Consider the following 57,671-nt stretch of genomic DNA (forward strand, 5'->3'; position numbering starts at 1 on the left):
TCTTTTCGAATGTAAATTTGGTCATAAAAACACCCCGTAAATGTTAGTTTGGTGTCTAACATTTACGGGGCAGATCAAATTGGGTGCTTTATAAATAGGATTGATCCTATTCTAGGTGTTGGAAATTAGTATGGGTACGGATATGGGTAAGGATATGCAGGGTAGGTAGGATACGCTGGATATGCTGGTACTGGGTATCCAACAGGTGTGCCGGCTGCGGCACCAAGAGCTAAGCCTGTAAGAGCACCTGTTGCAAATCCTGGATAGAATCCACCGCCACCATAGCCCCAACCACCATGTCCATAGCCCCAACCACCATGTCCATGATAATGTCCATGATCGTGTCCCCAACCACCATGTCCATGGCCGTGACCGCCATGAACGGGTCTATAATCATTAATCAAATTCATATTAGTATTCATATTTACCACCTTTTTATTCAAATTTGTTGATGGAATATCATATGGGTGAATGTATAAAAAGGTTTTATTTTTTTGCCTGTGTTAAAAACAGTGATGATTTTTACACCCTGTTGATTGGAGCGGAAATCAACAGGCAAGTTTAACAGAGCCATTTTTTTAAAAGGATGTATGAGCATGAATGAGCAAATCAAAAAGATAGTTAGTAAGATTCCCAAACTTGAGGAAGGGAAGCGGTTTATTATAGGAATAGATGGATTAAGTCGCTCTGGAAAGACAACATTGGTAAAACATCTAAGCCAAATGTTAACAGAAGAAAAGCTACCTTTTTATGTGTTTCATATAGATGATCACATTGTCGAAAGGGACAGGAGATACAATACAGGTCATGAAGAGTGGTTCGAATATTATCAATTACAATGGGATATTCAGGGGTTGAGGGATCAACTTTTTGAAAAAATAAAAGGTTCTCATTCATTTGAACTTTCATTCTACCAAGATGAATCAGATACACAAATGACCAAACAGATTACCCTTCCCGATCCGTGTGTCGTCATTATTGAGGGCGTTTTTCTACAGCGGAAAGAATGGAGTAATTATTATGATTTTCTTCTCTATCTAGATTGCCCTAGAGAAAAAAGATTTCTTAGGGAAAGTCAGGAGACCCAAAAGAAATTATTAAAGTTTGAAAATAGGTACTGGTTAGCTGAAAATTTTTATCTAGAATCAGAACGACCTATAGATGGAGCTCATATGGTTCTACATGGTTAATTGATTCTTGTTCCATGGATTTGAGGTTTGGAGGTTGAGAAATGCATGTTTTTTATATCTACCATTAATGTAAGTTAGTTGACGTTAGTGGTAGGTATAAATTATACTTTTAATAAAAGGAGGGTTTAATTAAAAGTGCCTGTTAAAAAATCTGAAAATATAGAATATTTAATATCCGACCTTGTAGAAGAGTTTGGCATTAGTCAACGTACAATCCGTTATTATGAAGAATTAGGGTTAATTCATCCAAGGAGGACTGCTGGGAATCACCGCGTTTACACGAAAAGGGATAAGGCCCGTATTAAGATGATCTTGAGGGGAAAGAATTTAGGTTTCTCCTTACAGGACGCAGCAACTCTTATTAATTTATATGACATAGACCCTACTCAAATTAAACAGTATAGCGAGGGGATTAATTTAGCGTATCTACATTTAAAGGAGGTGCAGGAACGAAAGAAAGAGTTGGATCTGCTGGAGAAGGATTTATATGATGCCATTGCTGAAGCTAAAGGGTTCTATCAATCTTTAAAACAAAAGGAGGGAAATGATGTCTAAAAAGGTTGTAGTGGAACACCAAGACGGAGTAGCTGTAATAACCGTTAATCGACCAGAAAAACATAACTGTATTGATGGAGAAACAGCACAATTGCTTTATGAGGCTTGGGTAAATTTCCGAGACGATGACAAGGCTAAGGTAGCTATTTTAACAGGCAGTGGTTCATCGTTTAGCTCAGGTGCTGATTTAAAAGCAATTGACACCTTAGGTCCCCAAAATCAATATGATGCGGATTTTGTTTATGCTGGGAAAGGGTATTTAGGTTTTACAAGAATGACAGATTTATTTAAACCAACAATTGCTGCTGTAAATGGCTACTGTTTTGCTGGTGGTCTGGAAATGGCAGCGTGGTGTGATATTCGAATTGCAGCAACGAATGCAGAGTTTGGTTGTCTAGAGAGACGATGGAATGTTCCATTAGTAGACGGAGGCACACAGCGAATCCCAAGGATTGTTGGTTGGGGAAGAGGGATGGACTTAATATTAACAGGAAGAAAAATCGATGCAGTTACTGCATTGGATTGGGGATTGGTGACAGAAGTTGTGGAGCCTATTAATCTATTAAATCGTGCTTTAGAACTAGCACATAAAATGGCCTCTTATCCACAAGGATCACTAAGGTCCGATAAGCAAGCAGCTGTAAGAGGTTGGGGACTTCCTCTTGAAGAAGCGCTACGAATAGAATGTCAGTTAGGAATGCCACATACTAGAAGTGAGGAAACGAGGCAAGGATTAACTAATTTTATCAATCGAAAGGGGTAAAAGGATGATTGCTGCTGAGCTGATTAAAAGAGGGGCTAAATACTATGCAAAAGAAACAGCAGTTATATACAGGGACCAGAAACTAACGTTTGAAGAGGTCCATAAAAATTCAAACCGCTTGGCTAATGCTCTTTTTAAATTAGGTTTAGAAAAAGGCAATCGTATTTCATTTTTGCTGGCTAATTCTATTCATAGTGTGGAAATTGACTTTGCTATGTTAAAGTCTGGGTTGGTACGAGTTCCTCTAAATACAAGGCTTTCCGAAGAAGAACAATTTCATATGATTATGGAAACAGATTCAAAGGCAATTCTTTTTACAGAAGAATTTGCCGACCGTGTGAGGAGCTTAAGAGAAAGACTTTCAAATGTATCATTATTTTGCCAAGTGGACGGTATCCCAAAGTATGAATGGATCATACCTATATACTTAGAAATGAAAACGGTTACAGATGAAGATCCAATTGTTCCGTTATCAGAAGAAGATTTTGCAACCCTCCAATATACATCAGGTACCACCGGTAAGCTAAAGGCAGCTATTCATACACAAGGATCCTGGGCAGCTATTGCAACTAATGTCCTGTCAACACTCACCATTGAAAAAGGGGACATTATGATGCATGCTGCACCACTTACACATGCGTCAGGAACACTTGTCCTACCACATTGGATTCGAGGCGCAGCAAATGCCATTCTTCCAACTTTTCATCCTCTAGAATATCTTCAAGCAGTTGAAACGATTAAACCAACAACTCTCAACTTAGTTCCAACCATGATAGTTATGTTGTTGTCACATCCGGAAGTAGAAAAATATTCATTTAATTCTGTTCGAAGTTTAATTTATGGTGCATCCCCAATGCCTCGGGAAGCGTTGAAAAGAGGGCTTGAATTATGGGGGCCAAAATTTATTCAATATTTCGGTCAAACGGAAGCGCCTCTCATTCTATCTATCTTACCGGTAGAAGACCATGTTTTAGCGCTTAAAAATCCCAAGTATTACGAAAGGCTATTATCATGTGGAAGACCGACAGCTACAACCGAAGTGAAAATTGTCGATGAGAATGGGAAACAAGTAGCTGAAGGGGAAATCGGTGAGATTATTGTGTCCTCGAGTCAAGCTATGACTGGTTATTGGAAGGAAGATGAATTGACCGCAGAAACAATAAAAGGAAAGTGGATCTATACCCGTGATATGGGCTACATAGACCAAGAAGGCTATCTATATTTAGTAGACCGTAAGTCTGATATGATTATTAGCGGTGGGTTTAATATTTATCCAAGAGAAGTGGAGGAAGTCTTATATCAACACCCAGCAGTAATGGAAGCGGCAATTGTCGGAGTGCCTGATAAAACATGGGTGGAAAGTGTAAAGGCCTTCGTTGTGTTAAAAGAGGGACAACAGGTTTCAGAAAATGAGCTGATTGATTATTGCAAGGCACATCTCGCCTCTTATAAAAAACCTAAACATGTCGAGTTTATAGATAGTTTGCCTAAAAGTGCAGTAGGGAAAGTAGTTAGAAGAATGCTCAGGAAAGAAGATTTGAGGAAGTAAATGCAGCTTGCCTTAGATTCGTATAAAAAAGCAATATTCGACTGAATTGGTTACGGGTATTGCTTTTTTATACTTCATCATTAATTAAGGATTTGTTGACCAAAATCCTGCCTTCTTCCGTTTATATTTTTATGCAGTAACCTAGAATCCTAGGAAAGGGAATATCAATAATAAATGGAATATATAATGAATCAACACTCATTTTACTAAATTCAACTTATATTGATAATTGTACTATAGAAATGGGAGGGACCTTTGATGGCTGTTATTCCTAGACCTGCATCAACTGTTGTATTAATGAACGATTTGTCTCAGGTCTACTTGACCAAAAGACCAACAACCATGAAATTTTTTGGTGGTTATTGTGTTTTTCCTGGGGGTGCGGTAGATAAGAATGACTATAAAATTGATAGTCATTACATTAAGTATGGAAACCATGATGAGACCTTTCATCTTGCTTATTATGTAGCTGCAGCAAGAGAATTGTTTGAAGAAGTAGGGATACTACTTGTAAGTACTGGAGACGGAGCTCTTACTAATATAGAATCAAATAAGGTAAATAAATACCGTAGTCTTCTTCTGAATCGAGAAATGTCATTCTTAAATATGTTGGAACAGGAAGGATTTCAGCTACAACTTGAAAATTTAACATACTTTGGGCATCTCATTACACCAGAGGTTAACCCGATTCGATTTGATACAAGATTTTTTCTCGCTCAATTGCCAAATGGACAATTTCCCAATCCTGATAGTAATGAGATAGATGACGCCTTTTGGTTTTCTCCAAAGGAGGCATTAATCGCGCATCAATATGGAGACATTTCGTTAGCTCCACCAACCATTTTAGCACTTAAAACCATTATGAACTTCAATAAAGGCGGCCCCTTAATGATGCCAGATCTAGAAACTGCAAAAAAATGGTTTGATAGAAAATAAAACTAAATTGAACGGTTGTTCGTATGTGTTTATAATTACTTTGTCTCAAATGAGTGGTTATTTTGGTTGCTAACCATTCTTTGTGGCCGAGTAGCTTTGTACCATTGGAAGCAAAGTATGATGATAAGAATTAGGTCAATTGCATCTCCCCCATAGTACATAAGTATTGCACCGGATTCTGCCTGATTCACGGAAATCCCTTGCGGGGGATAAGCATAAATGTACTTAGAAAGGACATTGTGACCGGTTAAGGCCAATACCAGTACCATGGCTCGATAGGCAAAGCTTGTCCGGTGTGGTGTTGGATCTATATTGATAAATGCCGAGGTAAAGGCAAAACCAGTGAGAAATACATGAAAATGTACTACCACGTGGAGCAAAATACTTTGTTGCGTGGTATTGTATAGACTGCTTGTGTACAATACCCAAAGTCCTCCCACATTGAGAAGGGAAGCAACAATTGGGTTAGTAATAAATCGAATCGGTGTAGTTCTTAAAATCTTAGAAAGGGTGCGAGCTGTTCTTACATTTAGCGTTCGGAAAATAAGTGTCAATGGGGCAGCTAGAACCATTAGAAGTGGAGCCAGCATCCCAAGAAGGAGATGACCAATCATGTGTACCTTGAAATACATATGACCATAAACAGCGATTTGTCCGGCAACTGCCCCCATTGCGCAGGAAACACCTACAAACCAAAAAAAAACACGGTAAAATGGCCATGGCTTTTGCAGGTGAATGGTTATGACCACTAATACAAGGTAGAAAACTAATAACAGAACAAACGGCATGACTAATAACAATTGGGGAGTTAAGTTCCCCAAAAGCTCGTCATTGTGATGATAGGTATGCATATTAATTAGCAGCCTCCATTTGTCGGATTCTTTTGGCGCTGCGGATGACTAGAACGATTCCTATAATAATCATAATGATAGAAGTAATATGCCAAACCATGTCGTAGGGCAAAATCTGTACATTATAACGAATTTGGTGAAGTCGCATCAGTTTATGCTGAATCGTACCATCATAAAATTGAAACCCTCCAGCACCGAGCAGTACTCCTCCCAACCACCTCATTGGTAACCATGCATTTCTTCGCCGAAAGTCAGCCAACATAAACAATCCACCCACTGTGGCAAACCAACTTAACGCGTGGAAAAAACCATCTGAAACTAGACCGATTGCTTTTGTTGATTTATCGTAAAAATGGTGCCAATGCAGCAATTGATGAAATACCGTTTCATCAATAAAAGCAACTATTCCAATTCCAAATAGAATGCCAGACCATAGATTACGATTTATGTATATAGAACGGGGGGGCCCGTTTGAAATGTCTTTTGGATATACATTTTCCTCCATAAGAACCTCCATTATTTACTAAATTACTATTATTTTCTCCTAAAGATAATGAAGTAATCACTATTGGGGGAATTTCCAATCATAAAAAGCCATCGAATACTAAAAATGAAAATTAGTATGCGACGGCATTATATTGACTTATTATTCTCCTTTAAATGCTTCAGGATTTACTAAATTTTTAGGTCGTTTTCCTGTTAGGCCAGCTAGTAAATTTTCTACAGCTAAATTAGCCATTTTCAATTCGGTTTCAAGGGTAGATGATCCGATATGCGGAGTTGTGACAACATTAGGGAATTGAAGAAGTGGATGGTTTTCATTTATGGGTTCTATTCGGTAAACATCCAATGCTGCACCATAAATCTCTTTATTTCTCAGTGCCTCAATAAGAGCAGATTCATCGACAGTTTTCCCACGGGAACCATTTACAAAAACACAAGAATTCTTCATTAACTTAAATTCACGTTCACCTATTAAATTCTCAGTCTCAGGTGTAAGTGGGGTCATCAAACAAACAAAATCTGACTTCTTTAATAGTGTATCAAGGTCACAGTATGTAGCATCATATTTTTCCTCAGCTTCAATATTGCGGCTACGATTATGATACAAAATTTTCATATCAAATCCCAAATGTCCTCGTTTAGCTATTGTTGAGCCGATTCTCCCCATTCCAATAATCCCCAATGTTTTATGGTGGACATCAATGGCATATTGTTCAGTTGTTAAATGCCCCGTCCAATGCCCTGCTTTTACGAAGTAATCTAATTCAGCAATTCGTCTAGCAGCTGCTAGGAGAATTCCGAATATTGCATCAGCTGTTGTATCTTCTAATACACCAGGTGTATTTGTTCCCATTACGCCACGCTTTGTCATCTCATCGAGAGAAAGATTATTAAAACCAGTAGAGTTATTTGAAACAATTTTTAACAGCGGGGCATGTTCAAGTAGTTCCTTGTCAACAGGAAGGGCTAGACCAACAATACCTTCAGCCTGCTTTAGTGCATCTAAAAAGGCAGAGTCTGTTTTGGGGTTAATTCCGTCAAAACATTCCACTTCGAAACGATCATCAAGTTGTTCAAGAGCTTCTGTTAATACAAAGTTATAGGCAATTATTTTTCTTTTCATCAGAAAGAGATCCCCTGTTCTTAGACATATTTTATATTTATAACTTGACATAGAAAGTGGTATGAGTCAACCGGTCTCATAGAAAGGGATATGAATATTCTGAAAAAAAGAAGGTAGTATTTTTTTGATAGGGCTAAAGTACCAACTTTGTGATAAATGGCAAGTTTGTACATTTTTTTTAATAAGTATAGATACGGGAAAGTAATTTAATAAAGGGGGAACTTTTAGTTGAAAAAGAATAGGTTTATTCTTACGATGGTCTTTCTTTTAACCATGTCTTTGATTCTTGCAGCTTGCGGCAATAAGGATGAGGGGAAAGGAAAAAAGACAGAGGAAAAGCCAAAATTTATTAGTATTCTTACAGGCGGTACAGGGGGTACGTATTATCCGCTAGGTGGATCGTTTGCAAAAATTATTAAGGATGCAACAGGAATTGAAGCAAATGCGGAAACCTCTGGAGCATCTGCGGAAAATATGACAACTCTTAAAAAGGGCGATGGCGAAATTGCATTTACCCAAACAGATATTGCTTCATATGCAAATCAAGGGAAGTTGATGTTTAAAGATAATAAGGTAGACAATGTCAAAGCAATTGCTACTCTATACCCTGAAACGATACAACTAGTAACAACGAAGAAATCCGGGATTAAATCCGTCGAAGATTTAAAAGGGAAAAAGGTATCCATTGGTGCTCCTGGATCTGGAACTGCTGCGAATGCTGAACAAATTCTTGAAGTGCACGGGATGACCTTAAATGATGTAAAGAAACAAGACCTATCCTTTGATGAATCCACACAAGGAATTCAAGATGGTACCATTGATGCAGCATTTGTTACAGCAGGTATACCAACAGGTGCTGTTGAAGGACTTTCGGCAACTGAGGATGTAGTCATTATCCCGATTGAACAAGACAAAATTGATGCCCTTATCAAAAAGTATCCTTATTATGTAAAGGATGAAGTGCCTGCGGGTACGTATGGCTTAAAGGATAAGGTAACCACTGTCGCTGTTCAAGCAATGTTAGTGGTAAGAAGTGATCTTTCTGAAAAAGTAGTCTACGATATTACGAAGGCCATCTTTGAAAATCTAGACCAAGTAACACATGCAAAAGGAAAGTTAATAAAAGTTGAAAATGCGCTAAACGGCGTAGGAATTGACGTTCATCCGGGTGCACAAAAATATTTTGATGAAAAGGGTGTTAAGGCACCTTAATAATATTGTTCGTATTGGCGTGTGACCGGCAGCAGTGTAGCTTGCCGGTCTCACTTTCTCCATAATTTAAAAAAAGGAGTGTATATGAGACGGAAAAAGTTATTACTAAGTATCATCTTGCTAGCATTCTGCTTTTTTATTGCTATTACTCTCCTAGTGTTTATACCACTAAAGCTAGCGATTGTTTTTCAACCATTTCATTCCTATGCCAAGCTAGCTTATATTCCATTAAAAGGTGAATCTGAGTTCCAAATCAAATACACACACTCGATCCATTTAACAGATGTAGTCGAAAGCTACAAAATTACAACAAGTCAGCAAATACAACAGTATGAGCTGATGTATGAGGATTTTTCGATTGGTATGCCCTCTAATGCGGAGGTAGGTGAAACATTTGAACAACAAAATGGAAAATATTACATCAAAAATATGAAACGAGTCTTTCCTTATTTTTATTTACGAATTGGCCAGGTTCGGGCTAATCATCGGGTGATTTTTCAAAGCAACGAATATCCTCTATCCCGAACCATAAAACCTGGTACTTCTGTCAAAGTAGAGGTACGAAAGATAACCTTTTTTCAGCAATGGAAAGGAGTGAATATCCTTGAGTCACTTTGAAGAAGCACTTTCTGAAGAAAAACAGCAGGAATTGATGGAGAAGTATGATCCAGAAGCTGGAACTAGGAAGTTGACGGGTGTATTTGGCTGGATTGCCTTTTTGGGTTTATTAGCATTTTCCCTATTTCATCTCTATACTGGCATATTCGGAGTGTTAACCGCTCAACTTCAACGATCTATCCATTTAGGATTCGCCCTTGCACTTATTTTTTTACTTTTTCCAGCTCGTAGAAAAAATAGAGGCAAGGAACACCGTGTAGTTTGGTATGATTTAATATTGGCCATATTTTCTGTTATCGTCGGTATTTATTGGCCATTGATGATGGATGATTTGGTTCTACGCGCAGGAAATGTAACCAATCTTGATTTTTATGTTGGACTTGTTGCAATTTTATTAGTATTAGAAGCAACGCGTCGTGCGGTTGGCTTGCCAATTACAATTATTGCTGTAATTTTTATGGGGTATGCTATTTTCGGCCCTTACATGCCAGGATTCATTGCCCACCGAGGCCTGGATCTCGAACGATTAGTCCAAACAATGTTTTTTACCACTGAAGGAATATTAGGCACTCCAATTGCCGTTTCTTCCACTTTTATTTTTCTTTTCCTCCTTTTCGGTTCTTTTTTAATAAAAACAGGGGTTGGTGAATATTTTAATGACCTTTCCATTGCGATTGCTGGCAGGAGCGTTGGTGGCCCAGCGAAAGTAGCTGTTTTCTCTAGCGCTTTACAGGGGACGATTAGTGGAAGTTCTGTTGCAAATGTGGTTACCTCAGGCGCCTTCACTATACCTATGATGAAAAATCTTGGCTACAAGAAGGAATTTGCCGGTGCAGTGGAAGCCTCATCTTCAACAGGTGGCCAATTAATGCCACCAGTAATGGGTGCTGCTGCCTTCCTAATGGTTGAATTCATCGGTGGTGGAATAAGCTATTGGGATATTGCAAAGGCTGCAGCAATTCCAGCGATACTATATTTTACCGGTATATGGATTATGACACATTTAGAAGCGAAGCGAATTGGGCTAAGAGGGTTAACAAAGGAAGAAATGCCAAATCGGAAAGAAGTGCTTAAAAAGCTGTATTTGCTGCTACCAATTATCGCAATTATCATACTCTTAATGTCTGGTATGAGTGTGATCCGCTCAGCCTTATGGTCAATTGTAATAACTGTTTTGGTAAGTGCGTTCAGAAAAGATACTAGGATTGGTTTTAAAGGAACAGTTGATGCATTGGTAGATGGAGCGCGGTCCGCACTGGGAGTTGCTGCAGCCACTGCCGCCGCAGGGATTATTGTTGGAGTGGTGACAAAAACGGGGTTAGGCTTAAAAATGGCAAACGGTTTGCTAGATTTAGCGGGAGGCGCATTATTGCCAACATTATTTTTAACAATGATTGCAGCGCTTATCTTGGGAATGGGATCTCCAACGACAGCAAATTATGTGATTACATCAACGATTGCAGCACCAGCTATTATCTTATTAGGAGTACCTGATTTATCTGCTCATTTATTTGTGTTTTACTTTGGTATCGTGGCAGATATAACCCCTCCTGTTGCCTTAGCTGCATTTGCTGCAGCAGCCATTTCAGGAGGTGAGCCGTTTAAAACTGGTGTTGAATCGTCAAAACTGGCTATTTCAGCTTTTATCATTCCTTATATGTTTGTTTTATCACCGGAATTGTTAATGATTGATACAACATGGACGTATCTTATTTGGGTGGTATTTACAGCATTTATTGGGATGTTTGCCATAAGTGCTGGAGTAATTGGGTACTGGATGAGAAAAATGTTTTGGATTGAAAGGATAGTAGCTTTAATTGCTGGATTGTGTCTTATTTATCCAGAAAAGATTAGTGACATCATTGGACTAGTTTCATTTGGAATATTGTTGGGTCTTCAATTCTTCCAAAAAAGCGAAAAAATGCGACAAACAGGAAAATAAAGAAGGATGTTAATACTTTTAAGATTGGTATAAAAATAGGTAAAGCCCTCAATTAATTTGAGGGCTTATTTGCTATTAAATATATTTAAAATTCTTATTACTTACCGTTCAATATGACTAATTGTCCAAATTTCGACATTTCCTGTTGGAACCTTTACCAAAGTTTAGTAGAATAGTAGGAAAGATAAAGTGTAAAACTATTTCTGATAGGGCAACTTTCTCACTATATAAAATACCAGTATAGTTTGCTAAAATAACAATAAGTAGAATAGAATTCTACAAAATACATAGTAACAAAGTCTATGATGAATTTTTTGAATAATGTGGCAATGTAGTAGCCGAGTAGGAGGAATTATTAATGTGGGATTTTAATATGGATATAGATCAGGTAGCTAGAATTAAAGTAATAGGTGTTGGTGGAGGAGGAAACAATGCCGTTAATCGAATGATTGAGGCAGGAATTCAAGGTGTGGAATTTATAGCAGTTAATACTGACGCACAAGCTCTCAATCTATCAAAAGCAGAGATTAGGATGCAAATTGGTGCTACATTGACAAGAGGATTAGGAGCAGGTGCAAATCCAGAAGTAGGTAGGAAAGCAGTGGAGGAAAGCAGGAGTCAACTGCAAGAGGTGTTAAAGGGTGCAGATATGGTCTTTGTAACAGCCGGTATGGGCGGAGGAACTGGAACAGGTGCGGCTCCTGCAATTGCCCAAATTTCCCGTGAACTTGGGGCACTAACTATTGGAGTAGTTACACGTCCGTTTGGATTTGAAGGAAAAAAACGTGCATCAAACGCTCAAAGTGGAATCGATTTAATGAGGAAAGCGGTTGACACTCTTATCATTATTCCAAATGATCGTCTATTACAAATTGTAGATAAAAAAACACCGATGATCCAAGCCTTCCGAGAAGCAGATAATGTTCTACGCCAAGGTGTACAAGGGATTTCCGATTTGATTGCAGTTCCTGGATTAATCAATCTTGATTTTGCTGACGTAAAAACGATCATGTCTAATCAAGGTACAGCTCTAATGGGGATTGGAGTAGCAAAGGGCGATGGACGTGCGGTGGAAGCGGCCAAAAAGGCAATTTCTAGCCCATTACTCGAGACTTCAATCAATGGTGCTCAAGGGATATTAATGAATATTACCGGAGGAACCGATTTAAGTTTGTATGAAGTTCAAGAGGCTGCAGACCTTGTTGCTTCTGCAGCAGACCATGAATTAAACATGATTTTTGGTTCAATTATTAATGAAAATTTTAAAAATGAAATCATGATAACGGTGATAGCGACAGGCTTTTCAAATGAACAACCTTTACACAAAAATGTGTCATCTGCTTCTTCAAGGGAAGAGAAGTCTAGACCACAGTTTGGAACCCTTCAACCTAAACAGGAACCATATGTACGTGAGGAATCGATTCTTGATAACAGTCGACAGTTGAAGGAACAGGAAGAATCGAAAAATGATTATAGTCATCATCAAGTTCATGAGTCTGACGATTCACTCGATATTCCAACATTTTTACGAAATCGGAATAGAAGGAATAGATAGCTTTATTTTGGGTACAAACAGAAGAGTAATAGAAGTTGAAAATAATAATAGTGAGCTCATTTCTTTTATAGAGATGAGCTTTCCTTGTCGGATATCATAAATTAGTCATAGGGCATGAAAATTGAACAAAAACCCAACCGATTTTTTCGACATTAAGTTGGAATATTCGCAAAATAAATTTTATTGAAAGCGTATGCTATAATGATGATATAAAAATCACTGCAAGGAGTAATCGCTATGTTGAAAGATATTTTTATGAGTTTGTCTCAAAACCAATTTCTAAATAGTGCTGCTAAAAAATATGGTTTAAAAATGGGGGCACAAAGTGTCGTTGCAGGAACGAATATTGAAGAAGTTATTAAAAGTATAAAAGAGCTGAATTCACACGGAATTTCTTGTACAGTGGATAATTTAGGAGAGTTCGTTTTTAAAGAAGAAGAGGCCAATGCTGCAAAAGAACAAATCCTTAATGTAATTGAAGCGATTCATGAGCATAAAGTAGATGCGCATATTTCTTTAAAACCTACTCAATTGGGCTTAGATATTGAATATTCTTTCTGTTTAAATAACTTAAGAGAAATTGTTGATCTAGCAAACCGTTATGGTATCTTTGTAAATATAGATATGGAGGATTATAGTCATTTAAGTCCTACATTTGATTTACTTGACGATCTTTCTTTAGAGTACGAGAACGTTGGAACAGTTATTCAGTCCTATTTCCATCAGGCGCAAGAGTATATTGAAAAATATAAAAATTATCGCATCCGAATTGTAAAAGGTGCGTATAAAGAATCACCAGAAATCGCTTACCAAGATAAAAATGATATTGATGCTAATTTTATTAAAATATCTGAATGGCATTTATTAAATGGTAAATTTACATCAATTGCTACTCATGACCATAGAATAATAAACTACTTAAAGGATTTTGTTAAAAAGAACAATATCCCAAATGACAAGTACGAGTTCCAAATGTTATATGGATTTAGAAAAGAGCTTCAATTAAAGTTGGCAAGTGAAGGATTCAATTTCTGCACATATGTTCCTTTTGGTAATGACTGGTATGGATATTTCATGAGACGCCTAGCTGAACGGCCACAAAACTTAAATCTTGTTGCTAAACAAGTGTTTAACAAAAAAACAAATACAATTATTGGTGTAGCAGCAGGTGCATTCTTATTAGGTAAAATGACCAACAAGCAAACCAAGAAAAAAAGAAAATAATACAGACAAAATCCTTCCATCAAATTGATGCGAGGATTTTTTTATTACAGGGAAAATTTTCCACACTTATGGATTCAAAAAAGGCACCTAGCCTTTGTGGTTATTACAATCACAAAGGTTAGGCACCAGGTTTTACGGCATTATAAGAAAAATTAGTATCATCCCATTGGAATATGCCTTCTTGAAGCTTTATTCTATGATCGAAGGGACACGTAGAAGGGTTTATGTTTGACTCTTCTTCTCCAGTGGTCATTTGCTCCAATATTAGTTGCTTGAAACGAAGTAAATCTGTTTTAGATGCAATCCGAATGATTCGATCTAAAGTAATACTTTTCTCACTGATTCCATGACAATTACAAATACTTGTTTGAAAACCTTTATTAAACTGAATCATCATGTGTAAATCATTGATACTCGCAACCCCAAAAACCTCTTTTATTACATCCTCATAACGTAGCTGTTTCCCAGTTGCAAATTTAATCATATTCCTCTCAGGATTTTCTAAGAAATAAACCGTTTCAATCGAACCGTCCATGTATAGCACCTTTTTTCCAATTATTTTTCTATCTCAATGAATTAAGAATGGTGGTGGAGTTATAAACCTTCTTGTATAACAACACTCATTCTAATCCCTTCTATTCTTATTATACCATACTTTATCATGGGTGACGGAAAAGCAATCGGTTTGTGTCGATATAGCCACAGTAATAATGACATGCCTTGACGAATAAAATGGGTGAATGGGATTGAATTCCATAGTGATCAATAAATTGGGATTAGAACACCACTGAATAACTAATAAGAGGAGTAGTTGGGGCAATGAGCAAACGAAATTGGGCTATTTCAATTTTTGTCATTAGTAGTCTAATAGGATTGACGGGGTGTACAGAGGGAACAACAAAAGAAATTTCACGGGAGAAAAAGGTAATACAACCTCAAAAGCAATCTGAAAAACAGCCGAAAGAAGAACCACCGAAGGTAGAGGAACCTAAGCAAATTGTTGTTAATGTCATTGACCCGAATACCAAAACAATTATTAAGAGCTTTATACCGAAAGATATGGGGTTTGAAACCAACAAAGAGACCTACAAGAAGGAAATTGAAAAATGGGCAAAAGATTTGGCGAGAGGAACTGAAACAACAACGGGGTATGACCAGCGAATGGTACTCGATAAAATTGATGCAAATGGGCAAATCATTAAGGGAAAACCGAAAGTGATATTAGAGGAATCGGAATTAGTAGAAAAGGTTATGGCCGCATCTCTTATTGGTGGAGACATTGAACTGCCCTTGTACGTTACTGAAAGTGGCTATAAGCCTGAGGAAATCGCTCATTTAGGAGAAGTAATAATAGGAAAATTTACTACAAGATTTAATAGCGGAGTGGTGGGGCGTTCAAAGAATATCGAGTTATCAGCACAAGCTATCAACAATATCATTGTTGGATCCGATGATATTTTTTCCTTTAATACTACGGTTGGACCTAGTGACACTGCACACGGGTATCAAAAGGCAAAAGAAATTGTAAATAAAAAAATGGTAGATGGGATTGGTGGAGGAATTTGCCAGACTTCTTCCACGTTATTTAATGCGGTGGATTTATTAGCAGTAACCTATGTAGAAAAGCATCACCACTCATTATCAGTTGGTTATGTTCCTGCCGGTCGTGATGCGACAGTGTCATATGGTGGCCCAGATTTTCAATTTAAGAATACAACGGGATATCCATTTTTAATAAAAGCAATTTATGGAAATGGAACCTTAACTGTGGAAGTAAGAACATCAGCTGCTTATCAAAACCTCATAGCAAAAAGATAAAAAAGAACACAAAAGGTGACAAGCACAGCGTTTGCTTGTCACCTTTTATTGTATAATAGCATTAAAGAGAGGTGGTAAATAATGGTGTTACTTTTTAAAAAAAGAGAGTTCAGGATCGCAACTTCGGGGATGGATTCTGTTGAGAAAATAAGATTGGGAGGAGTGGAACAGACCGTACTAATTCAGGCAGAAAATCCTTCAAAACCAGTTCTGCTTTTTATTCATGGAGGACCGTGTATGCCTGTTCCAGGTGTAGTCTCTCGAGGTCAAGATTATGCCGTGTCTACTACAACTAAAGAACTCGTTAAACACTTTGTTGTTGTGTTTTATGATCAACGAGGTGCAGGAAAATCTTATGATAAGAATACACCGGCTGAATCTATGAGAGTCGAGCAATACATTACTGATTGCAATGAATTAGTAGATGTACTCAGAAGCCGCTTTAACCAAGAAAAGATATATTTGGCCGCACATTCATGGGGGTCCATTATTGGATTAAATATGGCCTTAAGATATCCGGAAAAACTTCATGCCTATTTTGGTATTTCACAAATTTTAAATTGGACAAATAATGATAAACTCTGTTATGACTGGGTTGTAAATAAAGCAAAACAAGCCAATGATCAAAAGACTTTGAAGAAATTGTATGAATTAGGACAACCTCCCTATCTTAAAGTAAAACAATGGACCGAATTTCGCCGACCGCTAATTAAATATAATTCTATGGTATATAAAAGTGAAACGGTAAAACATCCTGGTATGATTGGAGGGTTAAAACAATTTTTTACTAGTTCTGAGTATTCCTTAATGGATATTTTCCATTCCTTTTATAGTGCCTATAATCTTACATACACCCAAGAATTAATCGAGGATTTTGCAAAAATAAATTTAAATCAACTAAAAAAAGTAGAAACTCGAATTGCATTTTTACATGGTACAAAAGATGCTCATGTAGAAGGAAAACCGGTGGAAACCTTTTTTAATAATCTAGAGGCACCACTTGGAAAAGATATGGTTTGGTATGAAAATTCATCGCATATGTTTCATCCCGAGGATGCTAGAAAGATAGAAAAATATATTATTGATTTTGCCCAAGCTTAATGTTTGAATGGGATAGCAATGACCCACTAGGAGACCACGTATATACTTATACGTGGTTTTTATGACGACCGAATTTATTGAGTAAATGCATATTCAACCTTTTTCAAGCAAAAAATACATTTGGCTCATTTAGTAAAAAATAGGAGGTAATATATGAAATCGTATTATAGGATATTCATGTACTCAGTAATGCTTGCCCTATTTGGATGGACAGGACAGAATCAAGCTTTTTCACGAGTAGTAGACGATCAGAATCATTATAGTGCAAACAAAACAAAAAATGATGTACTTCAAGTGGCAAGGCAAAATCCTCAAGGGGATCAAGGCCTATCCGAAGAATATCATGGACATCAATCTGATCGTCCTGAAGCCAAAAATCCTATAAAGGCAAAGCCACCTGCAGCGGACACCCGGCTTGTTCAAGTTCAACTTTTAGGAATCAATGATTTACATGGTCAGTTAAATGTTACTCGTAAAGTAAATGGAAAGCCTGCAGGGCGTATTGACTATTTAGCTGCTTATCTAAAACAAAGAGAAGCGGAGAATAAAAACACACTTCTTGTTCAGGATGGAGATATGGTTGGCGCAAGTCCACCAGTATCGGCACTATTACAGGATGAACCGACTATTAAGGTATTGAATAAACTTGGATTTGATATAGGTACTGTTGGAAATCACGAATTTGATGAAGGTTTAAATGAACTCCTTCGTTTAATAAATGGCGGCTCCCATCCAAAAACAGGGGATTTTGCTGGTTCTACATTTCCATGGATAGTAGCTAATGTAATCAATGAGAAAACAGGAAAACCTATTTTACCTCCCTATCACGTGATCAAGGTAAATGGAATGCCAATTGGTTTCATTGGGGTGGTAACAACTGAGACACCAACTGTCGTTGTACCAAGTGGTGTAGCGGGCTTAAAATTCACCGATGAGATAGAAGCGATTAACCGCAATGTAGCTGAATTAAAAAAACAAGGAGTAAAATCGATTGTTGTTCTGGCCCATAATCCAGGTACATCTGGCCCAAATGGAGAAAATCCTACAGGTCAGCTTGTTGATATCGCCAATCGAGTGGACGACGAAGTAGATATTATTTTTGGTGGTCATAATCATGCCTATATGAATGCTACAATTGATAATAAACTGGTAGTTCAGTCGTATTCTTATGGGACGGCTTTTTCAGACGTTGATATTGAAATTGATCCGAAAACGAAGGATATTGTTTCCAAGCGGGCAGAGATTGTAACAACCTTTCAAGAAGGGATAGAGCCAGATCCTGAAATTAAGAAAATACTTGAAGGCTATGAAGCGAAGGTAGAGCCAATTGTTAAACGGATAGTTGGATCTACATCTGATAACTTAACAGCAAAGCAAAATGAAAATGGTGAATCTGTTCTTGGGGATTTCATTGCCGATGCACAAAGAAAAGCGATGAATACAGATATCGCCTTTATGAACCCTGGAGGTATACGAGCTGATATTGATCCGGGTGATATTACCTGGGGTGAGGTATATACGGTACAGCCTTTTAATAATGAATTGGTAAAAATGACAATGACCGGGCAGCAAATTCGTGACTTGCTTAACCAGCAGTGGGGTACAAGAACTGCGATCCTACAAATTTCTGGTTTAACATATACTTGGGACCCTAATAAACCTGTTGGAAACAGGATAGTGAGTGTCAAGCTTTCGGACGGTACAGAACTTGATTCCGCTAAGTCGTATACGGTAACAGCAAATATCTTCTTATCGGGTGGGGGAGATGGTTTTACTGAATTCACTAAAGCCCAAAATAAAGAAATTGGTCCGGTTGATTTAGATGCGCTTGTTAATTACATTACCGCACAGCCAAAATCGTTTTCCTATCCACTTCAAAATAGGATACAGAGGGTACAATAATACAAAAAAGGATGGCTCTTCTGTTTAGAGCCGTCCTTTTTCATTAGTTGACCTTTGATTTAAATAGATAGAAGATTTAGAATAATCTATATAAACAATTTCATTAATTAATAGGGGAAGTGAGAAACATGGAGCAATTTATTTCACCAAAGAAAATTTACCATGGGGCAGGATCGTTAACAAACTTAAAAGATATATTAAAGGATTTACAAGCTAAAAGAGTGTATTTATTATCTGACCCAATTGTAAAGGAATTAGGTGTGATTCAACCCATTCTCAGCATCATTGAAGAGCTAAATATTGGAATTCAATTAGATATTAATGTTGTGCCGGAGCCTTCTATAGAGGTAGGGAATCAAGTGGTGACTAAAATTAGAAAATACAATCCTTGTTTAGTTATTGGTGTAGGTGGAGGGAGTGCGCTTGATTTAGCAAAGGCTGCTGCCGTCCTTGTAGAAAATGAAGGATGGATAGAGGACTATTTAAATTTAAGCGGAACGAAAAAGTTTTCAAAAAAGGGGCTGCAAAAGATTTTAATTCCGACGACATCTGGAACGGGTGCAGAGGTTACAGATATCGCTGTTTTTTCTTTAGAGGAAACAAAAGATGTTATTACTCACGAATATTTGTTGGCTGATTATGCAATTGTCGATTCATCGTTAACTTACACATTACCACCAAGAGTAACAGCTGCAAGTGGCATTGATGCCTTCACACACGCCTTAGAGGCTTATACTTCAAAAAACGCCACTCCACTAACTGATATTTTAGCACTAGAAGCAATGAGAAAGATAATTGGTAGTATTCGTACGGCAGTAGAGAACGGTCAAGATCGGCCAGCAAGAGAACAAATGTCATTAGCCAGTTTATTGGCGGGATTAAGTTTTTTTAATGCAGGTGTGGCAGGGGTTCATGGTCTAGCTTACCCCCTTGGTGGCTTATATAAAATACCTCATGGGGAATCAAATGCTGTTTTATTGCCTTACGTCTATGATTATATATGGCCGGCTTGTTTGGAAAAAATCATGGCAGTCGCCGACCTATTTTCGATAACGAGCAAGGGGAAAAGTGGAAAGGAAATCGCGCAGGAAGTGGTTCATTGCTTACTAGACTTGGTGCAAGATGTCGGTCTGCCTACAACACTAAGTGCGTATAACATCCAACGGAAGGATATCAAACGGTTGGCTGAGAATGGGATTAAACAGAAAAGGCTATTAAATAGGAGCCCAAAAGAGTTTACTATTGAAGCAATTCAACAAATTTACGTCAAGGCTTATGAAGGAGATATAACAAGATAATTAACTAATGGAGAAGGGGGAAGCCTTTATGTATAAAAAAGTCATTGAACCTCGTGTTTCTGAAACGGATGGGGTGGGTCATATTAATAATACAACCATACCAATTTGGTTTGAGGCCGCTAGAAACGAAATTTTCAAATTATTTACCCCTGACTCTTCCTTTGAAAATTGGAAAATGATTATTCTCAATATGAACGTGGATTATTTAAAACAAATATATTTTGGAAAGGATGTAGAAGTTTTTACATGGATTAATAGGATAGGAAATTCCAGTTTACAGCTTTATGAGGAAATCCATCAGGAAGGAAGAATTTGTGTAAAAGGAACAGCCACTTATGTAAATTTTAATCTCAAAACACAACAATCTGAAACAATACCTCAAGAGATTAGAAGAGAACTGGAAAAGAATCTTTATCAACTAGATGAATGATAAAGAAAAAGATGCTTGATATTTTATGGAATATACATTAGTATTTATTTTAACCGCTTTATACAAGATGTTGTTATGTCTTTGTGATAAAAAACTATATATTGTGTTTGCCTTGAGGAAAGATGCCGTTAGGCTTAATAGGGAATCTGGTGAAATACCAGAACTGCCCCCGCAACTGTAAATGCTGACGAAATGGGAAAACCACTGTATAAGAGAGTTTAATTGATTAGGCGCTTATACGGGAAGGGCTCATAGTAGGGAGAAGCATAAGTCAGGAGACCTGTCTTTCTTAAGATGTTTCAACTTCTTCGGGGATTGAGAAGATGAAACGGTGGCGACAGGAGACACCAGAAATTTTTTCGTCTTCTCTACTGTTATCGTTTCATCCGCTCAGTTCACCTTGAGCGGATTTTTTTAATTTGGGGGAAAAATTATGGCCATTAAGGTACAAGAAGAGCTTGATTCTGTTTTGGAATCTATTAATCAAGCTGAACAGAAATTTAACATTGATGCTTCTGATTTTAAAAAGCATATAAATCAGTTGGGAGGAACAGACACAGACGTTAATAAGCAAGCACTATTCTATGCAGTTAACCAAATAGCACTAGATCAACCCGATTGGACATTCATGGCTGCTAGCTTGTATTTGCATGAATTATATTGTGAGGCAGCAAAAAATCGGGGATATGAATTCACAAAAAAATATGGAAAATTTTATGAGCTCATTAAAATACTAACGGATTTAGGAATCTATTCTAGTGACTTACTAACCCTATATAGTAAAGATGAAATACATAGTATAGCAAAAGAAATTAGTCAAGATCAGGACCACTTGTTTAATTACATAGGATTATTCCTATTTGCAGATCGTTACCTTGCACGTGATCATGAACGGAACGTCTATGAACTTCCTCAAGAGCGTTTCATGATTATTGCTATGACGCTTATGAAGTATGAAAAGAAGTCCATTCGCTTAAGTCTAGTAAAAGAGACATATTGGGCTTTAAGCAACTTATATATGACGGTCGCAACCCCTACATTAGCAAATGCAGGAAAAAGCTTTGGTCAGCTTTCCTCATGTTTTATTGACACAGTCGATGATTCCCTCGATAGCATTTATTTAAATAATTGGGATATTGCCAGGTTGAGTAAAGATGGTGGGGGAATTGGACTCTATTATGGTAAGGTTCGTGCTTTAGGTTCCGATATTAAGAAATTTAGAGGAAACTCTTCCGGTGTTGTCCCATGGATCAAGTTAGTAAATGATACTGCTGTAAGTGTTGACCAATTAGGTCAGCGGCAGGGAGCCATCGCTGTATATTTGGATATATTTCATAAAGATATTATGAATGGATTCCTTGACTTAAAAACAAATAATGGAGATGAGCGTCGGAAAGCCCATGATATTTTTACCGGGGTTTCTATTCCGGACTTATTTATGAAAAAACTTGAAGAAAAAGATGATAACGGTAGAAGTATTGGAGAATGGCATACGTTTTGTCCCCATCAGGTAAAACAGATCATGGGCTGGAAAGATGAAAATGGTAATCTTCTTGGATTGGAAGATTTTTATGATGAAAGTGACCATAAATATTTTACCGAGAAATATGAGGAGGCGGTAAGTAACCCACTTCTTCCACGTAAAACATATCGAGCTATGGATATTATGGCACGAATTATGGTTTCACAACTAGAAACTGGAACTCCATACATGTTTTACCGAGATGAAGTGAACAGGAAAAATCCGAATAAACATCTTTTAGGCAAGGGTCGTACTTCAATCTATTGCAGTAACTTATGTACCGAAATTACGCAAAATATGTCACCTACAACGATCGTTAACGAATTTCATGACGAAGAGGGAAACATCGTAATGGTACGTAAACCAGGTGATTTTGTTGTTTGTAATTTATCCTCTGTTAATCTTGCAAAAGCTGTACCAGCGAATGTCTTAGAACGACTAATACGGATCCAGGTAAGAATGTTAGACAATGTCATTGACTTAAATACAATCTCAGTGCGGCAGGCGCAATTGACGAATAAAAAGTTTAGAGCTGTTGGACTTGGTACTTATGGGTGGCACCATCTTCTCGCACTTAAGGGAATTCACTGGGAATCTGATGCTGCCGTTCATTTTGCAGATGTATTATATGAAGATATTGCTTTTTACACCATTCGGTCTTCAATGGAACTAGCAATGGAGAAAGGATCGTATAGTCAGTTTAGTGGTTCTGAGTGGCAGACTGGTGACTATTTTACACGTAGAAATTACCAGACTGATAGGTGGAATGATTTAAAGAGGAAGGTAGCTATTCATGGACTACGAAATGGGTGGCTTATGGCTATTGCACCAAACTCTTCAACAGCAAAAATTGGTGGTTCAACAGATGGAATTGATCCCATCTATTCAGTTGAATACGCTGAAGAGAAGAAAAATTTTAAATTTAAAGTGACAGCACCTGACCTAAACCATCACACTTACAATTATTATCGTCGTGTAAGGCATGAAATTGATCAAGTTTGGAGTATTAAACAGAATGCTGCTCGTGGACGTCATATTGATCAGGCAATTAGTTTCAACCTGTATGTTCGACATGACATAAAAGCGAAAGATTTATTAAATCTTCATTTGGCATCTTGGAAGCAGGGGCTGAAGACAACTTATTATGTAAGAAGCACCACACAATCTGAAATAGAAGATTGCGAGGCGTGCCATAGTTAATGGGAGGAGAACTCAATGGACATTCATTCACCTTTAATAAAAATTAAACTACTAAATCCGAAGTTTCCGAATAAAACGACAGGAATAATTAATGGGCAGTCTTCAGGATTGCTTAACTGGAATGATATCGCTTACCCACAAATGTACGATTTGTATCAAACATTATTATCAAATTTTTGGAAAGCACAAGAAATTAATATGCAAGATGATATTAAGCAGTGGGACCAACTTAGCTTACCAGAGAAAGATGTATTTTTGCGCATTAATACCCAACTGGCCTCATTGGACAGCCTGCAAACACCAACGATGTGCCAGGTGATGGATTATGTGTCAGATTCAAGTATGAAAGCCATATTTGCGGTGATTGCTCAGCAGGAGGCGGTACATAACGAATCATATTCCTATATTCTAAGTTCTCTTGTACCTTTAAGTGAGCAAAATGACCGATTCAATCAAGCGAAAAGTGATCCAATCGTACAAAAAAGAAACCAACTCATATTAAATTCGTATGAAAGTTTTCGAGAAAATCCTACTCCACAAAATCTATTTCAATTAGGTGTAAATTCTATCAATCTGGAAGGTATATATTTTTATGCAGGCTTCGCTTTTTTCTATTATCTTGCCGGACAGCAAAAAATGTTAAAAACAAGCACAATGATTAGCTATATTCAACGTGATGAAATGCAACATGCTTATTTTATGGCTCAGTTTTTACGGATTCTTTTAACAGAAAATCCTAAATTAAATAATGAGGCAAACATTGATTATATTTATCATACAGTTGGACAAGCTGTTGAGCTAGAAAAAGAATGGGCACGAGTGATTTTCCGAGAGATAGATGGCATTGATTTGAATGAGTATGAGGAGTACACCGAATATCTTGCTAATAAACGGTTACGTCAGCTTGGTTTGCAAAATCTCTACGAGGACAGAAGTAATCCAATGCCGTGGATTCATGTGTTCAGCGATGAAATGATGAATGAAACGAAGTCTGATTTTTTTGAACAAAAATCAAGGACTTATTCAAAGGTTACACAATCCAATGGATTTGATGAATTATGAAAATAGCTATCGTGTATTCTTCTAAAACTGGGAATACAGAAGAATTAGTTCATTTGATTCAAGAGCTATTCATTAAGAAGAATGTTGTTGTTAATCTTTTTAGAATTGAGCAATTTCAATTCAATGTTTTAAAAAACTATGAAGCTATTGTGATTGGAACCTATACATGGGGAAACGGAAATATACCACATGAAATGATGGACCTTTTTCGTGCTTTTGAAACGCAAGACGTGAAGAATATAGTTACTGCAGTTGTCGGGACAGGGGACAGTGGCTATCCAAATTTTTGTGGGGCTGTTGATGAATTTAAAAGCATGCTTTATTATCACACTCATTTAGCTGTTACACTTAAAATTGAGGTTTCACTTCAACAGAAAGACATGAGCCGCTGCATACGGTTTGTTGAAATTGTTTTGGAAAAAATTCTACTTTATCGAAGCAATCTAAAGATAAAGAGTTAAAAGGAAACAAGAAGAGGTTGCAATGGAGGCAACCTCTTCTTTACTAATTACTTAAATGAATCTTCTAATTCATCTATCAATGAACCTACAAAAGCCACAGCTCTACTGATAGGTTCTGTCGTAGACATATCAATTCCGGCATGTCTCAACAACTCAAGTGGCTCCATTGTTCCACCTGCACGAAGTACATCTAACCATCTATCTACGGCAGGCTGGCCTTCTTCTTGAATCATTTGTGCGACAGCTGTTGATGCAGTTAACCCTGCAGAATAGGTGTATGGATATAATCCCATGTAATAGTGTGGTTGGCGCATCCAAGTTAAGCTTGCTCCTTCATCTATTACAACCGTATCTCCCCAAAACTCGGTAAGAACGGATTTGGTTACTTCTGTTAATATTTTAGCTGTTAGTGCTTTTCCATCTTCAGCAAGAGTGTATATTCTACGTTGATATTCCGCTTCAAGTAAATGGGTGACAAAATTATGATAATAGGTTCCTAGCAGTTGAAGAACAACCCAACGGCGCATTTGTTTATCTTTATATTTATGGAGTAAATGCTGGCCTAATAGCATTTCGTTCATAGTTGATGGTGCTTCTACAAAATACATGGAAGGGCGCACATTCATGATTCGTTGATTTTTATTGGCTAAAAAGAAATGTCCTGCATGCCCAAATTCATGTATTAAGGTAAAGCATCCACGCATATTATCCTGCCAAGTAATAAGGATATATGGATGAGACCCATACGGGCTGGAGCAAAAAGCTCCTGTGGATTTGCCAACATTATCTGCTAAGTCAACCCATCTTTCCTTAAATCCTCTTTCCATGATTTCGGAATATTCAGGACCCATTATTTTTAAAGAATCCAATATGAGTTGGGTCGCCTCTTCATAAGTAGTTTTTGGGTCGAAGTCTGGGTCAAGTGGTGCTTTCAAATCACAAAAAAGCATTTGCGGAAGACCAAGAACTTTTTGTTTTAATTGGGCAAATCTCCTCATATGTGGGGCAAGTTCTTTATATATAATGTCTATTTGATTATTATACATCTCCAATGTTACCTGCTGGGGCTCTAGTAACATATGGGTAACGGACTCGTAATTCCGTAAGTGTGCAAGAGTGACTTGCTTCTTTACCTCTGTAGCATAGGTTGCAGCCATCGTATTTGTGTACTTTTTTAAAGTTTCAACAAAAGAGTAATAGGCCTTTCTTCGAACCTCTGTATTTGCTGAGAATTCGTAGCGGCTCTCAAATAAAGAAAAAGAAACAGGCAACTCTTGACCACTTTCATCTTTTATCGGAGAAAAATCCATATCCGCCAATTTTGTCATTTGGTAGATTTGATAGGGGGCTCCTTGTAGTTCACCTAAAGCAGCGAGGGCTTCTTCTGTTTCAGGAGAAAGTCTATGTTTTTTCGTTTCTAGAATCTCCATTAAATTTTTTTGGAAGGCCTCGAAATCAGGCTCCGCTTGGATGTATTTTTCGACAATTCCTTCATCAAGGGCAAGAATTTCAGAATGAATGAACGATAATGCAGCGATACATTTCGTTCGTAATGCTGAAAATTTTGCTGAGTTTTCCTGATTATCTGGGTCAGTTCCATCTGCGGATTGTCTAAGGTTCGCATATGTCCCAGCCTTTGTAATTTTCATGGAAAGCTGTTCCTGTGCACATAGGCAATCTAATAATGCCTTTGCACCTGTATGTAAAGTTCCCTTATATTGATCAAACTTGTTGATTTCATGGTCAATTGTTATTAGTTCTTCTTCCCATGACTTCTCTGAGGGGAATAAGTCATCCAGATTCCATGTTAAATGTTCGGGTACTTCTGAGCGGTTTAACCGTTTCACTACTGGTTTTTTCATCAATTCTCCTCCTAACATTCTTTCGAGCTACTAAATTTATCATATATTATTAGAAAATTAAGTCAAATAAAAACTAATTCACCATCTGTAGGGTTTTCCTAATTTTTTGACTATTTATTGACCATTTATTTTTTTGAATGATATCATATTATTGGAAACGCTTACTATAAAAGGGGGTAACTACGATGGGTTTCGGTAATCAAGTGCAATTTAAAGTTTATCAAGAAATAGAGAATAATATTGTTCCGGTTTCGTATGAAGAGTTAGAAGCTAAGGCTAAAGAGCAACTTGAGGCAAAACCCTATTACTATGTTGCCGCATCAGCTGGTGCTGAAGTAACAGCAAGGAACAATAACAAGTCATTTGAAAAGTGGCATATCGTCCCACGCATGTTATGTGATACCGTATCAAGAGATCTAAGTATCGAGTTGTTTGTCAAAAAACTTCAGTATCCTTTATTGCTCGCACCAATAGGAGTTCAATCGATCGTCCATCCTGAAGGCGAACTAGCAACTGCACGGGCTGCGGCTGACATGGGTGTGCCTCTCGTGGCTAGTACTGCTTCTACATATAGTCTTGAAAAAATCTCTGCAGAAATGGGAGAAGGGGATAGATGGTTTCAGCTGTATTGGAGTAGCGACAGGGAAATTGCTGCAAGTATGGTAAAAAGAGCTGAGGCAGCGGGATATAGTGCAATAGTGATTACACTTGATACCCCAATGATGGCATGGCGTGAAAAAGATATTGAACATGCATATTTGCCATTCTTAGAAGCAAAAGGTATTGGTAACTATTTAGAAGATCCTGTTTTTTGTTCACGCTTAGAGAAGTCCCCAAAAGAGGATATAAAATCTGCCATCATGCTTTGGGCTCAAGTATTCGGAAATCCTTCATTAACTTGGAAAGACATTGAATATATCAAAGGACACACCACTCTACCTATTTTGTTAAAAGGGATTTTACATCCTGAAGATGCCAAGCTGGCATTAGAGCATGGTGTGGATGGAATTATTGTCAGCAATCATGGCGGCAGACAAGTCGATGGAGCCATTCCGGCCATTGATGCATTACCTGATATTGTTGATGTAGTGAGAGATGAAATCCCTGTACTAATGGACAGTGGGATTAGAAGAGGCTCTGACATTGTTAAATCCATTGCGCTAGGTGCCAAAGCGGTTTTGGTAGGTCGACCTTATATGTATGGATTAGCTTTAGCTGGAGAAGAAGGAGTGAAACAGGTACTACGTAACCTGATTGCAGATTTTGACTTGACCCTAGCCTTGTCAGGAAAGCGTACGGTAAGCGAGTTAAATCGGGATTTATTGAAGAAACTATAAGATTTGGGGGAGAAACAGTGGAAGAAAAACTAGTTAGAGCAATTCAAGATGAATATCCTGATGATTTTGCCTGGTGCTATGGTTGTGGCAGATTAAATGAAGAGGGGCACCACTTTCGTACTTGTTGGCAAGAACAACAGACGGTGACAATCTTCAACCCGGAGTCAAGGCATCTAGCATTACCAGGATTCGTTTATGGTGGAATAGTTGCTTCGTTAATTGATTGTCATGGAACTGGGTCAGCATCATTGGCCCTTCATCGTAAAAACGGTCATGAACCAGGAAATGGGGCGGAACCTCCGCGGTTTGTCACAGCTTCACTGAGCGTGAATTTTATCAAGCCTACTCCTCATGGTGTGCCATTAAAAGCGGTTGGTACAGTACATGAAATTCACCCGAAGAAATTTAAAGTGGAAACAGAGGTTTATGCAAATGATACTCTCTGTGCTCGTGGTGAGGTTGTGGCGGTAGTAATGCCAAATTCGTTTTTACAGAAAGAATGATCTAATAACCCGAGGCTAACTCAAAAACTAAGGAGTTAGTTTCTTGTTCTATTGTCATCAAAATGAAATGTTTTCTTTTGAAACAAAAAAAGACCTCCTGCCGTCAAATATTATAGGAATTGTTTGAACGGGAGGTTAACTGATGGGGAAGATGAAAATCTTAGTCATTTCCTTAGTGATTGTTTTTGCCATGGGTTCCGGTTTGGTAATGAGCGCATTTGGTTCTGCCTTTTTTCAAGAAGGAAATCCACTGCCTATCCTTGTGTCTGCCATAAAACTGCAATTCTCTGAGACAGAGTATGTTCAGTTCTCGAAAACGCAAAAAAGAAGCAGCTACTTGTCAGAAAGCAATAGTAATGACAGCTATTTAGTTGTGGAAAATTTTATGAAATCAAAAGGATGGTCGTTTCAAGAAAAAATGGGATCAGGCCTTATATTTACCAAAAATGGTGAGGATGCTGTGGTGGAGGTACGACAATACTCAAGACACTACTTTATCTGGGAGATTCAGAAAGCTTTTTTTCAGTAAAAGAACTAATACATAAACAACACATTAAAACCCCTAATCTTTTTAGAATAGGGGTTTTCGTTCGTATCAATCCTCTATTTGGCTAAAATAATCATTAACCAACTGTTCTAGTGGTTGGAGTTCTTTTTCCAAGTGAGTGTTTGCTTTCAATGATGAAAGGGCACTTTCAATAATAAATTTGCGGGGTACACCTGAATGTAATATTTCATCAATAATAAAGTCCAGTAGTTCAATAAATTTAGCCTGTTCTGCTTCATTAGAAATATGCTTTGCAATCGTTTTTCTTAATGTAACCGAGTGTTGAAGAAGTTGAGTTTTAAATCCCTTATCATTTTTTTGACAGCCAGGAAGCCACTTTTCAATCAGTTCTGATTGAAGCAATTGATCATTGGATTCGACTACATCTTCCACCATTTTCACTAGACGGCTAACACTATAACGTACTACTTGACTGATTTTTTCACCCGTTTCATACGCCATTCGATTGTAATGTACATTTATTTGGAGTATTCCTTGAAACATTATGGCGCAATCTAACAAATAAGGTCTTTTTTCCTCGCCAAAGATTTCAACCAAACGCTTATAGTACCAGTGAAGAGAATTTAATCGACTACGCATAATAAATTGTTTTAGGTCATTATCATTCGAGGCCATAACCTCTTCAAATAAAGCAATTAACTTATTTTTTCTATTTGTTATCATTTGCAATTCAATCTGTTTAATAAAAATCTCAATATCTGACGGGTCTTGACCCACAAGCAAGTCATTTTTGTCTTTCTCTAGCTTTTTGTAAATGGATTTGTAGATTGCGATTAATAATTCATTCTTTGAAGAAAAATAATTATAAAATGTACCCTTTGAAATACCGCTATAATCTAAAATGTCTTGAATAGATGTCGCTTGGAAACCCTTTTCAATAAATAATTGGTGGGCAGAATGAATAACATTTTGTTTCCGATTGTACATATAATCACCTTAGTATGGATTTGTACTGACTGTATAAAATATAGTACATTATTTCGAGTGTCTTTACAAACCCATAAATTTGTAGTTTATTTTAATTGCAAAAATTGAACTCACAGTATATTATTATGTAAGTGTGAAACAGGGGTATAAAAAATTGAACTAAAAGTTTATAGGGGGAAATTCAATGGATCAATCAAAAGCTGAGGCTAAACGTCCTCCATACGGAATTATTGCCATCTTAATGATTGGAGCCTTTATTGCATTCTTAAATAACACATTACTAAATATCGCACTACCTTCCATTATGAAGGATTTAGAAATAGAAGCTTCGACGGTTCAATGGCTAACAACAGGATTTATGTTAGTAAATGGAATTCTTATTCCATTATCAGCATTTTTAATTCAAAAATTCTCTGTTCGTCAATTGTTCTTAGCAGCGATGATTTTATTTACACTCGGGACCGTTTTAGCTGGATTTGCACATGCCTTTCCGTTATTATTAACCGGTCGGATGACTCAGGCTGCTGGTTCTGCCATTATGATGCCTTTATTAATGAACGTAATGTTAACAAGTTTTCCAGTTGAAAAACGTGGTATGGCGATGGGCGTATTTGGATTAGTATTAATGTTTGCACCAGCTATTGGACCGACATTATCAGGCTGGATTATTGAACACTATGATTGGAGAATGCTTTTCCATTTTATTACACCAATCGCGATTGTTGTTGTATTAATTGGTTTTTTCTTACTTAAAGATAAAAAAGGAAAAGTGGATATCAAACTTGATTTCTTATCTGTTATCTTATCTAGCGTAGGGTTTGGTGGATTATTATACGGATTTAGTTCTGCAGGTAAAGACGGATGGGATAGTCCAAAGGTATACGGCACCCTGGCAATTGGTGTTATTGCATTGGTAACATTTATTTTACGTAATTTAAACCAAGAACGACCACTGCTTAATTTTAGGATTTACAAATATCCAATGTTCGCTTTATCATCAGCGATTTCTATGGTTGTTACCATGGCAATGTTTTCAGGGATGCTTCTTTTGCCAATTTATGTTCAAACGATTCGAGGAATATCGCCGATAGATGCTGGATTATTGTTGTTACCTGGAGCAATCGTAATGGCTATTATGATGCCGATTACTGGTAAATTATTTGATAAGTTTGGCGGACGTCTACTGGCTATCATTGGTTTATCGATTACAGTGATCACAAGTTATCTTCTTAGTAATTTAACTCTTGATATGTCTTATAAACACTTAATATTTTTATACACTTTGCGTATGTTTGGTATGTCAATGGTGAATATGCCGGTTACAACCAATGGTTTAAACCAGTTGCCGGCAAGATTTTATCCACATGGTACAGCGATGAATAATACGATGCAACAAGTTTCAGGTGCCATTGGTACGGCTTTATTGGTAACAGTAATGACAACCCGTGCGAAAACACATGCAACGGAACTTGTTGCAGCAGCCAAGGCCAAAATGCTCAGCAATCCACCGACAACAGCGATTACTGAGGCTATGAAATTAAAAATGCAACACGACATCCAAATGAAAGCTATGCTTGAAGGGATAAATGATGCGTTCTATGTAAGTGTCTTTATCGCTGGTCTTGCCTTAGTCCTTGCATTTTTCATTAAACGTGCAAAACAAGCAGAAGACCCAGGAGAAGCTAAGCCAGCAGGCAATAAAGTAACTGCAAAGCTAGCTGAAAATTAAGGATTTGAAGTGCCAAGCACAAAAGTGCCTGGCACTTTTTTTATATTTAGAATACCCTATATTTGCTTTTTAGGGGAAAATACTCAATATTAGTAATGGAAGTTATTTTAGGAGGATGCTTTATGGTGAATTTTTCAGATGCTTATATTGAACGTTGCGATAAAGAAACAGAAAATATGATAAAGAATGAAACAGGGACATTTTTAGCTCAACCACTCACTTACTTGAAAAAGAATAAGAATGAGTTTATCTATCTAGAGTCAAACTGGTTTGAAGCGATTAGAGTAGAAGCTGTTTCGTTAGAGGTTGATGATGTGTTTGGAACCTATGACGTGATGTTAGGGCTAAAGCTTCAAAAGAAATTCGATAAAATATTAAAGGAACATCTAAATACAACTTTACATGGAAATGAAGCCAAATTTGATTTAATGTTTAGTCAAGACGATGGCCTATGGAATTTAAACTTTGCTTTGAATTATGTCGAAGGTTTTAAGGAAGATATGACCTTAAATGAAGCATTCCAAGTGATTTATCAATTCCTAAATAATTTAGTGGAAGCAGTTAAAGTAGGACAAATTTAGATTTAACAAAATTAGTGGGTCTAATTCAAAATTAAGAGCCTTTGCTGAAAGTAAGCAAAGGCTATACTTATTTAAAAAACTTGTTAAACATATTCACTTTACAAAATACCCTTAAGGGTATAGAATGGTTTTGTATTAAACATCTTGGAGGTTACTCAATGGTTATTACTTGGATTATTGCAGCGTTAATAATTGTATCTATATATCAAAGATATGTTCCTGTCATTGGAATTTCATCAGTACAAAATTTTTCCGATCATGGCGAACTTGTGTTACTAGATCTAAGAGATTATCAAACATCATCAAAAGAGGTGATTCCAAACTCGGTAAACATTCCATACGCCTACTTAAAGCGGTACTACAAAGAAATACCTCAGAAAAAGCTTCTTATAATTGCTTCAGATTCAATAGAAAAAAATCTGGCCATCCGTTTTTTAAAGAAAAGGCAATATTTCATTCATGGTTTTATGATTTTGGATGAAAAAAGGAGGGATAAGCATTGGAGTATGATAAGCAAACAAAAAATAGGTTAAAACGAACAGAAGGTCAAATTAGAGGTATTTTACGTATGATGGAAGAACAACAGGATTGCGAGAAAGTTATTAATCAATTATCTGCAGTTAGTTCTGCCATTAGTCATACAATTGGAGTCATTGTAAGTGAAAACCTTAAATATTGTTTAATTGAACAAGCAGATGCTAGCAACAAGGATGAACTTGTCAACGATGCGGTAAAACTTTTAGTCAAAAGTCGAAAATAAAAAGAGTTGACATGATTTTTTTTCTCTGTTATTATACCCCTATGGGTATATAAGTAATGAAAAACATACTCCGAAAAGTGAAGGAGTATAGAATTAAGGAGATGAGTGGTATGAGTACAAGCACCATAATCATGATAGTATTATTGGTTGGATTTTTTGCTTGGAGACTTATTCCTGTAAAAGGAGTACGCAATATAACAACCGGTCAATTGAAAGTTGAAATTGGTGACAAGAACAAACAATACATTGATGTTCGTACGCCTATGGAGTTTAAAGGACGGAATATTAAAGGATTTAAGAATATTCCACTTGATCAATTATCTAATAAAGCGGCTACATTAGCAAAAGATAAAGAAGTTATTGTTATTTGTCAAAGTGGAATGAGAAGTACACAAGCTTCAAAAATCCTAAAAAAATTAGGTTTTAAGCATATCACAAATGTAAAGGGCGGCATGAGCGCCTGGAATTAAAAATTAGGAGGAAATGACAGATGAAACGAATTACAGCTAAAGAAGTGGAACAAAAATTAGTAAATGGTGAAAAGTTAAATATTATTGATGTTCGTGAAGTAGCAGAAGTGGCAACTGGTAAAATTGCAAACGCAGTTAACATTCCTTTAGGATTAGTAGAGTTTAAAATGCCAGATCTTGATAAAAAGCAAAAGTATATTATTGTTTGTCGCTCAGGAGCAAGAAGCTCACAAGCTACCATGTTCCTAGAAAGCTACGGATTCGATGTTACCAACATGGACGGCGGAATGATGGCATGGGAAGGCGAAGTTGAGATTTAAACCATAAAAAATTTTTAAGAAAAATAATACTATACGGGGTAATTGATGGTAGAGAATCAGCTGATATGCAACAAAGGTTAGAAATTCGGCTAAATTGTTGCGCCCTTCATCACACACATTAATCGGAAGGTGGTTGTACTATGCAGGACGAACAAAAAAAACAGGTGGATTGCACCACAACAGGTTCCTGAGGTATTAACCGATCTAATACGTCTGGGAACGATGGGAAAAAAGGAATAATACCTATTCCTATATGACCTGGAACGTTAGTATGGCTCCTGGTAGGAGGCATTTACCTTATTATTAAAGCAGTTAGTAAATTTTTTTAATAAAGGAGAGGTAATAATGGATCAAATTACGGTTTATACAACCAATACTTGTCCGTATTGCACCATGTTAAAAAATTTCTTAATCACACAAGGCCTTGCTTACAAAGAAGTTAATGTTCAAATGGACCAAGCAGCTGTTAACAAGCTAGTCCAAACAACCGGTCAGTTAGGTGTTCCGCAAACAGAAATTAATGGACAATGGGTATTAGGATTCGATCCCGAAGCAATCATGAGCTTAGTTAAATAGCTTTACAAAAAAGAGAAGCAGTGAGTATACTGTTTCTTTTTTATTGTTATAGAAACTTTACTTCAATAACACTACATTTATTTTTTCTCCGAGATGAATATTAACAAATAGGATGTTCACAATATTGACAAATATACCCGTGTAGGTATAATATAATTCCTATTACATCATTATTGCTCAAAACCGTAAGCATTTCATATAAGCTTATCAATAGGTAAATGGAGGTGTATCAAATGGAATACAACGATCAAATGAAAAATAGAATTAAACGGATGGAAGGCCAGCTTAGAGGAATTTTAAAAATGATGGAAGAAGATAAAGATTGTCGTGCGGTTATTACTCAATTGTCGGCAGTGCGCTCAGCCGTAGACAGAACAATTGGGGTAATTGTGAGCTCGAATTTAGTGGAATGTGTGCTTGATGCCGAAAAAAATGGCGAGAAAACAGATGTCTTAATAAAAGATGCAGTAAATTTACTTGTCAAGAGCAGATAAAATTAATTCACAGTGTTGACACATTTATATTTCTTTAGTAATATACCCGTAGGGGTAATGGTAGAAATAAAAACGACCTCACATTTTTTAAAAGAAAAACAACCTCAAAGGAGACTGTAAAAATGAATGCAGATAAAATTCTAGATGCTAAAGGTTTAGCATGTCCAATGCCAATCGTAAAAACAAAAAAAGCAATAAATGAACTAAACTCTGGTCAAATATTAGAAATTCATACTACTGATAAAGGTGCAAAGAATGATCTTTCTGCTTGGGCCAAATCCGGTGGACATGAGCTTTTAAATTTTGAAGAAGATCAAGAAGTACTAAAGTTTTGGATTAAAAAAGGTTAATTTTTTTTTGTAAATATAATACCTGTACGGGTATAGGTAAAAATAACTATAATCAGGAGGAATTATTTTGACGGAAAAGAAAAGGACGACAATTGTATTGTTTAGTGGAGATTATGATAAAGCCATGGCGGCATACATCATTGCAAACGGAGCTGCTGCCTATGACCATGAAGTAACTATTTTCCATACATTTTGGGGATTAAATGCATTGCGTAAAGATGAAAACATTATGGTTAAAAAAGGTTTTATTGAAAAGATGTTTGCTAAGATGATGCCAAGAGGCGCAGATAAAATGGGACTATCTAAAATGAATTTTGCAGGATTTGGTCCAAAAATGATTAAAGACATTATGAAAAAACACAATGCAATGCCATTACCACAATTAATTGAAATGGCACAAGAACAGGAGGTAAAGTTAGTCGCATGTACGATGACGATGGACCTATTAGGTCTAAAGCAAGAAGAACTTTTAGAGAATATTGAATATGCAGGTGTAGCAGCGTATTTAGCTGATGCTGAAAATGGCAATGTAAACTTGTTTATTTAATAGATTAATAGAACTCAATGAAATTTATACCTTTTAGGGTAATTTACAGGAGGTCAATCATGACAACATTAAAAACTGATTTGGTTTTAGATGCAAAAGGATTAGCATGTCCAATGCCGATCGTGAAGACAAAGAAGGCTATGAATGGTTTAGAAGCAGGTCAAGTGTTAGAAGTATTAGCAACTGATAAAGGTTCGAAAGCTGATATTAAGGCTTGGGCTCAAAGTTCAGGTCATCAATATTTAGGAACAATTGAAGAAGGCGATGTGCTTAAACACTACCTTAGAAAAGCTTCTTCTAACGAAAAAGCAGCCGAAAGAAAACATCCGCATGTCACTTCAAATGTTGAACTTGCAGCAAAGTTAGACGCATATGAAAACATTGTCGTACTCGATGTAAGAGAAGCAGCAGAATATGTGTTTAATCATATTCCAAATGCAATTTCTATTCCTTTGGGTGAATTGGATGACAGAGTAAATGAATTAAGCAAAGATGCTGAAATTTTTGTTGTCTGCCGAACAGGTAATCGAAGTGACTTTGCAGCACAAAAATTATCTGAAAAGGGCTTTAGTACGGTCTTTAATGTAGTACCAGGTATGAGTGAGTGGACTGGTAAAACAACAAGCCTAAACAATTAATTTCATGGGGCTTAATAGCCCCCACTCTTAAATTTTTTTGAAAACTAATATACCGTAGGGGGTAAAACGAGCATGACAGTTAACGCGATGACATCAAAAGAAGTAACTAAAAAGGTATTTAATAAGGAACCATTTTTTATTCTTGATGTTCGTAACGAAAGTGATTTTCAAGATTGGAAAATTGAAGGGGAAAATTTTGAGTATTTAAATATTCCTTATTTTGAATTGCTTGATGGAGTAGAAGAAATCTTAAATAAAATCCCAACTGATAAAGAGGTATTAGTGGTATGTGCTAAGGAAGGTTCTTCTGTAATGGTAGCAGAGATGCTTTCAGAAGAAGGTTTAACAGTTTCTTATCTTCAAGGTGGTATGAAAGCTTGGAGTGAACACTTAGAGCCAGTTAAGGTCGGAGATCTAAAAAATGGCGGAGAGATTTATCAATTTGTACGTATTGGTAAAGGTTGTCTATCATACATGGTCGTTTCAAAAGGTGAGGCTGCAATTATTGATGCAACACGAATGACTGACATTTATCTTGATTTCGCTAATAGTGTGAATGCAACAATTACTCATGTGTTCGATACACATTTACATGCAGACCATATTTCTGGTGGTCGTGTGATTGCTGAGAAAACAAATGCAACGTATTGGTTACCTCCAAAAGATGCAACAGAAGTAACATTCGAATATCAGCCTTTAGAAGGTGGCAAGGACGTAACAATTGGGGGCACAACTATTAATATCCATGCATTGTATTCTCCAGGTCATACTATCGGCTCTACATCATTTGTTGTAGATGAAAAATTCTTACTCTCTGGGGATATTCTTTTTATTGATTCAATTGGACGTCCAGATCTTGCAGGTATGGCAGAGGATTGGGTTGCAGATTTAAGAGAAAGTCTTTATAAGCGTTATAGAGAGCTATCTGAAGAATTGATGGTATTACCTGCTCATTTTATGATCATTGATGAATTGAATGCAGATGGAAGTGTATCCGAAAAGCTTGGTACGCTATTTGCAAAGAACCATGGTTTAAATATTGCGGATGAAAATGAGTTTAGGAAATTAGTTACCGAAAATCTACCACCACAACCAAATGCGTATCAGGAGATTCGTGAAACAAATATGGGGAAAATAAATCCTGACGTTGAAAAGCAACGCGAAATGGAAATTGGACCAAATCGTTGTGCAGTACGATAATATAAATATGGGAACTGTAATTTGTTCCCATTCAATAGGAGGATAAGGATGGGTATCGATTTTGTCATTACCATATTCTTAATTGGTTTTGTAGGCTCATTTATTTCTGGAATGTTAGGAATTGGTGGCGCCATTATTAATTTCCCCATGCTATTGCTTATCCCAGCTGCTCTTGGTGTAGCCCATTTTACAGCTCACGATGTAGCAGGTATTACTGCGATACAGGTATTCTTTGCGACAATCAGCGGGGTCTGGGCATACCGAAAAGGCGGATACTTAAATAAAACATTAATTGCATATATGGGTATAAGTATCTTAATTGGAAGCTTTGTGGGTGGATTTGGTTCTACACTTCTGCCGGAAAGCGGAATTAATATCGTTTATGGAGTCCTAGCATTATTAGCAGTGATAATGATGTTTGTTCCTAAAAAAGGAATCGATGAAATCCCTATGGAACAAGTGAAATTCAATAAGTGGCTTGCAGCATCTCTTGCATTAATTGTGGGGGTTGGCGCAGGAATTGTTGGAGCAGGTGGGGCGTTTTTATTAGTCCCAATTATGCTTGTTGTTTTAAAAATTCCAACAAGAATGACCATTGCTTCTTCTTTAGCGATAACTTTCATTTCTTCAATTGGGGCAACTGTTGGTAAAATATCAACAGGACAGGTAGAGATTATTCCATCTCTTATCATGGTAGTTGCAAGTCTCCTTGCTTCACCATTAGGTGTTAAACTAGGTAAAAAAATGAATACAAAGGTATTACAAGTAATCTTAGGAATCTTGATCTTTTCAACTGCAGTAAAAATTTGGATAGATATTTTATAATTTATTGTGGGGGCTAATAATAGCCTCCTTTTTATTATTCCTTTCTTAATAGATTCTTAACAATGAAATGGGAATATTCTAAGAGATATAGTGGGGGAAGATTTGATGGCAAAATCATTATCGTTGTGGGGGCTTGATACATGAACGTAATCCAAATAGGTTCACTAACCATTATGCTGAAATGGGTGCTGCTTGGTTCAGCAATTCTATTAGGACTAGTGGTCATTAAATTATGGTTGCAACGGACACAAACAAAAGAAGATAATAAAAAAATCTTTAATACCTTAACAAATAGCCTTTTTATCTTGATTTTAGCTTGGAAAGGGAGTCTCATTTTACTAGAACCAAAGCTTATTTTAAAAAGTCCTCTTTCAATCCTTTATTTTACTGGAGGCACTAAGGGGCTAGTAATAGCGATACTCATTTCCCTTATGTATTTTATTTATAAGAATAAGAAAATTAAGATTTCAAGTAGGCTTATTTTAAAAACTATTCTTATCTTCAGTTTAACGGTCCTTAGCTGTTATCATTTTACTTTCTTATTTGCCTTAGATGAAAATGATTTATACCATTTACTAGTAGGTACATTCACACTGATCATTCTTTATTTTATTTTAATACCAAAGGAGTGGCGATTTTGAATAAGAAAAACTTAATGATTGTAATTGCATTAATTGGTCTAATTGGATGGGGAATTTATGATACCTCATTATCATCGTCAAATAATTCAGAAAAAGGTAGTGAGGTGAAGGAAGCTGCAACAACATCAAAGAATCTAGAAATAGGGCTGCAGGAAGGGAATAAGGCGCCGAATTTTGGATTAAAAACCTTGGATGGACAAGAAGTTAAGCTTTCTGATATGGTAGGGAAGAAAGTAATATTAAATTTCTGGGCCACATGGTGTCCACCATGTAAAGCTGAGATGCCGCATATGCAGGAGTTTTATGAGGAACAAAAAAACAATCAAGTAACAATTTTAGCTGTGAATTTAACTACTTCAGAAAAAAGCAGTGATAATATTGGGGCATTCGTGAAAGATTATGGCTTAACTTTCCCAATTGTACTTGATAGCGAAGGACAAGTTGGACAAACATACCAGGCTGTTACCATTCCAACCAGTTATATTATTGATACCAAAGGCGTTATCCGGAAAAAGATTGTAGGTCCTATGGATAAAGAAATGATGACTGAATTATTACAAAGTGTGGATTAAACGAAAAGTAGGGATATAATGAGCAAGGAAGAAGTAAGGGAGCAAGAAATAAGACAGACCGTAGATTCAAAATATATTCAACAGCATCTTGCAAATGAACGGACATATTTAGCCTGGATTCGCACCGCTATCGCTATAATAGGTGTCGGCTTTTTAGTAACTAATTTACATTTTAATATGATGTCTAGTCTTTCCCCAATAGGCGATCTTTTAGCAAACTTAATAGGGATCGCCTCTGTAGCACTAGGAATTGTTACTATTTTAATGGCGACAATTGTATATTTGAGGAAGGTTACTACAATTAATCAGCAAACCTTTACGGCATCTAAAAAATATATAATTACACTCAGTATCTTAATTATTTTTATTACGTTGCTATTTGGAGCATACTTTTTAATGTTTTAAAGGCTAACATTACATATAGAAAAAAAGCACTTCATAAGCTTGTATTAGCTAAAGTGAAGTGCTTTTTATTTCGAAAACTCTACTTGTTAATTATACAATCAGTGTTTGTTTCTTTTTTCATTTTTCCAGCACAATCCTTATGCATTTCCTTAAGTTGCTTTTCACTTAATTCTGGATGCTTCTCCTGCATAAATGGGAGCATTTCTTTAAAGTCACCGACTTTACATGCAATCTGTTCACTAGCTGCCATAACCCCAGTTCCTAACCCAAGTAGCAAAACGGCTGTAAATGCTCCTGTCACTAATTTTTTCATTAGTAATTCCTCCAATGCTATATTGCCTACAAGGTTTATTTTATAATAATTTAAGAATATAACTTGGAGTAATTGTTACAATACTGTAGCATCAAGCTTCTTTTTTTGATTGAATACAGATGAATAAGTTTTCCAACCACCATCTACGTTTTTGACTTTAAAGCCATTCTCAGTAAGAATTCTTGCTGCTAAATAGCCTCTTAATCCTACCTGACAAGAAACATAAATGGTTTGATTTTTAGGGAAAGTATGAATTTTTTCCCTAATCTCACCTAGTGGAACGTTAATTGAACCATTGATAAATCCATTTTCTCTCTCATTTGGCTCACGAACATCAATGAGTAACCCGCCATTTTTGACAATTTCATCAACTTCATGCCATTGAACCGTTGCAACATCTCCGTCGATAATATTGGAAGCCACATATCCCGCCATATTTACAGGGTCCTTGGCAGAAGAATATGGTGGTGCGTAAGATAGTTCTACTTCGGTTAGATCAAATACAGTTAGGTTTCCTTTTATTGCAGTTGCAATTACATCAATCCTTTTATCCACACCATCTTTGCCCACAGCTTGTGCACCAAGGATTTTTCCATTACTTGGATCAAACAACAATTTTAAAGCAATAGATTCTGCACCAGGGTAGTAGCTAGCATGACATGCTGGGTGAATATGAATAGCTTGATAGTTTACATTTAACTGTTTTAACCGTTTCTCATTATTACCTGTAGCAGCAACAGTAATATCAAAAACTTTCGCAATGGATGTTCCGAGAGTTCCTTTATATTTTTCAGCTTTCCCATAGATGTTATTGGCAACAATTCGTCCTTGACGGTTAGCAGGTCCTGCAAGTGGAATCATCGCAGCATTACCGTTAATATAGTCAGTTACTTCAATAGCATCACCAATGGCAAATATATTCTCATCATTTGTTTGTAAGAATTCATTAACCTGAATTCCCCCGCGGTCTCCGACATTTAAACCAGCGTTAATTGCAAGTTGATTTTCTGGTCTGACACCAATCGATAAAATGGTTAAATAAGAGTTTAATTTTGTACCACTAGTAAGTTCAATTATGCTGCCTTGGTCCTTAAATGCTTTTACACCATCTTCTAAAATCAAGATGACGCCTTTGTTACGTAAATGGTCGTGAACTATTGAAGCCATTTCATAATCAAGTGGAGCCATAACCTGATTTGCCATTTCAACTACTGTTACTTCAATACCTCGTTCGGCAAGATTTTCTGCCATTTCAAGACCAATAAAACCACCACCAACAACAACTGCTTTTTGAGGGTCCTGTTGGTCAACAGCGTTTTTAATTTTATCTGTATCAGGAATATTCCTTAGTGTAAATATATTTGTAGCATCATTTATTCCTTCTATTGGTGGGAATATTGGCTTCGCACCAGGTGAAAGTACCAAGGTATCATAACTTTCTTCGTATACTTCATTTGTTTTTAAATTCTTAACTGTTACCGTTTTTTTGTCTCGATTAATTCCGGCAACCTCACTTAAATTTCGGATATCTAAGTTGAATTTCTTGCTCATTCCTTCCACCGTTTGGACAAGTAGCTTTTGTCGATCTTTAATGGTTTCACCAATATAATATGGCAGACCGCAATTGGCAAACGAGATATGTTCTCCACGTTCAAACAGAACGATTGTTGATGATTCATCTAATCTTCTTAAACGTGCTGCAGCAGTTGCTCCTCCAGCTACTCCACCGATAATAACAATTTTCTTATTCATGTCTAATTCCTCCTTTTATATACCCTTATAGGTATATTATTGTAAATAAAACATTTATGCTGTGATAATTATCACAAAAAATCTAAATGAATTAGTGAAATTGGTGGGAAAATAGAAAGGCATTGATTGGAGGATTTTGAAAGATAATAAGTACGAAAGGAGTGTGAGCCATGAATGTCAATAAAGTTTTGGATGCAAAGGGATTAGCATGTCCAATGCCTATTGTGAAAACAAAAAAAGAAATGACTTCTCTAGAACCTGGTCAAGTCTTAGAAATTCAAGCTACGGATAAAGGTTCTACAGCTGATTTAAAAGCATGGGCAACAAGTACTGGTAACCAATACCTTGGAACAATTGAGGAAGGGGATATCCTTAAACATTACCTTCGAAAAGCCAGTGCTGAAGAGGAAAAAAGTGAGACCACGCATCCAGATGTTGTTTCCTTAGCTGATTTATTAACGAAGCTTGAGGGAAATGAAAAAGTAACTGTTTTGGATGTTCGAGAGCCAGCTGAGTATGCCTTTGGTCATATACCTGGAGCGATTAATATACCATTAGGTGATTTAGAAAAACGATTTGAGGAATTAAATAAAGAAGATCATCTTCATATAGTTTGCCGCTCCGGTAATCGCAGTGATTTAGCAGCCCAACAACTAGCCGGAAAAGGGTTCGATAATGTAAAGAATGTTGTCCCCGGTATGAAAGATTGGACTGGACCAATTAATAAAAGCATCTAAATAGGAGGAACGAAAATGAAGGTAGCAATAATCGCAGCAAATGGTGGTATGTTTGATGCATATAAGGTGTTTAATATCGCAACAGCAGCTGCAGCAACAGATGCAGATGTGTGTATTTTTTTTACTTTTGAAGGGTTAAATCTTATTCACAAAGAAGGATATAAAAATTTACCGATGCCTGTTGGAACGGAACATTTTCAAGAAGGCTTCAAGAAAGCGAATGTTCCTCCCGTTCATGAACTGGTAGGTATGGCCACTGAAATGGGTGTCAAGATGATTGCGTGTCAAATGACCATGGATGTAATGAGCTTAGAAAAAGAGCATTTTGTTGAAGGAATTGATGTAGGTGGAGCTGTGACATTCCTAACTTTTGCTCAGGATGCCGATGTCACTCTAACCTTCTAAAAAAGAGATTAAAAATGGTGGTGCACATATGTCAGAGCAAGCTGCAGTTAAAACAGTAACCGTAAAAGAATTAACAAAAAAAATACTGAATCATGAAGAAATCTTTATCCTCGACGCTAGAAATACAGATGACTTTGATGATTGGAAAATTGAGGGGAAGAATGTTCATATCATTAATGCACCATATTTTGATTTACTCGAAGGAGTAGATTCAATCGTAGATAAACTTCCTAAAGATACTGCTATCTATGTAGTTTGTGCAAAAGGTGGTTCATCTGAATTTGTTGCAGAGCAAATAGCAGAAGCAGGATTTACAAATGTTTACAGCGTTGAAGGCGGAATGAAAGCCTACAGTGAACATTTAGAACCCATAAAGATAGGAGATTTAAAAAATGGTGGAGCAATATATCAATTTGTGCGAATAGGAAAAGGATGTTTATCTTACTTGGTTGAATCACAAGGAACCGGTGCTATGATTAATACAAATAGAATGCTCGAGCCATACGAACAACATATAAATGAACACAATATTAAGCTGACTCATGTCTTGGATACTCATCTCCATGCAGACCATATCTCTGGTGGTAGAAGGCTTGCTGAAAATCATGGAGCAACCTACTTTTTACCACCAAAAGATGCGGAAGAAGTAATTTTTGATTTTACACCTATAAATGATGGAGATGAGTACAACGTAGGTGAAACCACTATTAAGGCGATATATTCTCCTGGTCATACAATTGGCAGTACATCATTTCTCATTGATGATCAATACTTATTAACTGGTGATATATTATTTATTGATTCTATTGGACGTCCTGACTTAGCTGGTAAAGCAGAGGACTGGGTGGGGGATTTACGGAATACTTTGTACCATCGTTATAAGGACCTTCCTGATGAACTATTGGTTTTACCGGCACATTATATGGGTATTAACGAAATGAATGACGATGGAAGTATTTCAGAAAAACTTGGTACTTTATATAAGGAAAATCACGGATTAAATATCGGAGACGAAGCGGATTTTAGAAAGACTGTTACTGAAAACTTGCCTCCACAGCCAAATTCTTATCAAGAGATTCGTGAAACTAATATGGGGAAAATAGCACATGATGAAGAAAAACAAAGAGAAATGGAAATTGGTCCAAATCGCTGTGCTGTAAGATAATGGAAAATAGAGGAGAGTAGTCCATATGTTTCATTATACGGTTGAATCAAATAAATCACTTCCTGAAGCAGTTAAAGCTGTGGAGGAAGCTTTAAAAGAAGAGAAATTTGGTGTGCTTTGGAGCTTTAATATACAAGAAAAATTGAAAGAAAAAGGGGTAGACCTCGAAAAGGAATTTATCGTTCTAGAGGTCTGCAATCCGCATGAAGCAAAAAGAGTATTGATGGAAAATAATTTAGTTGGTTATTTTCTACCCTGTAAAGTTGTTGTATATAGGGATGAGAACCAAACGAAAATAGGAATGCCAAAACCGTCAGCATTAATGAGCATGGTGTCAGATGAAAACCTTGGACAAATTGCTCTCGATATTGAAAAGAGACTAATATCCTGTCTTGAAAAAGCAAAGTAATTTATACTTTATCACTCATTAATGAAAGAGGCATGACAAACAGTCGGTTATGATTTTGTCATGCTTTTCCTTCTAACTTAAATCTTGTACTGAAATAGAAATAGCTGAACCAGTAGATGTATACTGATTTACCCAGCCAAGTGAGGTTTCTGAAACGGCTGACCAATTAGGAATTTCATTCTGATGCATTTCCACCCAACTCATACAAAACTGCGGGTCAATATTATATTCCAGACACTGAGACAAGAAAGATTGAATGGTATTTTCATTACAATTCTCCCATGAACCACACGTATAGCTCCAGACATTTTCCATTTTTGCTTGTATGGTAACGTCATTAATAAATTCACTAAAGTGACTTTCGTTAACCACTAGTATTCCTTCCTTTCATATAATTTCACTCCATTCAGTATTTCCAAAGAATCAAAAAAAAAGCCGTTGGATTTTGTTAATAAAGATGGGAGAATAAGAATGGAAAATAAAAAGAAAAGTCTTAGTTTTGGAATGATCGTCGTAGGAGGAACATAAGTGAGTAATCAAGGGAAAACTGCATTAATCTTAGGTGCTAGTGGGCTTGTAGGAAAGGAATTAACAAAAATACTGATTCAAAAAAATACATATGAAAAATTTTTTTTGTTGGTACGTAGACCTATTGAAATTATCGATCCTGTTTGCGAACCACATGTGGTTGATTTTAATGAGTTACATAACCATAAAGAATTGTTTCATGTTTCAGATGTTTTTTGCTGTTTAGGAACTACAATTAAAAAAGCAAAAACGAAAGAAGCCTTTCGTAAAGTGGATTTTGACTACCCAGTAGAAGCTGCAAAATTAGCTTATGAGGGCGGTGCTGAAAACTTCCTCATAATTACAGCAATGGGTGCTAACTCTAAATCGCATTTTTTTTACAATCAAGTAAAAGGTGATGTAGAGGAAACTCTAAAAAGGATAAATTTACCTTCACTTCATATTTTTCGACCATCCTTGTTGCTAGGGGATAGAGGTGAATTCCGCTTGGGAGAAAAAATAGCAGAAAAAGCAAGTGCTCTAATTAATGTAGTAATGGTTGGTCCTTTACGAAGTTATAAAGCAATCGAAGCAAAAAATGTTGCTGCTGCAATGGTAGAGGTAGCTCTTTTAAATAAAAAAGGAGTTCATATTTATCCATCACAGGAAATAGAACAATTGGCAAGAAGGAAGAAAGTCTAATGGGAAAAGGTTTAATTGGTAAACGAATTGTCATCTGCGGTTCGCGTAAAATTGAGGAAATAAAAACGTTAATTGAAAAGCAAGGTGGCATTACACTAGTACGTTCTCTTCAGGGGACTGTATTTTTAGCCGAGAAGGAAGTAGAGCCCGATATAGTTGAATTTGTCAAACAAGGTGCAGATTGGATGGTATTTACAACCGGTATTGGCATTGAAACCATGGTCAATATAGCTGAAAAGCTTGGGTTTAAAGAAGAATTTTTTTCTATTTTACGCAAGGCAAAGGTTGCTTCAAGAGGGTATAAGACACTTGCAGCACTAAAGAAATTAATGATTACGCCAGTGGTCGTCGATGAAGATGGAACGACAAAGGGATTAATTCATGCTCTACAAAACTTTGACTTTTCAGGAAAGCGAGTCATGATTCAGTTACATGGAGAAACTGCTCCGGAATTAATAAAGTTCTTTGAAGACCGAGGTGCAATTGTACAAAAAATTCTTCCCTATCAATACAATGCGCCTGAAGGGGAGCCGGTGAATAGATTATGTCATGAAGTGCAGGGTAAACATTGTGATGCAATATGTTTCACAACGGCCACCCAAGTACGGTCACTTTTTAATTATGCAAAAGAAAATGGTATTCATAAAGAAATAGTTTATGCCCTTAATCAACATGTATTAGCAGTTGCAATTGGAAAAGTTACTTTAGAAGCCTTAAAAGAGGAAGAAATTGAACGTGTACTTGTTCCAGAGCACGAAAGAATAGGTGCGATGATAATCACGCTTACAAAATATTATCAAAATGAAAATTCTTGAATTAAGCATACCTAATAGATGGTATGCTTTTTTTCATTCATTCTCTTTTAGGACAACTGTAGAATGGTGTCGAGAAAAAACCATGTTAGATAAATTGACCGTTCGATATATTTTTACAATTTTTTTAGTATACTTATGTTAAATTGAAAAAGTATTCAGAATATGTACAAGAAGTAAATAGATCTACTTTTTACATAATGGATAATCAAATGCTTGCATCATTTAACAAAATGTAAGGTGCAATGCCTATTTCATGTCTGTAAAATAAGATTAAGATGCAGAATTTTCTGCAAAATACATAAATAAGTTAAAGGAGGCTGGTGTTATTCCAAAATCCATTACAAAAGAACAATATTTTTAAAGCGCTTTCATTTTTATTTTTATTATCTTAAATGTAATTGGAAATGTATTTTACATGTTAAAGGAGGACTTCTCTTTGCCAAACGAAAAAATGCAGCGTATATCCTTTTCCGATCTTGAAAAGAATTTTTTAGAGGTGGAACAAGGTCTAACAAACAACGAAGCGGTTGAAGAATCCAATCGATGCCTCTATTGCTATGACGCCCCATGTATTAAAGCCTGTCCAACAGGGATTGATATTCCAACCTTTATTAAAAAAATCGCCTCAGGAAACTTACTAGGCTCAGCAAAAACCATTATGTCCTCAAATCCAGTAGGTGCAAGTTGTTCAAGAGTTTGTCCCACAGAAGAACTTTGTGAAGGAGCTTGTGTCCTAAATCATTCAACAAAACCAATAATGATTGGCAATCTGCAAAGGTATGCGACAGATTGGGCAATTAGAAATGAACAAACACTATTCCAGCCTGGTGATTCAAATGGTCGTACAGTAGCTGTAATTGGAGGTGGACCTGCTGGATTATCAGCGGCTAGAGAGTTAGCTAGATTAGGCTATGACGTGACCATATTTGAAGCGGCAGAAAAAGCGGGTGGATTAAACACCTACGGTATCGTCTCCTTCCGCTTACCTCAAACGGTTTCCTTCTGGGAAGTAGAACAAGTAGAAAAATTAAATGTGAAAATAAAAACCAACACAATGGTCGGAAGAGATGTCTCCGTTGAAGAAATCACGGAAAACTTTGATTTTGTCATTTTAGCAGTTGGGATGGCTCATGTACCGAACCTTGGTATTGAAGGTGAGGATTTAAATGGTGTTTATGATGCTATTGAATTTGTAAAGGCTACTAAAAGTGGTCAATTATCCAAGGAATTTGTCGGCAAACGAGTGGTCGTTATCGGTGCTGGAAATACAGCCATCGACGGTGCAACATGCTCCGTTCGTTTAGGGGCTGAAAATGTAAAAATCCTTTACCGAAGAACGGAAGATGAAATGACAGCCTATGATTTTGAGTATGAATTTGCTAAGCAAGATGGTGTTGAGTTTCGATGGTTAACCGCACCGAAAAGGATCATTGGTGATGAAGCTGGGAATGTAAAAGGAATTGAGTGTATCAAGATGAGGCTTGGTGAACCAGAAAAGGATGGGCGACGTAGACCAGTTGAAATTGAAGGGTCTGAACACGTTTTACCGGTTGATGCAGTAGTGAAAGCAATCGGTCAAACAAGACATCTGGAACTTATCAATAAATTTGTCCTTCAGCAAGAAGGCGGGGTTGTAAAAGTAAATCAGGAAACTTTCCAAACCTCCAATCCGAAAATTTTCGCCTGTGGTGATGTAATATTTGGTAAAGGAAAAGGGGACGCAATGGTCGTAACCGCAGCCCAACAAGGGAAGAATGTGGCTTATGCTATTCATAAGCAATTTTCAGTTGTTGGAACTGCATAGTACTTATTTGAAAGCAAAGGAGAGAAATTACGATGGCCGATTTACGTATTAATCTTGCAGGGATAAAATCCCCTAATCCATTTTGGCTTGCGTCAGCACCTCCTACCAATTCGGGTTATCAGGTACAGAGAGCATTTGAAGCTGGGTGGGGAGGAGCGGTTTGGAAAACATTAGGAGACCCAATTTTGAATGTTTCTTCTAGATTTGCTGCTATTAGCTTTAACGGACAAAGAGTTGCTGGCTTCAATAATATAGAGTTGATTACCGACAGACCATTGGATGTGAACTTAAAAGAAATCTATGAAACTAAAAAGCGTTTTCCAAATCATGCAATTATTGCTTCGTTAATGGTGGAACCAAAACAAGAGAAATGGCATGAAATTGTTAAGCGTGTGGAAGATGTAGGGGTCGACGGACTTGAATTAAATTTTGGTTGTCCACATGGAATGGCAGAGCGGGGTATGGGGGCAGCCTCTGGGCAGGTACCTTCTTTAGTAGAGCGTCAAACTTACTGGGTGAAAGAAGTGGCTAAAACACCTGTAATAGTCAAATTAACACCAAATATTACCGATATTACGGCTACTGCTGAAGCTGCCTGCAATGGCGGTGCGGATGCCATAAGTATGATTAACACGATTAATAGTTTGATGGGAGTGGACCTTGATTCCTGGAATACCATTCCACATGTGGCAGGAAAAGGAGCACATGGAGGCTATTGTGGACCTGCAGTTAAACCTATTGCATTAAATATGGTTGCAGAATGTGCACGAAACCCGCATATTAATGTACCTATTTCTGGTATTGGCGGAATTTCCAACTGGAAGGATACAGTAGAATTTCTGTTAATGGGGGCAACTGGTGTTCAGGTATGTACGGCAGCGATGCATCATGGCTTCCGCATTGTAGAGGACATGATCGGAGGTCTAAACAATTATCTAGATAGTAAAGGAATTGCCTCGGTTACCGATATTATTGGGAAATCAGTACCAAGATATTCTGACTGGGGTAACCTTGACCTAAACTACAATATTGTTGCAAAAATTAATACAGAAGTTTGTATTAATTGTAATAAGTGCCATATCGCTTGTGAAGATACCTCACACCAGTGTATTGATATGCTGAAAGACGAAAATGGAAAAAGCTACTTAAAGGTTAGGGAAGAAGATTGCGTGGGCTGTAATCTATGTTCGATTGTATGTCCTGTAGATGGGGCTATAGATATGGTAGAGGCAGCAAGAGAAATGCCTCCAATGACTTGGAATGAACGTCAAGCTGCATTGAATGGTGCACTTGAATGTAAAGCAGACGTAGCTAAATAAAAATAGATTAGGAGGGAAAAATTGATGAAGAAAATTATTAAAAACGGAACAATTGTCACAGCAACAGATACGTATCAAGCTGAGGTATTAATTGAAAATGGGAAAATAACACAAATTGGTACCAATCTTTCTGCCATAGGAGCGGAAGTTATTGATGCGAAAGGCTGTCTTGTTTTTCCAGGGGGGATTGATCCACATACTCACTTAGATATGCCATTTGGCGGAACTGTCACAAAGGACGATTTCGAATCCGGAACGATCGCAGCTGCTTTCGGGGGGACGACTACAGTAATTGATTTCTGCTTAACGAATAAAGGGGAACCTCTGAAAAATGCGATTCAAACCTGGCATAATAAATCCAGGGAAAAAGCAGTAATCGATTATGGGTTCCATTTAATGATTTCAGAAATCAACGAGGAAGTCCTAAATGAACTCCCACAGGTAATTAATGAGGAAGGAATTACATCATTTAAAGTATTTATGGCTTATAAAAATGTGTTTCAAGCCGATGATGAAACACTATTCCGAACACTTGTGACCGCGAAGGAACATGGCGGCTTAGTTATGGTACATGCAGAAAACGGAGATGTTATTGATTATTTAACTAAGAAAGCTCTTGAGGAAGGCAAAACTGAACCGATTTATCATGCACTAACAAGACCACCTGAACTTGAAGGAGAAGCCACAGGCCGTGCAGCCAAGCTTACGGGACTAGCAAACTCGCAATTATACGTAGTCCATGTATCTTGCGCAGATGCCGTTGAAAAAATTGCAGAAGCACGCAGTAAAGGGTTTGATGTATGGGGGGAAACGTGCCCACAATATTTAGTTCTTGATCAAAGCTATTTAGAAAAACCAAATTTTGAAGGAGCAAAATATGTATGGTCGCCGCCACTTAGAGAAAAGTGGAATCAGGAAGTTTTATGGAACGCCCTGAAGAGCGGCCAACTTCAGACACTTGGTTCTGATCAGTGTTCATTTGATTTTAAGGGACAAAAGGATTTAGGTAGGGATGATTTCACTAAAATCCCGAACGGCGGCCCAATAATTGAGGACCGTATATCCATATTATTCTCTGAGGGGGTGAAGAAAGGGCGAATTAGTTTGAACCAGTTTGTGGATATTACTTCAACACGTATTGCCAAGCTCTTCGGATTATTCCCTAAGAAAGGGACTATTGCAATTGGTGCTGATGCAGATCTCGTTATTTTTGACCCTAATGTTGAAAGAGTAATATCTGCAGAAACCCATCATATGGCCGTTGATTATAATGCCTTTGAGGGAATGAAGGTTACAGGTGAGCCTGTTTCTGTTTTAGTACGCGGGGAGTATGTTGTTCGCGACAAACAGTTTGTTGGTAAGCCAGGATCTGGTCAATATTTAAAGAGAGCAAGATATAATTTGAATACTACGCTAAACCAAAGTGAAACCCTATCAATCTAACAACTATTACAGCTCAAGTCTCTATCAATAGTTGCACTACACTCCGGCAATTGCTCAGATTCTGAGCAATTGCTCCCATTATTATTTTTTATTGTTATTAGTCGGTTGTTTGAATTTTTGAATGTTACATTCTATAAAATTAAACCGAAACAAGGAGTGTTTACATGAAAAAAAGCCATTTAAAATCACCAGATTTATTACCAATTCATCAAAAAGACCGGACGATTACTAAATTAGGGTACTCGTTCATGTGGGTAGGAATGGTCGTTGTACTTGCAACGTTTGCAATTGGCGGTGCAGGGGTTATTAGCCTATCATTGCCATGGGTTATTCTCGCAACTGTGATTGGAAGTCTTGCGATTGGTTTCTTCATTTCTTTAATTGCGGATATTGGAATCGAACATGGTATATCTTTTCCTGTATATATGAGAGCACCGTTTGGGACAATTGGTACTCACATCCCATCCATTACCCGGGGTGTGGCTGCATCGATGTGGTTTGGTATAAATACCTATTTTGGTGCAACAGCGATGAATGGTATTTTAAATATTTTATTTGGCTTTGATAATTGGTTTGTTTGTTTCCTTATTTTTGCTGTCGTTCAATTAGTCAATACTGCCCTTGGAATAAAATCTATTGAACGGTTTGCCGATTTAGCTGCACCTATTATTCTTATTATTTCATTATGGATGTATGTGACATTATCGGATCAGGCAGCAACTGCAGGAAGAGATGTTTGGACCTGGGTGGAATCACCAGTTACGGGTGGGGCAGCTTTTTCAGCCTTTTTAGTTGTTATTTTTAGTAACATGGGCTTTTGGGCTACATTAAGTGCGGATATTCCTTCTATTTCTCGGTTTATTAAAGCCCCTGTTAATGAAAAAAATTGGTTTAAGCGAAATAAAGGCTCATTAATTGGCAACCTTATAGCAATGCCATTAACTCAGACTTTTATGATTATCATTGGTGCGGTTTCTTATATTGCTGTATTAAATTATGACCCCGTTGTGGCATTACAAAAAGCAGCAGGCGGATTTATCCTAGCTATTTTATTATTAATGATTGTATTAGCTCAATGGTCTACAAATACTGCAGCTAACGTGGTTCCAGCAGCAACAATTTTCTCAAATGTAGGTGGTCCTAAGTTTCCATTTTGGGCAGGAGTAATCACAGCTGGAGTTGTTGGAACAATCGTTCAGCCGTGGACACTATTTGGGGTTATTATTCCTATTTTACTCTTTGTAGGTGGGATTCTTTCAGCGATTGTCGGTATCCTGTTTGCTGATTATTACCTGCTACGTAAACGACGTGTAAATGTGCCAGAATTATACGAAGACAAAGGTCAGTATAAATACATGGGCGGAGTGAATCTAGCTGGTTTTATTGCTTGGATAATTGGAGCTGTAGCATCTTATTTTGTACCGAATTATGGTTTCTTAGTAGGATTCATTGTTGGTGCGGGAATTTATTATGTTCTAGCAAAATACTGGTGGTTCCAAAAGTATCGTCAAGCAGAAATTGAAGATCCAAGTGATGAAAAATATTTAGGTATTTCTGTTGGCCGTGATTGGGTAATTGAGGAAAATGCCTACGAAACTGTCATTGAAGAAATTCCTAATAATGTTGATTTATACTAAATTTGGCTTATTGGAGGGATGGATAGGATGTCAGATCATCAACAATTTTTAGATGAACGAGATAAAATTGACTTTCTCATCCAAAAAGGATGCAGGATAAGCGGCGTGAGAGAGCATTTAAATGGTGCTTCGGTTGACTTCGTACATCCAAGTGGAAACGTAACTGAAACACTTCATATTGGTACAGCTAATGCAAGAAAGTATTTTTCTAGTTTATTAATCAAACAGAACCAGGAAATCTAAGGTATTACGTTGAAAGAAAAGGATTGGTGGAAAGTGCCAATCCTTCTTTTTTCTACTATTAACTTCTTATATTTAAGGAGATAAATCTATGAAAGAACATTTTCAGTTAACGGTTGCAGATGTTTTTAAGAGAAAGCATTTTGAACATGCCAGAGTTATTGCAGGTGAGGGAGGGATCCATCGAATTGTTAAATGGGTTCATGTCGTTGAAGTAACGAGTATCCGAAATCTGTTAAATGGGAACGAGCTAATTTTATCCACAGGTGTTGCTTGGAAGGATCATGTAGGTTTATTTGTCTCACTTGTCAAAGAATTAATCGAAAACAAGGCTGCTGGATTATGTATTGAAATAGGAACATATATTACGGAGATACCGGGCGAAGTAACTACATTAGCAGATGAACATCAATTCCCTATTATTGTTTTTCAACAGGAAGTTCCGTTCGTTGAAATCACGCAGGACCTTCATTCGACCATTATTAATCAGCAATATCAAAAGATATCTGATTTAGAGAATTATTCTCAAAGCTTAAATAAACGATTATTAACGATTGAAACATATGAAGATATTCTTCAATTTATATTTTCAGCACTAGATCTGCAAATCATTTTTCGATTGAAGGACAATGAGTATGAATTTGTGCCTGAAATCAATAGCAATGAACAAATTGCAATTATTAACCAGTTAGAAAAATCAAAGACACAACCGTGTGAATGGATTGCATCCTCGACCATTTTTTTATTCGGTCAAGAATACGCTGAGTTGTTTATCTATTCAGAGGATATTCCCGTTAGTGAATATGATTTGTTGATTCTAGACCGAACAGCAACCGCATTAGCTCAGCATTTATTAAGAGATTTGTATGTTGAGGAAAAAAAGCGAGTGGAAGAATATGAATGGCTTCATGGATGGTTAGAGGGTGAGCATGCACTTGAGGACATACAAGAATATCTAATTGAAAATGGAATAAAAACAAAATCGAGTGATGCAGCAGTCTTAATTACCAAACTCATTTCCTTTAAGGACAAACTTAGTCAGGATGTTACCTATTTAAAATTATTATTTCGTTCTGTATTTGAACAGAATGGGTTTGCTGTTATCTTTGTGGAAAAACGAAATGAAATTACCTTTATCCTTCTAAATAATCGACCAAAGAAAAATCTTAAGGAACGAATTAAAAGGTCCATTGATTCCATTCAGGACTCAGAATTTATTAGAAAACAGAGTTCTGCAAAGCTTATTATTGCTGCTGGTAAATTTATTCAAGCATTCGATGACATACATAAGAGTTATCAAACGGCAAAAGAGACTCTTCGAATTCAGCAAAAAATGACAAATAAACAAATTTATCATTTTTATGAGGATTTACATTTATATCGTCTGATTTCGCAAATGAGTAAACATACTGATTTACAGGAGATTGCTTCTGAATACCTCCAACCGGTGATTCAGTATGACCAAAAATATAATGGGAAATTGCTTGAAACATTAAAGGCATACTTAGAATGTAATGGTTCCAAGCAAGAAACCTCCAATAAGCTTTTTATAGTTAGACAGACACTCTATCATCGTTTACAAAAGCTTGAGAATTTGTTAGGAGAGGACTTTATGGGACATGAAAAACGGGTAGCCATTGAATTCATGCTACTTGTTTATGATTACTTGGCCGCCTCTCAGCCCAAGAAGATAAATCAAATACTTTAAAACTATGCTCTGATAAAGAACATTGTTTATTTTTATATCCTGATGATTGGAGCGGAAGGCACGAAGACTCCTGTGGGAGTACGGTTCAGGAGAGACCCCGCAGGCGCAAGCGCCGAGGAGGCTCGCCGAAACGCCCACGGAAAGCGAAGTGCCTGGAGCGGAAATCATCAGGCAAATTTAACAGAGCTAAAACTAATGAACATGTTCATTTTGTCGAAGAAATACTTCATTAGGTTTTACGGAATGTCTAATGAAAGCGGGAAGTAGTTTCGAGATAATAAGAGTATAAGTTATTAATTAAACGAATTTTGCAATTATTTTGAAGTATGAGGAGGATAAAACATGAGCGTAACAAAAAACGAAACATTAGTACTTAAAAATTTTATTAACGGTGAATGGGTAAGTTCGAACAGTGTGCAATCCCTAGATGTTCCTAATCCAGCCACGAATAAAGTAATCACAAAGGTGCCGGTGTCTTCAAAAGAAGATGTAAATCTTGCTGTTAGCGCAGCTAAGGAAGCATTTAAAAAGTGGAAAAACGTACCGGTTCCTAAGCGTGCAAGGATTCTATTTAAATATCACTATTTATTAACAGAAAATCATGAGGAATTGGCTAAATTGATTGTTCAAGAGAATGGAAAGGCTTACAAAGAGGCTTATGGTGAAGTTCAACGTGGTATCGAGTGTGTTGAATTTGCCTCAGGCGCTCCTACTTTAATGATGGGTGAAACCTTATCTGGTATTGCAGAGGATATCGATTCAGAAATGTTCCGCTACCCATTAGGTGTTGTTGGCGGAATTACTCCATTCAACTTCCCAATGATGGTACCTCTATGGATGTTCCCACTAGCCGTTGCATGTGGAAACACCTTTGTATTAAAGCCATCTGAACGGACACCCATTTTAGCTAATCGATTAGCCGAGCTCTTTACTGAAGCAGGAGCACCAAATGGGGTTTTAAATGTAGTGCACGGTGCACACGATGTGGTTAACGGCTTACTAGAACATAAGGATATTTCAGCAATCTCCTTTGTAGGTTCACAACCGGTCGCAAAGTATGTATATGAGCGTGCTGCTGCAGAAGGAAAACGTGTTCAAGCGCTCTCAGGAGCAAAAAACCACCACATAGTTATGCCAGATGCCGATATGGATAAGGCGGTACAACATATCATCAGTTCTACATTTGGCAGTGCAGGTCAACGCTGTATGGCATGTAGTGCCGTTGTCGTGGTGGGAGACAATGAGCCATTTGTAGCAGCATTAAAGAAAAAAGCGGATGAATTAATTATCGGAAATGGTATGGATGATGAGGTATTATTAACTCCTATCATTCGTAAAGAACATCGTGATAAAGTACTCACTTACATTGAAAAAGGAATTTCTGAAGGTGCTGATTTAATCAGGGATGGACGAAGAGAGATGGATGAACTTCCAGAAGGGAACTTCTTAGGACCTACCATCTTTGATCGTGTTACCCCTGATATGACAATTGCAAAGGACGAAATCTTTGCTCCAGTTTTAAGCTTACTACGAGCAAAGGACTTAGACGAGGGATTGGAATACATTAGAAAATCTAGGTATGGAAATGGTGCAACCATCTATACAAATAATGCAAAAGCGGTCCGACAGTTCCGTGAAGAAGCAGACGCAGGGATGCTTGGTATCAACGTTGGGGTCCCAGCAACAATGGCCTTTTTCCCATTCTCAGGCTGGAAGGATTCTTTCTATGGGGACCTTCACGTCAATGGAAAAGACGGGTTAAACTTCTATACACGTAAAAAAATGATTACTTCAAGGTTTGACGCATAAACATGGTAGCTATAATACTTTTGGTGTCAGGCACCATCTAAAGAATTGGGGGTATACGGGATGGTTCAAACAAGTCGACCGAATGAAACGTTATTGGAACAAGATGATAAGTATGTTTGGCATTCGATGAAGCCATATAATCCGAAGGCAACCATTGTTGCATCAAAAGCAGAAGGTTCATGGGTAACCGATGCAGATGGTAAACGATATTTAGATGCGATGGCTGGACTGTGGTGTGTGAACGTCGGCTATGGCAGGACTGAGCTGGCTGAAGCAGCATATGAACAATTAAAAGAAATGGCCTATTTTCCACTTTCACAAAGCCATGTTCCAGCTATAAAATTAGCTGAAAAACTAAATGAATTACTTGGCGATGAGTACGTCATTTTTTTCTCAAATAGCGGGTCGGAGGCAAACGAAACTGCCTTTAAAATCGTACGCCAATACCACCAGCAAAAGGGTGAACATAATCGCTATAAAATCGTTTCCCGTTACCGAGCATATCACGGAAACTCAATGGGGGCTTTAGCCGCAACAGGGCAGGCTCAAAGGAAATACAAATATGAACCACTTGCACCAGGGTTCATCCACGTCTCACCACCGGATTCCTACCGAGACGATACAAATGTGACAGATGCACGGGAACTTTCTTCCGTAAAAGAAATTGACCGGACAATGACATGGGAATTAAGTGAGACGATTGCTGCTATGATTATGGAACCAATTATTACCGGTGGAGGAGTTCTTGTTCCACCAGACGGGTATATGAAGGCAGCAAAAGAGGT

Annotated in this window: 61 protein-coding genes and 1 riboswitch (1 of these 62 running past the window's edge); of the genes, 51 read left to right on the plus strand and 10 right to left on the minus strand. The window is 37.1% G+C overall.

Going from position 1 to position 57,671, the window contains the following annotated elements; genetic code table 11:
- Positions 1-125 precede the first annotated feature (125 nt).
- A complete protein-coding gene (locus AC3A54_RS09965; RefSeq protein ID WP_487654333.1) occupies positions 126-422 on the minus strand; it encodes a hypothetical protein in 297 nt (98 codons plus the stop codon).
- Positions 423-590: 168 nt separating this feature from the next.
- Here AC3A54_RS09965 and AC3A54_RS09970 point away from each other — a divergent pair, with 168 nt between their 5' ends.
- From AC3A54_RS09970 to AC3A54_RS09990, 5 genes are all read left to right on the plus strand, one after another.
- Positions 591-1,190 (plus strand): kinase, encoded by a 600-nt coding sequence (locus AC3A54_RS09970; RefSeq protein ID WP_487654334.1) that lies wholly within the window; start codon positions 591-593, stop codon positions 1,188-1,190.
- A 135-nt stretch (positions 1,191-1,325) separates the two neighbouring features.
- Positions 1,326-1,745 (plus strand): MerR family transcriptional regulator, encoded by a 420-nt coding sequence (locus AC3A54_RS09975; protein WP_487654335.1) that lies wholly within the window; start codon positions 1,326-1,328, stop codon positions 1,743-1,745.
- Positions 1,738-2,508, plus strand: a complete 771-nt coding sequence (locus AC3A54_RS09980) for an enoyl-CoA hydratase-related protein (RefSeq protein ID WP_487654336.1) — start codon at positions 1,738-1,740, stop codon at positions 2,506-2,508. The genes AC3A54_RS09975 and AC3A54_RS09980 overlap by 8 nt, the downstream gene beginning before the upstream one ends.
- A gap of 4 nt (positions 2,509-2,512) precedes the next feature.
- The gene (locus tag AC3A54_RS09985; protein WP_487654337.1) at positions 2,513-4,057 is read left to right on the plus strand and encodes a class I adenylate-forming enzyme family protein; all 1,545 of its coding nucleotides are present in this window, start codon (positions 2,513-2,515) and stop codon (positions 4,055-4,057) included.
- A 258-nt stretch (positions 4,058-4,315) separates the two neighbouring features.
- The gene (locus AC3A54_RS09990) at positions 4,316-4,993 is read left to right on the plus strand and encodes an NUDIX hydrolase (protein ID WP_487654338.1); all 678 of its coding nucleotides are present in this window, start codon (positions 4,316-4,318) and stop codon (positions 4,991-4,993) included.
- 35 nt (positions 4,994-5,028) lie between these two features.
- Here the strand turns inward: AC3A54_RS09990 and AC3A54_RS09995 are convergent, their stop codons facing one another.
- From AC3A54_RS09995 to AC3A54_RS10005, 3 genes are all read right to left on the minus strand, one after another.
- Positions 5,029-5,844 carry a cytochrome c oxidase assembly protein gene (locus AC3A54_RS09995; RefSeq protein ID WP_487654339.1) on the minus strand — a complete coding sequence of 272 codons (816 nt, stop codon included), beginning with the start codon at positions 5,842-5,844 and terminating at the stop codon, positions 5,029-5,031.
- 1 nt (position 5,845) lies between these two features.
- Entirely contained in the window at positions 5,846-6,349 is a 504-nt protein-coding gene (locus AC3A54_RS10000) for a DUF2243 domain-containing protein (protein ID WP_487654340.1), read from the minus strand.
- A 141-nt stretch (positions 6,350-6,490) separates the two neighbouring features.
- Positions 6,491-7,471, minus strand: coding sequence for a 2-hydroxyacid dehydrogenase (locus AC3A54_RS10005; protein WP_487654341.1), 981 nt, complete (start codon positions 7,469-7,471; stop codon positions 6,491-6,493).
- Between the two features lie 228 nt (positions 7,472-7,699).
- Between AC3A54_RS10005 and AC3A54_RS10010 the strand changes: the two genes are divergently transcribed.
- The 5 genes from AC3A54_RS10010 to AC3A54_RS10030 all read left to right on the plus strand — a co-directional run bounded on the left by AC3A54_RS10010 (position 7,700) and on the right by AC3A54_RS10030 (position 14,022).
- Positions 7,700-8,683: a TAXI family TRAP transporter solute-binding subunit gene (locus tag AC3A54_RS10010; protein WP_487654342.1), complete on the plus strand. Its 984-nt coding sequence runs from the start codon at positions 7,700-7,702 to the stop codon at positions 8,681-8,683.
- Positions 8,684-8,767: 84 nt separating this feature from the next.
- Positions 8,768-9,301: a DUF1850 domain-containing protein gene (locus AC3A54_RS10015; protein WP_487654343.1), complete on the plus strand. Its 534-nt coding sequence runs from the start codon at positions 8,768-8,770 to the stop codon at positions 9,299-9,301.
- Between the two features lie 34 nt (positions 9,302-9,335).
- Positions 9,336-11,243 (plus strand): TRAP transporter permease, encoded by a 1,908-nt coding sequence (locus AC3A54_RS10020; RefSeq protein ID WP_487654523.1) that lies wholly within the window; start codon positions 9,336-9,338, stop codon positions 11,241-11,243.
- Between the two features lie 358 nt (positions 11,244-11,601).
- A complete protein-coding gene (ftsZ, locus tag AC3A54_RS10025) occupies positions 11,602-12,798 on the plus strand; it encodes a cell division protein FtsZ (RefSeq protein WP_487654344.1) in 1,197 nt (398 codons plus the stop codon).
- Between the two features lie 237 nt (positions 12,799-13,035).
- Positions 13,036-14,022 carry a proline dehydrogenase family protein gene (locus AC3A54_RS10030; RefSeq protein ID WP_487654345.1) on the plus strand — a complete coding sequence of 329 codons (987 nt, stop codon included), beginning with the start codon at positions 13,036-13,038 and terminating at the stop codon, positions 14,020-14,022.
- A gap of 118 nt (positions 14,023-14,140) precedes the next feature.
- Here the strand turns inward: AC3A54_RS10030 and AC3A54_RS10035 are convergent, their stop codons facing one another.
- Positions 14,141-14,557: a hypothetical protein gene (locus tag AC3A54_RS10035; RefSeq protein ID WP_487654346.1), complete on the minus strand. Its 417-nt coding sequence runs from the start codon at positions 14,555-14,557 to the stop codon at positions 14,141-14,143.
- Between the two features lie 284 nt (positions 14,558-14,841).
- Between AC3A54_RS10035 and AC3A54_RS10040 the strand changes: the two genes are divergently transcribed.
- The 8 genes from AC3A54_RS10040 to AC3A54_RS10075 all read left to right on the plus strand — a co-directional run bounded on the left by AC3A54_RS10040 (position 14,842) and on the right by AC3A54_RS10075 (position 24,816).
- The gene (locus AC3A54_RS10040) at positions 14,842-15,840 is read left to right on the plus strand and encodes a VanW family protein (RefSeq protein WP_487654347.1); all 999 of its coding nucleotides are present in this window, start codon (positions 14,842-14,844) and stop codon (positions 15,838-15,840) included.
- Between the two features lie 81 nt (positions 15,841-15,921).
- Positions 15,922-16,941, plus strand: a complete 1,020-nt coding sequence (locus AC3A54_RS10045; protein WP_487654348.1) for an alpha/beta hydrolase — start codon at positions 15,922-15,924, stop codon at positions 16,939-16,941.
- Between the two features lie 153 nt (positions 16,942-17,094).
- Positions 17,095-18,843 carry a bifunctional metallophosphatase/5'-nucleotidase gene (locus AC3A54_RS10050; protein ID WP_487654349.1) on the plus strand — a complete coding sequence of 583 codons (1,749 nt, stop codon included), beginning with the start codon at positions 17,095-17,097 and terminating at the stop codon, positions 18,841-18,843.
- 128 nt (positions 18,844-18,971) lie between these two features.
- Entirely contained in the window at positions 18,972-20,141 is a 1,170-nt protein-coding gene (locus tag AC3A54_RS10055) for an iron-containing alcohol dehydrogenase (RefSeq protein WP_487654350.1), read from the plus strand.
- 28 nt (positions 20,142-20,169) lie between these two features.
- Positions 20,170-20,571 carry an acyl-CoA thioesterase gene (locus tag AC3A54_RS10060; protein WP_487654351.1) on the plus strand — a complete coding sequence of 134 codons (402 nt, stop codon included), beginning with the start codon at positions 20,170-20,172 and terminating at the stop codon, positions 20,569-20,571.
- 103 nt (positions 20,572-20,674) lie between these two features.
- Positions 20,675-20,873: riboswitch (cobalamin riboswitch) on the plus strand.
- 131 nt (positions 20,874-21,004) lie between these two features.
- Positions 21,005-23,293 carry a ribonucleoside-diphosphate reductase subunit alpha gene (locus AC3A54_RS10065; RefSeq protein ID WP_487654352.1) on the plus strand — a complete coding sequence of 763 codons (2,289 nt, stop codon included), beginning with the start codon at positions 21,005-21,007 and terminating at the stop codon, positions 23,291-23,293.
- 15 nt (positions 23,294-23,308) lie between these two features.
- Positions 23,309-24,355, plus strand: a complete 1,047-nt coding sequence (locus AC3A54_RS10070; RefSeq protein ID WP_487654353.1) for a ribonucleotide-diphosphate reductase subunit beta — start codon at positions 23,309-23,311, stop codon at positions 24,353-24,355.
- Positions 24,352-24,816 (plus strand): flavodoxin domain-containing protein, encoded by a 465-nt coding sequence (locus tag AC3A54_RS10075; protein ID WP_487654354.1) that lies wholly within the window; start codon positions 24,352-24,354, stop codon positions 24,814-24,816. Before AC3A54_RS10070 ends, AC3A54_RS10075 begins: the two co-directional genes overlap by 4 nt.
- A 47-nt stretch (positions 24,817-24,863) precedes the next feature.
- On the opposite strand, the gene pepF is transcribed toward AC3A54_RS10075, so the two are convergent.
- Positions 24,864-26,678, minus strand: a complete 1,815-nt coding sequence (gene pepF / locus AC3A54_RS10080) for an oligoendopeptidase F (RefSeq protein ID WP_487654355.1) — start codon at positions 26,676-26,678, stop codon at positions 24,864-24,866.
- A 185-nt stretch (positions 26,679-26,863) separates the two neighbouring features.
- Here pepF and AC3A54_RS10085 point away from each other — a divergent pair, with 185 nt between their 5' ends.
- The 3 genes from AC3A54_RS10085 to AC3A54_RS10095 all read left to right on the plus strand — a co-directional run bounded on the left by AC3A54_RS10085 (position 26,864) and on the right by AC3A54_RS10095 (position 29,047).
- On the plus strand, positions 26,864-28,015 hold the full coding sequence (locus AC3A54_RS10085; protein WP_487654356.1) for a lactate 2-monooxygenase: 1,152 nt from the start codon (positions 26,864-26,866) through the stop codon (positions 28,013-28,015).
- A gap of 17 nt (positions 28,016-28,032) precedes the next feature.
- On the plus strand, positions 28,033-28,518 hold the full coding sequence (locus tag AC3A54_RS10090) for a PaaI family thioesterase (RefSeq protein ID WP_487654357.1): 486 nt from the start codon (positions 28,033-28,035) through the stop codon (positions 28,516-28,518).
- A 142-nt stretch (positions 28,519-28,660) separates the two neighbouring features.
- Positions 28,661-29,047, plus strand: coding sequence for a hypothetical protein (locus tag AC3A54_RS10095; RefSeq protein WP_487654358.1), 387 nt, complete (start codon positions 28,661-28,663; stop codon positions 29,045-29,047).
- Positions 29,048-29,113: 66 nt separating this feature from the next.
- On the opposite strand, the gene AC3A54_RS10100 is transcribed toward AC3A54_RS10095, so the two are convergent.
- On the minus strand, positions 29,114-30,013 hold the full coding sequence (locus AC3A54_RS10100; protein ID WP_487654359.1) for a TetR/AcrR family transcriptional regulator: 900 nt from the start codon (positions 30,011-30,013) through the stop codon (positions 29,114-29,116).
- A gap of 184 nt (positions 30,014-30,197) precedes the next feature.
- Between AC3A54_RS10100 and AC3A54_RS10105 the strand changes: the two genes are divergently transcribed.
- From AC3A54_RS10105 to AC3A54_RS10180, 16 genes are all read left to right on the plus strand, one after another.
- Complete coding sequence (locus AC3A54_RS10105; protein WP_487654360.1) at positions 30,198-31,742, plus strand: DHA2 family efflux MFS transporter permease subunit; 1,545 nt, start codon at positions 30,198-30,200, stop codon at positions 31,740-31,742.
- A gap of 122 nt (positions 31,743-31,864) precedes the next feature.
- Positions 31,865-32,323 carry a branched-chain amino acid aminotransferase gene (locus tag AC3A54_RS10110; protein WP_487654361.1) on the plus strand — a complete coding sequence of 153 codons (459 nt, stop codon included), beginning with the start codon at positions 31,865-31,867 and terminating at the stop codon, positions 32,321-32,323.
- Between the two features lie 158 nt (positions 32,324-32,481).
- Complete coding sequence (locus AC3A54_RS10115; protein WP_487654362.1) at positions 32,482-32,856, plus strand: sulfurtransferase; 375 nt, start codon at positions 32,482-32,484, stop codon at positions 32,854-32,856.
- Entirely contained in the window at positions 32,823-33,083 is a 261-nt protein-coding gene (locus AC3A54_RS10120) for a metal-sensitive transcriptional regulator (RefSeq protein WP_487654363.1), read from the plus strand. Before AC3A54_RS10115 ends, AC3A54_RS10120 begins: the two co-directional genes overlap by 34 nt.
- A gap of 110 nt (positions 33,084-33,193) precedes the next feature.
- Entirely contained in the window at positions 33,194-33,553 is a 360-nt protein-coding gene (locus AC3A54_RS10125) for a rhodanese-like domain-containing protein (RefSeq protein WP_487654364.1), read from the plus strand.
- A 20-nt stretch (positions 33,554-33,573) separates the two neighbouring features.
- A complete protein-coding gene (locus AC3A54_RS10130) occupies positions 33,574-33,873 on the plus strand; it encodes a rhodanese-like domain-containing protein (protein ID WP_335547802.1) in 300 nt (99 codons plus the stop codon).
- A 345-nt stretch (positions 33,874-34,218) separates the two neighbouring features.
- On the plus strand, positions 34,219-34,449 hold the full coding sequence (locus AC3A54_RS10135) for a glutaredoxin family protein (protein ID WP_487654365.1): 231 nt from the start codon (positions 34,219-34,221) through the stop codon (positions 34,447-34,449).
- Positions 34,450-34,682: 233 nt separating this feature from the next.
- Positions 34,683-34,943, plus strand: coding sequence for a metal-sensitive transcriptional regulator (locus AC3A54_RS10140; protein ID WP_308083934.1), 261 nt, complete (start codon positions 34,683-34,685; stop codon positions 34,941-34,943).
- A 122-nt stretch (positions 34,944-35,065) separates the two neighbouring features.
- The gene (locus tag AC3A54_RS10145; protein ID WP_335549110.1) at positions 35,066-35,293 is read left to right on the plus strand and encodes a sulfurtransferase TusA family protein; all 228 of its coding nucleotides are present in this window, start codon (positions 35,066-35,068) and stop codon (positions 35,291-35,293) included.
- A gap of 67 nt (positions 35,294-35,360) precedes the next feature.
- Positions 35,361-35,840, plus strand: a complete 480-nt coding sequence (locus AC3A54_RS10150) for a DsrE/DsrF/DrsH-like family protein (protein WP_335549111.1) — start codon at positions 35,361-35,363, stop codon at positions 35,838-35,840.
- Between the two features lie 59 nt (positions 35,841-35,899).
- The gene (locus tag AC3A54_RS10155) at positions 35,900-36,478 is read left to right on the plus strand and encodes a sulfurtransferase TusA family protein (RefSeq protein ID WP_487654366.1); all 579 of its coding nucleotides are present in this window, start codon (positions 35,900-35,902) and stop codon (positions 36,476-36,478) included.
- A gap of 72 nt (positions 36,479-36,550) precedes the next feature.
- Positions 36,551-37,678 (plus strand): MBL fold metallo-hydrolase, encoded by a 1,128-nt coding sequence (locus tag AC3A54_RS10160; protein ID WP_487654367.1) that lies wholly within the window; start codon positions 36,551-36,553, stop codon positions 37,676-37,678.
- Between the two features lie 48 nt (positions 37,679-37,726).
- Complete coding sequence (locus AC3A54_RS10165; protein ID WP_335549115.1) at positions 37,727-38,503, plus strand: sulfite exporter TauE/SafE family protein; 777 nt, start codon at positions 37,727-37,729, stop codon at positions 38,501-38,503.
- A 140-nt stretch (positions 38,504-38,643) separates the two neighbouring features.
- Positions 38,644-39,144, plus strand: a complete 501-nt coding sequence (locus AC3A54_RS10170; protein ID WP_487654368.1) for a hypothetical protein — start codon at positions 38,644-38,646, stop codon at positions 39,142-39,144.
- On the plus strand, positions 39,132-39,716 hold the full coding sequence (locus AC3A54_RS10175) for a redoxin domain-containing protein (RefSeq protein WP_487654369.1): 585 nt from the start codon (positions 39,132-39,134) through the stop codon (positions 39,714-39,716). Before AC3A54_RS10170 ends, AC3A54_RS10175 begins: the two co-directional genes overlap by 13 nt.
- Before the next feature lie 18 nt (positions 39,717-39,734).
- Positions 39,735-40,121, plus strand: coding sequence for a YidH family protein (locus AC3A54_RS10180; protein WP_487654370.1), 387 nt, complete (start codon positions 39,735-39,737; stop codon positions 40,119-40,121).
- 79 nt (positions 40,122-40,200) lie between these two features.
- On the opposite strand, the gene AC3A54_RS10185 is transcribed toward AC3A54_RS10180, so the two are convergent.
- Together AC3A54_RS10185 and AC3A54_RS10190 are read right to left on the minus strand one after the other, a co-directional pair.
- Positions 40,201-40,434, minus strand: a complete 234-nt coding sequence (locus tag AC3A54_RS10185; RefSeq protein WP_487654371.1) for a hypothetical protein — start codon at positions 40,432-40,434, stop codon at positions 40,201-40,203.
- Between the two features lie 75 nt (positions 40,435-40,509).
- The gene (locus tag AC3A54_RS10190; RefSeq protein ID WP_487654372.1) at positions 40,510-42,186 is read right to left on the minus strand and encodes a CoA-disulfide reductase; all 1,677 of its coding nucleotides are present in this window, start codon (positions 42,184-42,186) and stop codon (positions 40,510-40,512) included.
- A gap of 170 nt (positions 42,187-42,356) precedes the next feature.
- On the opposite strand from AC3A54_RS10190, the gene AC3A54_RS10195 reads away from it, so the two are divergent.
- The 4 genes from AC3A54_RS10195 to AC3A54_RS10210 are packed head-to-tail and all read left to right on the plus strand — an operon-like array spanning position 42,357 to position 44,902.
- A complete protein-coding gene (locus tag AC3A54_RS10195) occupies positions 42,357-42,923 on the plus strand; it encodes a sulfurtransferase TusA family protein (RefSeq protein ID WP_487654373.1) in 567 nt (188 codons plus the stop codon).
- 15 nt (positions 42,924-42,938) lie between these two features.
- A complete protein-coding gene (locus AC3A54_RS10200) occupies positions 42,939-43,328 on the plus strand; it encodes a DsrE/DsrF/DrsH-like family protein (RefSeq protein ID WP_487654374.1) in 390 nt (129 codons plus the stop codon).
- A 28-nt stretch (positions 43,329-43,356) separates the two neighbouring features.
- Entirely contained in the window at positions 43,357-44,493 is a 1,137-nt protein-coding gene (locus tag AC3A54_RS10205) for an MBL fold metallo-hydrolase (protein WP_487654375.1), read from the plus strand.
- A gap of 25 nt (positions 44,494-44,518) precedes the next feature.
- Positions 44,519-44,902 (plus strand): DUF302 domain-containing protein, encoded by a 384-nt coding sequence (locus AC3A54_RS10210; RefSeq protein ID WP_487654376.1) that lies wholly within the window; start codon positions 44,519-44,521, stop codon positions 44,900-44,902.
- 72 nt (positions 44,903-44,974) lie between these two features.
- Here the strand turns inward: AC3A54_RS10210 and AC3A54_RS10215 are convergent, their stop codons facing one another.
- A complete protein-coding gene (locus AC3A54_RS10215) occupies positions 44,975-45,274 on the minus strand; it encodes a hypothetical protein (protein ID WP_487654377.1) in 300 nt (99 codons plus the stop codon).
- Positions 45,275-45,430: 156 nt separating this feature from the next.
- Between AC3A54_RS10215 and AC3A54_RS10220 the strand changes: the two genes are divergently transcribed.
- The 10 genes from AC3A54_RS10220 to AC3A54_RS10265 form a co-directional block, all read left to right on the plus strand.
- On the plus strand, positions 45,431-46,111 hold the full coding sequence (locus tag AC3A54_RS10220; protein WP_487654378.1) for an oxidoreductase: 681 nt from the start codon (positions 45,431-45,433) through the stop codon (positions 46,109-46,111).
- Positions 46,111-46,926: a uroporphyrinogen-III synthase gene (locus AC3A54_RS10225; RefSeq protein ID WP_487654379.1), complete on the plus strand. Its 816-nt coding sequence runs from the start codon at positions 46,111-46,113 to the stop codon at positions 46,924-46,926. The genes AC3A54_RS10220 and AC3A54_RS10225 overlap by 1 nt, the downstream gene beginning before the upstream one ends.
- A gap of 451 nt (positions 46,927-47,377) precedes the next feature.
- Positions 47,378-48,730, plus strand: coding sequence for an NAD(P)-dependent oxidoreductase (locus AC3A54_RS10230; RefSeq protein ID WP_487654524.1), 1,353 nt, complete (start codon positions 47,378-47,380; stop codon positions 48,728-48,730).
- Between the two features lie 32 nt (positions 48,731-48,762).
- Entirely contained in the window at positions 48,763-50,049 is a 1,287-nt protein-coding gene (preA, locus tag AC3A54_RS10235) for an NAD-dependent dihydropyrimidine dehydrogenase subunit PreA (RefSeq protein WP_487654380.1), read from the plus strand.
- Positions 50,050-50,073: 24 nt separating this feature from the next.
- Positions 50,074-51,492 carry a dihydropyrimidinase gene (gene hydA / locus AC3A54_RS10240; protein ID WP_487654381.1) on the plus strand — a complete coding sequence of 473 codons (1,419 nt, stop codon included), beginning with the start codon at positions 50,074-50,076 and terminating at the stop codon, positions 51,490-51,492.
- Positions 51,493-51,656: 164 nt separating this feature from the next.
- The gene (locus AC3A54_RS10245; protein WP_487654382.1) at positions 51,657-53,129 is read left to right on the plus strand and encodes an NCS1 family transporter; all 1,473 of its coding nucleotides are present in this window, start codon (positions 51,657-51,659) and stop codon (positions 53,127-53,129) included.
- Positions 53,130-53,156: 27 nt separating this feature from the next.
- Positions 53,157-53,372: a hypothetical protein gene (locus AC3A54_RS10250; protein WP_487654383.1), complete on the plus strand. Its 216-nt coding sequence runs from the start codon at positions 53,157-53,159 to the stop codon at positions 53,370-53,372.
- An 88-nt stretch (positions 53,373-53,460) separates the two neighbouring features.
- Positions 53,461-55,077: a PucR family transcriptional regulator gene (locus tag AC3A54_RS10255; RefSeq protein WP_487654384.1), complete on the plus strand. Its 1,617-nt coding sequence runs from the start codon at positions 53,461-53,463 to the stop codon at positions 55,075-55,077.
- Between the two features lie 342 nt (positions 55,078-55,419).
- Positions 55,420-56,886, plus strand: coding sequence for a CoA-acylating methylmalonate-semialdehyde dehydrogenase (locus AC3A54_RS10260; protein ID WP_487654385.1), 1,467 nt, complete (start codon positions 55,420-55,422; stop codon positions 56,884-56,886).
- 60 nt (positions 56,887-56,946) lie between these two features.
- Positions 56,947-57,671, plus strand: partial view of an aminotransferase gene (locus AC3A54_RS10265; RefSeq protein WP_487654386.1) — the 5' portion only. It continues 631 nt past the right edge of the window; 725 of the gene's 1,356 nt are visible here — the first part of the coding sequence; the start codon lies at positions 56,947-56,949; the stop codon falls past the right edge of the window.

The sequence above is a fragment of the Neobacillus sp. Soil_C_43 genome (assembly GCF_057656715.1).

What these genes read in the sequence shown, in the direction of transcription:
- AC3A54_RS10195 (WP_487654373.1), top strand. Translation starts at nt 42,357, where the DNA reads ATGAATGTCAATAAAGTTTTGGATGCAAAGGGATTAGCATGTCCAATG.
- AC3A54_RS10115 (WP_487654362.1), top strand. Translation starts at nt 32,482, where the DNA reads ATGGTTATTACTTGGATTATTGCAGCGTTAATAATTGTATCTATATAT.
- AC3A54_RS10085 (WP_487654356.1), top strand. Translation starts at nt 26,864, where the DNA reads ATGGGTTTCGGTAATCAAGTGCAATTTAAAGTTTATCAAGAAATAGAG.
- AC3A54_RS10055 (WP_487654350.1), top strand. Translation starts at nt 18,972, where the DNA reads ATGGAGCAATTTATTTCACCAAAGAAAATTTACCATGGGGCAGGATCG.
- AC3A54_RS10255 (WP_487654384.1), top strand. Translation starts at nt 53,461, where the DNA reads ATGAAAGAACATTTTCAGTTAACGGTTGCAGATGTTTTTAAGAGAAAG.
- AC3A54_RS10110 (WP_487654361.1), top strand. Translation starts at nt 31,865, where the DNA reads ATGGTGAATTTTTCAGATGCTTATATTGAACGTTGCGATAAAGAAACA.
- AC3A54_RS10245 (WP_487654382.1), top strand. Translation starts at nt 51,657, where the DNA reads ATGAAAAAAAGCCATTTAAAATCACCAGATTTATTACCAATTCATCAA.
- AC3A54_RS10230 (WP_487654524.1), top strand. Translation starts at nt 47,378, where the DNA reads ATGCAGCGTATATCCTTTTCCGATCTTGAAAAGAATTTTTTAGAGGTG.
- AC3A54_RS09990 (WP_487654338.1), top strand. Translation starts at nt 4,316, where the DNA reads ATGGCTGTTATTCCTAGACCTGCATCAACTGTTGTATTAATGAACGAT.
- AC3A54_RS10100 (WP_487654359.1), bottom strand. Translation starts at nt 30,013, where the DNA reads ATGTACAATCGGAAACAAAATGTTATTCATTCTGCCCACCAATTATTT.
- AC3A54_RS10165 (WP_335549115.1), top strand. Translation starts at nt 37,727, where the DNA reads ATGGGTATCGATTTTGTCATTACCATATTCTTAATTGGTTTTGTAGGC.
- AC3A54_RS10040 (WP_487654347.1), top strand. Translation starts at nt 14,842, where the DNA reads ATGAGCAAACGAAATTGGGCTATTTCAATTTTTGTCATTAGTAGTCTA.
- AC3A54_RS10045 (WP_487654348.1), top strand. Translation starts at nt 15,922, where the DNA reads ATGGTGTTACTTTTTAAAAAAAGAGAGTTCAGGATCGCAACTTCGGGG.
- AC3A54_RS10060 (WP_487654351.1), top strand. Translation starts at nt 20,170, where the DNA reads ATGTATAAAAAAGTCATTGAACCTCGTGTTTCTGAAACGGATGGGGTG.
- pepF (WP_487654355.1), bottom strand. Translation starts at nt 26,678, where the DNA reads ATGAAAAAACCAGTAGTGAAACGGTTAAACCGCTCAGAAGTACCCGAA.
- AC3A54_RS10005 (WP_487654341.1), bottom strand. Translation starts at nt 7,471, where the DNA reads ATGAAAAGAAAAATAATTGCCTATAACTTTGTATTAACAGAAGCTCTT.
- AC3A54_RS10140 (WP_308083934.1), top strand. Translation starts at nt 34,683, where the DNA reads ATGGAATACAACGATCAAATGAAAAATAGAATTAAACGGATGGAAGGC.
- AC3A54_RS10050 (WP_487654349.1), top strand. Translation starts at nt 17,095, where the DNA reads ATGAAATCGTATTATAGGATATTCATGTACTCAGTAATGCTTGCCCTA.
- AC3A54_RS10130 (WP_335547802.1), top strand. Translation starts at nt 33,574, where the DNA reads ATGAAACGAATTACAGCTAAAGAAGTGGAACAAAAATTAGTAAATGGT.
- AC3A54_RS10035 (WP_487654346.1), bottom strand. Translation starts at nt 14,557, where the DNA reads ATGGACGGTTCGATTGAAACGGTTTATTTCTTAGAAAATCCTGAGAGG.
- AC3A54_RS09985 (WP_487654337.1), top strand. Translation starts at nt 2,513, where the DNA reads ATGATTGCTGCTGAGCTGATTAAAAGAGGGGCTAAATACTATGCAAAA.
- AC3A54_RS10030 (WP_487654345.1), top strand. Translation starts at nt 13,036, where the DNA reads ATGTTGAAAGATATTTTTATGAGTTTGTCTCAAAACCAATTTCTAAAT.
- AC3A54_RS09970 (WP_487654334.1), top strand. Translation starts at nt 591, where the DNA reads ATGAGCATGAATGAGCAAATCAAAAAGATAGTTAGTAAGATTCCCAAA.
- AC3A54_RS10065 (WP_487654352.1), top strand. Translation starts at nt 21,005, where the DNA reads ATGGCCATTAAGGTACAAGAAGAGCTTGATTCTGTTTTGGAATCTATT.
- AC3A54_RS10200 (WP_487654374.1), top strand. Translation starts at nt 42,939, where the DNA reads ATGAAGGTAGCAATAATCGCAGCAAATGGTGGTATGTTTGATGCATAT.
- AC3A54_RS10095 (WP_487654358.1), top strand. Translation starts at nt 28,661, where the DNA reads ATGGGGAAGATGAAAATCTTAGTCATTTCCTTAGTGATTGTTTTTGCC.
- preA (WP_487654380.1), top strand. Translation starts at nt 48,763, where the DNA reads ATGGCCGATTTACGTATTAATCTTGCAGGGATAAAATCCCCTAATCCA.
- AC3A54_RS10105 (WP_487654360.1), top strand. Translation starts at nt 30,198, where the DNA reads ATGGATCAATCAAAAGCTGAGGCTAAACGTCCTCCATACGGAATTATT.
- AC3A54_RS10250 (WP_487654383.1), top strand. Translation starts at nt 53,157, where the DNA reads ATGTCAGATCATCAACAATTTTTAGATGAACGAGATAAAATTGACTTT.
- AC3A54_RS10260 (WP_487654385.1), top strand. Translation starts at nt 55,420, where the DNA reads ATGAGCGTAACAAAAAACGAAACATTAGTACTTAAAAATTTTATTAAC.
- AC3A54_RS09995 (WP_487654339.1), bottom strand. Translation starts at nt 5,844, where the DNA reads ATGCATACCTATCATCACAATGACGAGCTTTTGGGGAACTTAACTCCC.
- AC3A54_RS10190 (WP_487654372.1), bottom strand. Translation starts at nt 42,186, where the DNA reads ATGAATAAGAAAATTGTTATTATCGGTGGAGTAGCTGGAGGAGCAACT.
- AC3A54_RS10180 (WP_487654370.1), top strand. Translation starts at nt 39,735, where the DNA reads ATGAGCAAGGAAGAAGTAAGGGAGCAAGAAATAAGACAGACCGTAGAT.
- AC3A54_RS10225 (WP_487654379.1), top strand. Translation starts at nt 46,111, where the DNA reads ATGGGAAAAGGTTTAATTGGTAAACGAATTGTCATCTGCGGTTCGCGT.
- AC3A54_RS10070 (WP_487654353.1), top strand. Translation starts at nt 23,309, where the DNA reads ATGGACATTCATTCACCTTTAATAAAAATTAAACTACTAAATCCGAAG.
- AC3A54_RS10170 (WP_487654368.1), top strand. Translation starts at nt 38,644, where the DNA reads ATGAACGTAATCCAAATAGGTTCACTAACCATTATGCTGAAATGGGTG.
- AC3A54_RS09965 (WP_487654333.1), bottom strand. Translation starts at nt 422, where the DNA reads ATGAATACTAATATGAATTTGATTAATGATTATAGACCCGTTCATGGC.
- AC3A54_RS10015 (WP_487654343.1), top strand. Translation starts at nt 8,768, where the DNA reads ATGAGACGGAAAAAGTTATTACTAAGTATCATCTTGCTAGCATTCTGC.
- ftsZ (WP_487654344.1), top strand. Translation starts at nt 11,602, where the DNA reads ATGTGGGATTTTAATATGGATATAGATCAGGTAGCTAGAATTAAAGTA.
- AC3A54_RS10135 (WP_487654365.1), top strand. Translation starts at nt 34,219, where the DNA reads ATGGATCAAATTACGGTTTATACAACCAATACTTGTCCGTATTGCACC.
- AC3A54_RS10205 (WP_487654375.1), top strand. Translation starts at nt 43,357, where the DNA reads ATGTCAGAGCAAGCTGCAGTTAAAACAGTAACCGTAAAAGAATTAACA.
- AC3A54_RS10020 (WP_487654523.1), top strand. Translation starts at nt 9,336, where the DNA reads ATGGAGAAGTATGATCCAGAAGCTGGAACTAGGAAGTTGACGGGTGTA.
- AC3A54_RS10125 (WP_487654364.1), top strand. Translation starts at nt 33,194, where the DNA reads ATGAGTACAAGCACCATAATCATGATAGTATTATTGGTTGGATTTTTT.
- AC3A54_RS09980 (WP_487654336.1), top strand. Translation starts at nt 1,738, where the DNA reads ATGTCTAAAAAGGTTGTAGTGGAACACCAAGACGGAGTAGCTGTAATA.
- AC3A54_RS10185 (WP_487654371.1), bottom strand. Translation starts at nt 40,434, where the DNA reads ATGAAAAAATTAGTGACAGGAGCATTTACAGCCGTTTTGCTACTTGGG.
- AC3A54_RS10145 (WP_335549110.1), top strand. Translation starts at nt 35,066, where the DNA reads ATGAATGCAGATAAAATTCTAGATGCTAAAGGTTTAGCATGTCCAATG.
- AC3A54_RS10160 (WP_487654367.1), top strand. Translation starts at nt 36,551, where the DNA reads ATGACAGTTAACGCGATGACATCAAAAGAAGTAACTAAAAAGGTATTT.
- AC3A54_RS10075 (WP_487654354.1), top strand. Translation starts at nt 24,352, where the DNA reads ATGAAAATAGCTATCGTGTATTCTTCTAAAACTGGGAATACAGAAGAA.
- AC3A54_RS10000 (WP_487654340.1), bottom strand. Translation starts at nt 6,349, where the DNA reads ATGGAGGAAAATGTATATCCAAAAGACATTTCAAACGGGCCCCCCCGT.
- hydA (WP_487654381.1), top strand. Translation starts at nt 50,074, where the DNA reads ATGAAGAAAATTATTAAAAACGGAACAATTGTCACAGCAACAGATACG.
- AC3A54_RS10155 (WP_487654366.1), top strand. Translation starts at nt 35,900, where the DNA reads ATGACAACATTAAAAACTGATTTGGTTTTAGATGCAAAAGGATTAGCA.
- AC3A54_RS10210 (WP_487654376.1), top strand. Translation starts at nt 44,519, where the DNA reads ATGTTTCATTATACGGTTGAATCAAATAAATCACTTCCTGAAGCAGTT.